The organism is Bradyrhizobium sp. JR4.1 (assembly GCF_040548605.1).
Taxonomy (GTDB): Bacteria; Pseudomonadota; Alphaproteobacteria; order Rhizobiales; family Xanthobacteraceae; genus Bradyrhizobium; species Bradyrhizobium canariense.
In genome coordinates this window covers 1-57,671 of the sequence record NZ_JBEPRY010000028.1, presented here as the reverse complement: position 1 = coordinate 57,671, position 57,671 = coordinate 1, and the positions used below count along the sequence as shown (strand labels likewise).

At 59.2% G+C, this 57,671-nt stretch carries 32 protein-coding genes and 4 pseudogenes (1 of these 36 running past the window's edge); 11 read left to right on the top strand and 25 right to left on the bottom strand.

What is annotated here, in order from left to right:
- The 8 genes and pseudogenes from ABIB90_RS35260 to ABIB90_RS35220 form a co-directional block, all read right to left on the bottom strand.
- On the bottom strand, positions 1 to 885 hold the 5' portion of the coding sequence (locus ABIB90_RS35260) for a polyprenyl synthetase family protein (RefSeq protein ID WP_198034818.1). Its footprint begins 123 nt before the window's first position; only the first 885 of its 1,008 coding nucleotides appear in the window; it begins with the start codon at positions 883 to 885; its stop codon lies off the left edge, out of view.
- A gap of 145 nt (positions 886 to 1,030) precedes the next feature.
- The gene (locus ABIB90_RS35255) at positions 1,031 to 2,374 is read right to left on the bottom strand and encodes a cytochrome P450 (protein WP_354202396.1); all 1,344 of its coding nucleotides are present in this window, start codon (positions 2,372 to 2,374) and stop codon (positions 1,031 to 1,033) included.
- On the bottom strand, positions 2,374 to 3,219 hold the full coding sequence (locus tag ABIB90_RS35250; RefSeq protein WP_354202425.1) for an SDR family oxidoreductase: 846 nt from the start codon (positions 3,217 to 3,219) through the stop codon (positions 2,374 to 2,376). Before ABIB90_RS35250 ends, ABIB90_RS35255 begins: the two co-directional genes overlap by 1 nt.
- A 168-nt stretch (positions 3,220 to 3,387) precedes the next feature.
- Positions 3,388 to 3,513 (bottom strand): annotated as a pseudogene (locus tag ABIB90_RS35245) (ferredoxin); the annotation flags it as partial.
- Between the two features lies 1 nt (position 3,514).
- Entirely contained in the window at positions 3,515 to 4,807 is a 1,293-nt protein-coding gene (locus tag ABIB90_RS35240) for a cytochrome P450 (protein ID WP_354202395.1), read from the bottom strand.
- 92 nt (positions 4,808 to 4,899) lie between these two features.
- Complete coding sequence (locus ABIB90_RS35235; protein ID WP_354101542.1) at positions 4,900 to 6,102, bottom strand: cytochrome P450; 1,203 nt, start codon at positions 6,100 to 6,102, stop codon at positions 4,900 to 4,902.
- Positions 6,103 to 7,024: 922 nt separating this feature from the next.
- Positions 7,025 to 7,234: pseudogene (locus ABIB90_RS35225) on the bottom strand (hypothetical protein); the annotation flags it as partial.
- Positions 7,235 to 8,141: 907 nt separating this feature from the next.
- The gene (locus ABIB90_RS35220) at positions 8,142 to 9,380 is read right to left on the bottom strand and encodes a cytochrome P450 (RefSeq protein WP_354202394.1); all 1,239 of its coding nucleotides are present in this window, start codon (positions 9,378 to 9,380) and stop codon (positions 8,142 to 8,144) included.
- A gap of 556 nt (positions 9,381 to 9,936) precedes the next feature.
- Between ABIB90_RS35220 and ABIB90_RS35215 the strand changes: the two genes are divergently transcribed.
- The 3 genes from ABIB90_RS35215 (at position 9,937) to ABIB90_RS35205 (ending at position 13,629) form a co-directional block, all read left to right on the top strand.
- Entirely contained in the window at positions 9,937 to 10,053 is a 117-nt protein-coding gene (locus ABIB90_RS35215; RefSeq protein WP_279692960.1) for a GcrA family cell cycle regulator, read from the top strand.
- 1,836 nt (positions 10,054 to 11,889) lie between these two features.
- A complete protein-coding gene (hemN, locus tag ABIB90_RS35210) occupies positions 11,890 to 13,224 on the top strand; it encodes an oxygen-independent coproporphyrinogen III oxidase (RefSeq protein WP_354202393.1) in 1,335 nt (444 codons plus the stop codon).
- Positions 13,225 to 13,440: 216 nt separating this feature from the next.
- Positions 13,441 to 13,629 carry a hypothetical protein gene (locus tag ABIB90_RS35205; RefSeq protein WP_354202391.1) on the top strand — a complete coding sequence of 63 codons (189 nt, stop codon included), beginning with the start codon at positions 13,441 to 13,443 and terminating at the stop codon, positions 13,627 to 13,629.
- Between the two features lie 693 nt (positions 13,630 to 14,322).
- Here the strand turns inward: ABIB90_RS35205 and ABIB90_RS35200 are convergent.
- From ABIB90_RS35200 to ABIB90_RS35190, 3 genes are all read right to left on the bottom strand, one after another.
- Positions 14,323 to 15,252 (bottom strand): TauD/TfdA dioxygenase family protein, encoded by a 930-nt coding sequence (locus ABIB90_RS35200; protein ID WP_354101544.1) that lies wholly within the window; start codon positions 15,250 to 15,252, stop codon positions 14,323 to 14,325.
- 431 nt (positions 15,253 to 15,683) lie between these two features.
- On the bottom strand, positions 15,684 to 16,943 hold the full coding sequence (locus ABIB90_RS35195; protein ID WP_354101545.1) for a pectate lyase family protein: 1,260 nt from the start codon (positions 16,941 to 16,943) through the stop codon (positions 15,684 to 15,686).
- A gap of 938 nt (positions 16,944 to 17,881) precedes the next feature.
- Positions 17,882 to 23,443 (bottom strand): AAA family ATPase, encoded by a 5,562-nt coding sequence (locus ABIB90_RS35190; protein ID WP_354202390.1) that lies wholly within the window; start codon positions 23,441 to 23,443, stop codon positions 17,882 to 17,884.
- A gap of 2,149 nt (positions 23,444 to 25,592) precedes the next feature.
- On the opposite strand from ABIB90_RS35190, the gene ABIB90_RS35185 reads away from it, so the two are divergent.
- The 4 genes from ABIB90_RS35185 to nolL all read left to right on the top strand — a co-directional run bounded on the left by ABIB90_RS35185 (position 25,593) and on the right by nolL (position 30,871).
- Positions 25,593 to 26,210 (top strand): response regulator transcription factor, encoded by a 618-nt coding sequence (locus ABIB90_RS35185; RefSeq protein ID WP_502918255.1) that lies wholly within the window; start codon positions 25,593 to 25,595, stop codon positions 26,208 to 26,210.
- An 84-nt stretch (positions 26,211 to 26,294) separates the two neighbouring features.
- A complete protein-coding gene (locus tag ABIB90_RS35180) occupies positions 26,295 to 26,690 on the top strand; it encodes a response regulator transcription factor (RefSeq protein WP_035968456.1) in 396 nt (131 codons plus the stop codon).
- A 927-nt stretch (positions 26,691 to 27,617) separates the two neighbouring features.
- A complete protein-coding gene (gene ectB, locus ABIB90_RS35175) occupies positions 27,618 to 28,880 on the top strand; it encodes a diaminobutyrate--2-oxoglutarate transaminase (protein ID WP_354202424.1) in 1,263 nt (420 codons plus the stop codon).
- Between the two features lie 869 nt (positions 28,881 to 29,749).
- A complete protein-coding gene (nolL, locus tag ABIB90_RS35170; RefSeq protein ID WP_354202389.1) occupies positions 29,750 to 30,871 on the top strand; it encodes a nodulation factor fucose acetyltransferase NolL in 1,122 nt (373 codons plus the stop codon).
- 645 nt (positions 30,872 to 31,516) lie between these two features.
- Here nolL and ABIB90_RS35165 read toward each other — a convergent pair.
- The 4 genes from ABIB90_RS35165 to ABIB90_RS35150 all read right to left on the bottom strand — a co-directional run bounded on the left by ABIB90_RS35165 (position 31,517) and on the right by ABIB90_RS35150 (position 35,748).
- Positions 31,517 to 31,612 carry a pantoate--beta-alanine ligase gene (locus tag ABIB90_RS35165; protein ID WP_354202422.1) on the bottom strand — a complete coding sequence of 32 codons (96 nt, stop codon included), beginning with the start codon at positions 31,610 to 31,612 and terminating at the stop codon, positions 31,517 to 31,519.
- A gap of 406 nt (positions 31,613 to 32,018) precedes the next feature.
- Positions 32,019 to 32,909 carry a 3-methyl-2-oxobutanoate hydroxymethyltransferase gene (panB, locus tag ABIB90_RS35160; RefSeq protein WP_354202421.1) on the bottom strand — a complete coding sequence of 297 codons (891 nt, stop codon included), beginning with the start codon at positions 32,907 to 32,909 and terminating at the stop codon, positions 32,019 to 32,021.
- Between the two features lie 1,412 nt (positions 32,910 to 34,321).
- The gene (locus tag ABIB90_RS35155) at positions 34,322 to 34,738 is read right to left on the bottom strand and encodes a DUF7694 domain-containing protein (RefSeq protein ID WP_354101550.1); all 417 of its coding nucleotides are present in this window, start codon (positions 34,736 to 34,738) and stop codon (positions 34,322 to 34,324) included.
- Positions 34,739 to 35,559: 821 nt separating this feature from the next.
- Complete coding sequence (locus ABIB90_RS35150; protein ID WP_035969283.1) at positions 35,560 to 35,748, bottom strand: hypothetical protein; 189 nt, start codon at positions 35,746 to 35,748, stop codon at positions 35,560 to 35,562.
- 1,881 nt (positions 35,749 to 37,629) lie between these two features.
- Here ABIB90_RS35150 and gmd point away from each other — a divergent pair.
- The 4 genes and pseudogenes from gmd to ABIB90_RS35130 all read left to right on the top strand — a co-directional run bounded on the left by gmd (position 37,630) and on the right by ABIB90_RS35130 (position 43,959).
- Entirely contained in the window at positions 37,630 to 38,715 is a 1,086-nt protein-coding gene (gmd, locus tag ABIB90_RS35145) for a GDP-mannose 4,6-dehydratase (RefSeq protein ID WP_354202388.1), read from the top strand.
- Positions 38,696 to 39,671, top strand: a pseudogene (gene fcl / locus ABIB90_RS35140) (GDP-L-fucose synthase). The gene gmd and the pseudogene fcl overlap by 20 nt, the downstream one beginning before the upstream one ends.
- Before the next feature lie 211 nt (positions 39,672 to 39,882).
- Positions 39,883 to 41,709 (top strand): glutamine--fructose-6-phosphate transaminase (isomerizing), encoded by a 1,827-nt coding sequence (gene glmS, locus ABIB90_RS35135; protein ID WP_354101554.1) that lies wholly within the window; start codon positions 39,883 to 39,885, stop codon positions 41,707 to 41,709.
- A gap of 900 nt (positions 41,710 to 42,609) precedes the next feature.
- Positions 42,610 to 43,959 carry an MFS transporter gene (locus ABIB90_RS35130; protein ID WP_027515912.1) on the top strand — a complete coding sequence of 450 codons (1,350 nt, stop codon included), beginning with the start codon at positions 42,610 to 42,612 and terminating at the stop codon, positions 43,957 to 43,959.
- 532 nt (positions 43,960 to 44,491) lie between these two features.
- On the opposite strand, the gene ABIB90_RS35125 is transcribed toward ABIB90_RS35130, so the two are convergent.
- The 10 genes and pseudogenes from ABIB90_RS35125 to ABIB90_RS35080 form a co-directional block, all read right to left on the bottom strand.
- Positions 44,492 to 45,358, bottom strand: a complete 867-nt coding sequence (locus ABIB90_RS35125) for an electron transfer flavoprotein subunit beta/FixA family protein (protein WP_027515911.1) — start codon at positions 45,356 to 45,358, stop codon at positions 44,492 to 44,494.
- A 444-nt stretch (positions 45,359 to 45,802) separates the two neighbouring features.
- On the bottom strand, positions 45,803 to 47,557 hold the full coding sequence (gene nifA, locus ABIB90_RS35120; protein WP_354202386.1) for a nif-specific transcriptional activator NifA: 1,755 nt from the start codon (positions 47,555 to 47,557) through the stop codon (positions 45,803 to 45,805).
- A 290-nt stretch (positions 47,558 to 47,847) separates the two neighbouring features.
- A pseudogene (locus tag ABIB90_RS35115) lies at positions 47,848 to 48,533 on the bottom strand (SDR family NAD(P)-dependent oxidoreductase); the annotation flags it as partial.
- A gap of 946 nt (positions 48,534 to 49,479) precedes the next feature.
- Positions 49,480 to 50,454: a nodulation protein NodZ gene (locus ABIB90_RS35110; protein WP_027515908.1), complete on the bottom strand. Its 975-nt coding sequence runs from the start codon at positions 50,452 to 50,454 to the stop codon at positions 49,480 to 49,482.
- A gap of 189 nt (positions 50,455 to 50,643) precedes the next feature.
- Complete coding sequence (locus ABIB90_RS35105; protein WP_354202420.1) at positions 50,644 to 52,656, bottom strand: carbamoyltransferase family protein; 2,013 nt, start codon at positions 52,654 to 52,656, stop codon at positions 50,644 to 50,646.
- Positions 52,657 to 52,861: 205 nt separating this feature from the next.
- On the bottom strand, positions 52,862 to 53,650 hold the full coding sequence (locus ABIB90_RS35100) for an ABC transporter permease (RefSeq protein ID WP_027515906.1): 789 nt from the start codon (positions 53,648 to 53,650) through the stop codon (positions 52,862 to 52,864).
- Positions 53,651 to 53,653: 3 nt separating this feature from the next.
- Positions 53,654 to 54,568: a nodulation factor ABC transporter ATP-binding protein NodI gene (gene nodI / locus ABIB90_RS35095; RefSeq protein WP_027515905.1), complete on the bottom strand. Its 915-nt coding sequence runs from the start codon at positions 54,566 to 54,568 to the stop codon at positions 53,654 to 53,656.
- A 4-nt stretch (positions 54,569 to 54,572) separates the two neighbouring features.
- Positions 54,573 to 56,285, bottom strand: a complete 1,713-nt coding sequence (gene nodU, locus ABIB90_RS35090; RefSeq protein WP_027515904.1) for a nodulation protein NodU — start codon at positions 56,283 to 56,285, stop codon at positions 54,573 to 54,575.
- Between the two features lie 11 nt (positions 56,286 to 56,296).
- The gene (nodS, locus tag ABIB90_RS35085) at positions 56,297 to 56,926 is read right to left on the bottom strand and encodes a nodulation methyltransferase NodS (protein WP_027515903.1); all 630 of its coding nucleotides are present in this window, start codon (positions 56,924 to 56,926) and stop codon (positions 56,297 to 56,299) included.
- A 25-nt stretch (positions 56,927 to 56,951) separates the two neighbouring features.
- The coding region (locus tag ABIB90_RS35080) for a glycosyltransferase family 2 protein (RefSeq protein WP_354202385.1) at positions 56,952 to 57,671 on the bottom strand (720 nt) is incomplete at its 5' end.

The following is a 57,671-nucleotide window of genomic DNA, read 5'->3' as shown; positions in this document are numbered from 1 at the left end:
GAACTGGCGCGCTGCCTGCAGCCCCATGATCGACGCGCAGGTCGGCTTCTGCGCCGCCGCGTCCTTGCCGGGGGTCTTGCCCAACGTCGCGGTATCCGCTGTCGCGTCGAGAATGTCGTCGACCACCTGCAAGGCCAGACCGAAACAGGCGCTGTAGCGATCGAGCGCACAGTACAGCGCAGCGTACGCGGCATCCTCCGCGATGGCGCATAGCGCGCCCATGCGAACGGACGCGCGCACTAGCGCTCCGCTCTTCATCCGGTGCATCGCCACGATCCTATCCAGCTCGACGTGCTTTCCAACCAGCGACAGATCCATGGCCTGCCCGCCTGCGGCACCCTCGGCGGACACCGCCTGCGCCAGTTCGCGCACGAGCGCGATACGGTTGTCGCCCTGCACATCCAGGCTCGCCAGGGTCAGGAAGGCGTGCGCCTGCAGCGCATCGCCGACCAGGATCGCAGTGGCTTCGCCGAACTTGACGTGCACGGTCGGAAGGCCGCGGCGAAGCACGTCGTCGTCCATCGCAGGCAGGTCGTCGTGGACCAGGGTACAGGCGTGCATCATCTCGATGGCGGCGCCGACGTCGTCGAGCATGTGCGCCGGCGTGTCGGCCAGTGCGCCGGCAGCCAGACAGAGCAAGGCGCGGGTGCGCTTCCCGCCATGCAAGGTGGCGTAGCGCATCGCCGCGATCAGCTCGGTCTCACCGTCGTCTTCGGCGCAGAGAAGACGCGCCAGTGCCTGTTCGACCCGCTTTGCGCCGTCCTGCATCCAGATCTCCGGCAGCAGCCTGCCGGATGCGCCGCGCGCCTGCGCGCCCAATCCGCCGAGCGCGGAAACGCCGGTTCGGTCATCGTGTAGCGTGGAACCGGTCTGAATCCTGTTCATGTCCTTGTACCTGACAGGAGACGGTCACGGCGAGCGGCGAGCCGCCGCGGTGTTGCCGGCGTCGCACCGAGCGCGCGCACCGAGTGCAGCAATGCCGCGCGTCGCCGGCGCCGCTGCCTCGCCACACGGGGCATGCGATGCCAGCTCATGAGAATCCGATGCGGATTGTCATGGACGGATGTGCGGTCGGGTAATAGCGCCGACCGTCTTCGGCGCCGCTCAGCAACCGCGGCCGCACCCCGGCCTTGTGCATGGTCAGCGCCAAGGCGATGCAGAACTGCACCAGTTCCAGCCATACCAGGTGGTAGCCGATGCAGACGTGTGGGCCGGTACCGAACTGAAGCATGTCCACCGGACGGATCGGCTCCGTGCGTTGCAGCCACCGCGCCAGGCGGAACTGATCGGGCGCCTCGTGCAGGAGCGCCGAGGTCGAGAAATGCAGCAGCGGGATGCACAGATGGGTGCCCGCGGGAATGCGCCGTTGGCCGAGTTGCAATTCCTGCAGCGCGCGACGCGGCAGGACCGTGGTCGCCGGATGCACGCGCAGCGTCTCGCGGAACAGCGCCTCGGCGACCGGACACTGCGCCAGGTCCGCGTGCCGGGTCGGCACCGCGCCGACGCGTTGCGCCTCCTCGACCAAGGCCTCCCACAGCAAAGGCTCCCGCGCCAGCTCGATCACCATCCAGGCCATCGTCGAGGCGGTGGTGTCGTGACCGCCAAGTAGCAGCAAGCGGATATTGGCGACCAGGACGTCGTCGGAGAGCGCATCGTCGCTGCGATCGAAGGCGCTCACCATATTGTTGATCAACCCGGTGCGCGCGGCATGCGCGCGCGCGTCGCGGACGAACTGGCGCAACTGCGCGTCGATCCAGTCGCGGGCGGCGCGGCCGCGCCGCAAGGGCAGTCCGGGCAGGTCGACCGGGGGCGCGACGATCAACTGCAGCAGTTGCCGGTACTTGCGATGCCATCCCGGCAGGTCTTGGGCGGGGATTCCCATGAGGCTGAAAATGAGCTTGAGCATCAGGTCGCCGGTTTCGCGCAGGATGGTTACCTCGCCGCGGTCGCGCCACGCCTGCACCCGCGCCCGGATGACGGGCGCGAACAGGTCGCCGATGCCGGCCTGAGTCAGCCCTTTGGGCAGGAACGCCGCCTTGATTGCATCGCGCGCCTGCCGGTGCGCGCCGCCATCCTGGGTGACCAACGTTCCGCCAAACAATTCGGGCGCGATGTCTTCGATCAGCGCCGAGGACACGTCCTTGTGCCGGAGCAGTGCGAACGCGTCCGGATCCACGCAGGTCATCAGGTGTCCGGCAGGGCCAAAATCCAGCCAGAAGTGGCTGCCCAGCGTCCGTTCCGAGCGCCGCAGCAGGCGCGGCAGGTCGCGGACAATGGCGGGAAGATGCCCAACCAAAGGGAAAGCGCCGGGCACGACCGGGATGTCGCACCGCAGCCGGTGCCGACGGTTCAGCGGGTTGAGCAGCATGATCATCAGCAGCGCGGCGCCGCGGCCGCTTCGGCGGTGTCGCCGGCAGGCCGCGCGGCGGGGCTGTTGCCACCGTCGGCGTACGTCGGCACATGCGCCATCATGCCGCCGTCGATGCACACGACCTGGCCGGTGATGAACGCAGCATCGTCGGAAAGCAGGAACGCCACCAGCGCGGCCACGTCCTCGGGGCGGCCGACGCGCGGCAGGAGCTGGTGCCGGCGCAGGTGAAGTTGCATGCAGTCGTCCAGCTTAGCCAGGAGACGCTCGGTCATGATGAGACCCGGCGCAACCGCGTTGCAGCGGATCTGCGCATGACCGTACTGGGTGGCGAGCGAGGCCGACAGCATGTTCATCGCCGCCTTCGACGCGGCGTAGGACGTCTGCGCGGTATCACCGCTGAGCCCCTGGCACGACGACATGTTGACGATCGCGCCTCCGCCGCGGGCGATCATCCGTGGGATGGCCTGCCGGCAGCAGAGCAGCGTGCCGCGCAGATTGGTCGCCATGGTCTGATCCCAGACCGCCAGGTCCAGGTCGAGGATCGCGCGGTCGCGTGGGGTCAGATGCATGGCGCTCGCGTTGTTCACCAGCAGGTCGACCCGACCGAAGTGCCGCTCCGCCGTCTCGAACAGCGCTGCCACCGCCTGCGCATCGGCGATGTCCATGACCACGGCCAGCGCGTGGCCCGCTTCGGCCGCGATCTGCGCGGTACAGGCTATGGCCGCCGAGCGATCAATGTCAGCCACCACCACTCTGCCGCCCTCGCGCGCGATGGCGAGGGCGCATGCCTTGCCGATGCCGGCGCCGGCGTCGGTCACCACGGCCACCTTGCCTTCCAACCGTCCCATCGCGTCCTCGTGTTTGAGTTGGTCTTCCGCGGCATGCCCCTTGGCCTCCGCCGAAGAAGGCGCAGGGTCGGCACTGGCGCGCTCGTCATCGCCAGCCTCGCTTTCGATGACCCGAATGGCGGCGACCGGGCACTGGCTGGCCGCGAGTCGCACGGCGGCGTGCAGCGCCTGCGGGACCGTCGCCACGCACACTTCGGCCACGCCGTCCGGTTCGCGCTGGCGAAAGGTGCCCGGCAGCGTCAGCACGCACTGCCCGGTGGTTCCACACAGATCCCGGTCGACCACGACGCGCATCTCAGGTCCCCCCCTGCGCATGCAGCCGCACCGGCAGCGCGCGGAACGTCCTAAGGAACGCGGAGGGCTCCCGGCTCGGCTGCTCAGCCAATGCCAGCGTGGGGAAGCGCGCCTGGATCCGCGGCAGGCTCTCGGCCAACTGGATCCGGGCCAGTTGCGCACCGGGGCAGAAGTGGATGCCGTGGCCGAAGCTCAGCATGATCTTCCCGTCGGTCGACATGCCGGGATTGGTGCCGTAGAACCGTGCGGGATCGAAGCGGTCGGGATCTGCGAAGGCGTCCGGGTCGCGATTGCCGGCCGCGATCAGCACGCGCACGTCCGCGTTCTTCGGGATCACCACGCCGCCCAGTTCGATGTCGCGCTGGGTGATACGCGGAGTGGCGCTGAACAGGACGGGCGCGTCGCAGCGCAGGACTTCTTCGACGAATGCCTTCACCCCCGCAGCGTCTCCCTGCAGCCAGTGCCGCTGTTCGGGATGCGCCAGCATCGCCAGGACCGCATGGTCGATGGTCGCAGCAGTGGTGGTGAAGCCGCCCAGCAGCATGCCCCACAGCATGCTGATCAACTCCGCATCCGACAGCGTGTCGGCATCGTCGTCGTGTGCGCCGACCAGCATCGACACGATGTCGTGGCGGGGATCGGTGCGCTTGCGCTGTATGAGGTCGCCGAAGTAGGCCTGCACCCTGGCGCTGCCCGCGTCCGCCGCGGCGAGCTGGGGATCGCTGGCGTGCGGGCTCAGGCCTTCCACAATGGCGCCGATGCCGGCGGCGAGCCCGAACATGTCGTCCTGGGGCAGGCCGAACAGTTCGGCGAAGACCAGCATGGGCAACGCCAGCGCGAATTCCCGATGCAGGTCTACCGCCTCCCCGCGCTCCAGCGCGGGCGCCATGCCGTCCAGTCGCGCTGCGACGATGCGCGCGATGCTCGGCCGCAGGTTGTCGATCTGGCTCATGGTGAAATCGCGAGAGATCAGCCGGCGCAGACGCGTATGCGTCGGTGGGTCCTTCATCGCTATCGTGGACGCCATCAGATTGAGCGACAGGCTGGTCGCCGCACGCGGGAAATAGCGCGCCAATTCGCCCGGCGCAGGTCCCCGAAACGCATCGCCCGTGGCCTTGAGCGCCCAGTAGATGTCGGCGTGGCGGCTCAACAGAAAGAGGCCCGAGGCCGCGCGATGCACCGGATCGTGCTCGCGCAACCACCGCATGAACGGATACGGGTCGTGGATGCACGCTGGCGACGCCAATTCGGCGAAGGCGTCCCGGCATGCTGCCGTGGTTTCTTGCACGTCCATCTTGCCTACCTATTGGCTGGCTGATCTGACCGGCGCGCGCCAGGCGCCAGCAAATGCGGAGAAGATCGCGTTTCCCGGCGGCGTCCCGCGCATCACCAGAGCACCGGGAACTCCTCGAACCCGCCAGTGATGATCTCCTTCCGCAACTTCAGTTCTTCGGGCGCCACGGCCAGGCGCAGCGCGGGAAAGCGCTGGAAGATCGAACCGAACACCACCTTGAGTTCTAGCCTGGCCAGCGCCAAGCCGACGCAGTAGTGCGGCCCGTAGGAGAACGCTAGGTGCGGCTTTTCATCGCGTCCGATGTCGAAGATTTCCGGGTCTTTGAAATGGCGTGGATCGAACGACGTCGCCGGCAGGCCGACCAGCACCTTGCTCTCCGCGGGAATATGCACGCCTGCGATGGTCACGTCGGTCCTCGGATAGCGCATGATGCCGTCCCAGCCCGCGCCCGGCGGGTACATGCGCAGAATTTCCTCCACAGCCTTGTCCACCAAGGATGGATCGCCGACCAGGCGTTCGCGCTGTTGCGGATGGCGGAGCATGGCCAGCAGGCCGAATTCGATCTGCGCGACGGTGCTCTCGTGTCCCGCCACCAGCATGCCCGCCGCCAGGCCGATCGCCTGTTCCTCGGTTGCCTTGCCCTGGTCGACCGCCGCGAGCAGATCCGTCAGCAGGTTGTCGCCCGGATCCTGCCGTTTGTCCCGCATCTTGCCGCGAATGTAGGCGCGCAGTTCTTCCCAGGCCAGGCGCGAGGCGCTGCGCGGGCCGCTTTCATGCTGGTGCGTCATCACCTCGTCGGACAGCCCGGCGAAAAAGGCGTGATCCTCGTAGAACACGCCCATTAGCGCGCTGATGACCATGGCCGGAAGCGGAAAGGAGAGGTGGCGCCGCAGGTCGGCGGGCTGGGGCTGGGCCGCCAGCGTCTCGAACAACTGCGCGGCGATTGCCTCGACCTGCTGGGCGAGCAGCTTCACCCTGCGGTCGCTGAAGGCCGGCGCCACGATCGCGCGTAACCGGGCATGCTCGCCCCCCTCGTGCGAGACCAGCCACCCCGGCGAACCGAGAATCACCGAATCCGGGGTGAATGCCGCCGGCGGCATTCCCGCGGGCCGGAACGCCGCGTCGGACAGCACCGCCTTGGCCTCGTCGTAGCCTGTCACCCACCAGCCTTCGTGCCCGGACGGGAAGCGAACGCGGTGGATCGGACCGTTGGCGCGTAGCGCCAACATCTCGGGCGAGGGTTCGATGTGATCGACGCGCCACATCGGCAGCGTCGGCAAGGGTTGTTCGGACATGGTGGCACTTCACTCTCTTAGCGATGGAAGGGCGGAAGGTGACCGGCGGGCGCTACGGGCAGCGGCTTCACGTGCGCTTGCGTTCATTTCTGTTCGTCGATGATGATCGGCTGGGAAGGCGGCCGGACCCTAGGGCCTCAAGTTGGCGCTGCCATCTACCGAATCTTGTAGTAGCGCCCTAAGCTAAACGCCTGGTGGCGCAAAAAATGCGAAAAACTCTGTCGTCACGCGCTGCCATACGGAAACCTATTTCCGATGGGTAGACGAGACACGGCTTCCGATATGTTCCAGCGCGCCAGATGCCGGAAATCCCGCGTGCGAATGGCCTACAAGGCAAACGTCTGCGAGGTCTTCCCACTCGACGAGATTGGCGATATCTGTGATGTGCGTCGAGACTTATGTCTTGCTAAGGAGGTGTGAGCGGTCTGCCAACCCGTAAGCGTAAGCGCGTAGACTTTATGACTTCGCTTTTCGAGCCTGGCGTCGCTCGTCAGGTGAATGTGACTTCGTTGAAGGAATACGACTACTTCACCTATGCGCTAGCCGAGCGCAAGAAATTGAAGTTCTCAGATCCGACCTAGTGCCACCTTGCAAACAAATCGCCAATTTAGCCAGCCAATCTTTGTGCTCTGTTTGTGGTGAATTAACCGCCTTGGTCTCAAGGCCAGTGCTTGCCTTCGAACCATAGTGAGCGGTTCTTGCCCGCTTGTCGCGCGCTTGCCCTCGGGCAACGTCTTCGTCCGACCACGACGGGGCCTCGATGACCTGGCCGCCGTTAATGCCGCAGTACGAGCGGCAGTGCAGATTCCAACTGCCAATCGACGGGTGAAGAGAAATATTCTCGTCGTCGATGTGAGTCGCCATTGCGCTGGGGCAAGGGGCGTGACCACTTCGCGTCCGCAGCCGCAACAACAGAGGTGCATGGCCCGACGAACTTGGCCGCGGTCTCCGCCTTCAATGCGGCAAGATTGCCGGTGACCGCGCGTGGCCGCCGCCGCATGTTCTGCTCCAGGCCGCGGCCGACCAGCACGAAGGTAAGCAGCATGATCGCCGCGTCGAAATAAGCCTGCTCGGCATGATGAATGGTGTCCACCACGGACATGCCGAGCACCAGGATCACCCCGATCGCAACCGCCAGCGCCTGCACAATCTCGACGCCTGATCGCTTTCACCCGGCCGACGTTTCTCCTCCGCGACTTGGCCCGCCGAACGCATTTCGGCCGGCCTTTTTTGCCGCAATCAAGCCGCGGGCCGCGTTACCGGCCAAGAGGATCAGAGCTGCCAAAACGTGGTGCCAAGTGCTGCGGGCGGAGCTGAAGCCCAAAACGACCAAAGGATTGCGCCAGCGCAACGTGCGTCCTACTGGAAGCGCAACCCCGAGCCAGGCTGAGACGGTGCCCGGGAGGATCGGCCCGATGCTGATGCTGTCCAACAGCAGGACAGCGTAGAGAACCGGGATCTGCTTCCGCACCATCTCGCAATTGCTCGACGAGCAGCGAACGGCCGAGCGGATCAGTGGCGTCGCCCAGAAAAGTTTGCCGCGTTCGCGTCAGTACGCCCATCGATTTAGCCAGACCTTCCTCACAAGCTTACGAATCACGAAGGAGCCGTAAAGCGGATTGGTGTGTCGGGACTTAGCGGCGCTGCTGCAGTTGCGAACTTACGCCTTGGAGCGCCCCCGCCCGGCTTCGCGCAGGGTTATAACCGGACGACTGGTGGACCGGGGGATGGTTCGCCCAGGACGCCTCCGCGTGCGCCAGGGTAGCCACTTTCTGGACCGTCAAGATGGAGGCGGGTCACGCGAGCCGTACGCCGAGCTCTCCAGTAACAAGGATGCGACAATCGGCGGCGTGACGCGGAACGCAATGGCCCGGAGATCTTCGACGAGATAACGACGCTGTGGCCCTGTCTGCACTTCGAAAGAACCACAAGCCCGTAACGCAACGCCCGTGAACTTACCCAGGCCCTGGTCTCCACAAGGCCGTGGTCCTAACCGCCCGTTCTGCACGACCAGTGTTGAATGCCGCTCGCTACCGAGACTAACCTGGAATCTGGACCGGCAGTGCCGAATAACCGTGCACAAAATTAGATACAACTCGCTCCGGCTCGCCGACCACCTTTACCTCCAGAGATCGGTTCAGCATCTCCTCCCACAGGATTTTCAGCTGCAGCTCTGCAAGATGTCTGCCCACGCAACGATGAATCCCAAATCCAAATGAGAGATGTTGTCGTACGTTTTCTCGATCAATGATGAAGCTGTTGGGGCTCGCAAAGACCTCGTCGTCTCGGTTGCCAGAGATATACCACATCACAACTTTATCGCCTCGCCTGATTTGCTTGTGGCCTATCGTCAAATCGTCCACAGCGGTTCGGCGCATGTGCGCGATAGGCGTTTGGTATCGTATAATCTCGGATACCGCCCCGGGCACTAGCGAACCATCATCGCGGAGTTTTCGCAGTTCGGACGGATTTTGGCTCATGAACAAGACGCCACCGGTAATTGAGTTGCGCGTAGTATCGTTGCCTCCAACAATCAGCAGAATGAGGTTGCCCAGGAACTCGCGTGACTCCATGTTTCGGGTCGCCGGTGAATGCGCCATCATCGAGATCAGGTCAGCGCGCGGCTCGGAATTCACCCGTTCGCTCCAAAGCCGTGTGAAATAGTCCAGGCACTCGGACAGCACCACCTTCCGCTTTTCCCAGCTGTCGATCTGGTGACCCATTTGTGGAGTCAAGGCGGCTACATCCGACCAGTAGGTCAGCAGCCGTCGATCCTGAAATGGAAAATCGAAAAGCGTGGCCAGCATTTGAGTCGTCAACTCGATCGAGACTCTGTCGACCCAGTTGAAGGTATCGTTGCGCGGCAAACCGTCCAAGATCTTCTGAACCCGCGAGCGGATCAGGCCTTCAAGCTTCGCCAGGTTCTCCGATGCCGTTATCGGACTGACAGTCTTACGCTGCTGAGCATGGGCAGGAGGACTCATCTTAACAAAACTGGGTGTCCAATACTTTTCCGGCGGGTCGACAATCGTGACGCTTCGCTCTGACGAGAATACTGCGTGATTTGAGTCCACCGCTATGATATCGCGGTATTTTGTTATTGACCAATATGGACCGTATGGGCTGTCTTCGCAATAATGGACGGGATCTTCCCTTCGCAGCCGCTCGAAACAAGGCCAAATGGTATCATCCTGAAAGCGCTTGGGCTCGCTTACATCAAGTCGGCGCAGCGGGATATCAGCGTTCTCGCGAGCGTTCTGTGCCGATAAGGCTGTCATGATTGTCTCCCGGACATCGGTGTGCAATTTTGGTTGCTCGGCTGGGTGCGCCGTTTAGAGTTCGCATGCAAGCTCGGTCGAAAGACAACGAGCTTGGGCCGTACAGTAACGATGTGTGGCGCATGTCTATGGCTCGGGCTCGCGAGAGCTCGCACGATCGTAAGTGAGGGGAACTTTGGCACGGCCCCTGTCGATGTAGAATAATGGAAACACGAGCGAAGCTCCCCTATCAGGATTGGGAGGAGCGCGAACTCGCTTTTTGTGATAGCAGACGCAAGTACTCGCGATGGCACCCAGCCGCCTCGGGCAGGCACGCCCCCGTTGCCACTCGACTACTTATATTGCGCGAGCAGATGGAACCTTATCACAGTGGGGACTAAGAAGAGATCGCGGTCCACCAAGGACTCGTTTTTCCTTCTGCATGCGATGCGGGCTTTCGTGGAATGAATCAACAGGAGGAGGAGAAACAGGAACACGAGGCCAGACCGGCGGTGGTGCGCGAGCCGGACGACCGGTGATCTAACGTGAGATCGCAGCTGGCATTGGAGTAGCTTCCATGCGCTGGAATAGAAGCGAATTGGCAGAGTTGAAAAAGCTCTGGGCCGCGGGACAAAGTGCCGCGCAGATCGCGCGTCATCTCAAGTGCAGTCGCAACGCATTTGCGGCAAGCTAACGCGGTTGGGCCTCACTCGAGGTCACAAGCCACCAACAGCAAAACCCAAGATTGGACCCGCCCCCAAGCGAGGGCCGACGTTGATGGCGGCAAGTCGCCATTGCCTCGGAAAGAACGTTGTCGCAAAGGACGCTAGATACGCAGCAGCCTCAGGAGATGAGCGAGCGGCAGCTTTACGCGAAGCTAGCTGAGGTGGTCTGGAATACTGCGTAAATCTGTCAGGCGCCGCGATATCCCGGGCCTGGCTCCGTACTTGGTTTACTCGGACGACGCGCGCATTGCGGCTATCGGCCGAACACTGGGAGGGCTCAATCGTAGGTCAAGTCATCCAATCTCAAGAGGCTGGATGCACGAACTAGAAGGAAAGGCGTTCTGGTTATTGAGCCTCGTTTTCGGCTATGCGTTTTCAGGAATGCGCCCGTGCTGATTTGCGCCAGTGTTTGGAATACTCGGCACGGGCCGACGAACTGCACGAGCTCAGGTGAAGCTGCTTGACCATCAGCCAGCTCCAACATCTGCTACCGAGATGTGGAGAGCTGGACTGGGATTGAACGCGCGGGAAATCATCGAGGTTCGTCCGTGCGCGGGGGCGAGACCAGTGGCGCCCCTCCGACCGAGGTCGGCCCTTCTGGTTTTAACGGAGGCGCGAGTTTCCTCACCGGCTTTGGATCGGCTTGAGCTGACGGCGGAGAGGGAACGGAAGGACGTGAAGCGGTGAGTACCAGATTCGGCAACGAATCGATTCGTGAGGTCAGCGCTGCAATTTGATCGGAAATTTGTTTTAGGTCAGCCTGCTGTGCAGTGATGCTGCGGTTGAGCTCCGCTATTGCATCGCTCGCCTTCTGTTCTCCCGATATAACGTCCGCTAGAACCGCCCTATCGTCGGGCGACATGCTTAACGTTGGAGCGCCATCACGAACTGCCAAGCTCTCGAGATATTGTCTGACGTCGGTCAACATGTAGACTCCTGCAGTGCACAGACACACGAAGACGACCACCACCCACCCAAGGTGCCTTGACGATCTGTGCAAAATCGGCGGCAACTCTGAAGCGGCCGGCTGTTCAATTGCATCCATCACTTCTCGCTCGCCTACCCGGTTCATTAGCTTTTCCACTCCACTCGCGAACACATTAACGCCAACAGCCGTGGTGCTGCCCGGCGATCGCCAATACGCTGTCCTCACTCATATAGATCGTTTGGTCTTACCTCCTATGCGGCTGAGCGAACCACTCGACGCCAGACTCGTTGCACGCGGCGCTCCTACATCATAGCGTGCGCACAAAGCAATAGTTGTCGTGTTGATCGGAGGCGGAGCATTTTGGCGCAATCTACCCCGAAGATCCCTCTATCCATTTATGCGCCCCGTGCCGGAATCGCGTGGGCCGCAACGATAAGCAACGTTTCGCTCCTAGTCCCGGTTCGGCGACATTTCCGCTGAGCAATGGGCGCATGAAGGGGCTTCTCAACTCCGCGGACCCAAGAACGAGGCCGTCCGACTGTGCTCGCATTGGCGAAGTTCGACCTGCGTACCTGGGCGGCCCCGAACCGGCGCAAGATCCCTTGGTCCATGGAGAATACGCTACGCAGAGGTCAACTACCAACCTTGTCAGTTGATGACGATTACGGCGTAATGAATTTTGCTCAATGAACCTCGCACGAGTCAGATCGGGAGGCAGTTCGAGTTCTAGCAGCGTCCAACAGCGTGTTTCGTCAGCAGATCGGGCTCACGCAAGCTCCCAATTGCCTAGCGACACTCCGGAGTACCGTCGGCAAACAAAGGAATGAAAAAGAACTCGCTTGCGACCACAAACTTCGTAAACACGGGATAACAATCATTGCAGACCTCAATTCTGGAAAAGTACTGCGATGCTCGCCTTCCTTGGTACACCATCTATCCGACTGTAGCCCAGTTCTCCACAGTGGTCGGCGCCGAAGCCTCTGAGAAATGGCTGCAGCGCCTGCCGGTTAATGACTCGGTGTCGCTCTACTTCCACATTCCTTTCTGTCGATCCATTTGCTGGTATTGCGGCTTCGCTCGAAGCATCACTCGCCGGGATTCACCCATTCTAGAGTTTTTGGCGGATCTTCGTAGGGAGATCGATTTGGTCGCGGCGCAGGTACCGCAACCGCTGCCTGTCAGCGACGTGCACTTCGGCGGTGGAACGCCGACCCTTATCCAGGCAGCGGAGTTCCGGCGGCTGATGGACTTTCTGCGCCGCCGCTTTGCGCTTTCGAAAACGGCCAACATTGCTGTTGAGATCGACCCGCGCACGTTCACGCTCGCCACATCCGAAGGGTTAGCAGCTGCCGGCGTGAACCGCGCAAGCCTCGGCGTCCAGAGCTTCGATCCAATTGTTCAAAAGGCCATCAACCGCGTCCAGAGTGAGGCACAAACAGAGCGCGCTGTCGAAACCCTGCGGCAGCAGGGAATAATCCGCATCAACTTCGACCTCATCTACGGTCTGCCAAATCAGACGGTGCAGTCCTGCGTTCAGACCGTGACTACCGCGGTGGCAATGCGACCAGACCGGCTTGCGGTATTTGGCTACGCGCACGTTCCTTCCTTTAAGAAGAATCAGCGCCTGATCGACGAGGCAGCGCTGCCAGACAGCCCTGCCCGTGCAGAACAGGCTGCCGCGATGGCCAATACACTGATTGCAGCGGGCTACCGGCAAATCGGGCTCGACCATTTCGCGTTGCCGGGCGATGAGCTCGCGCTGGCGCAGAAAACCGGTCGCCTGCGACGGAACTCACTCGGTTACTCGGCCAACACCTGCAATAAAGTGATAGGCTTCGGGCCATCGGCCGTCGGTCGGCTTGGCGACGGTTACGTCCAGAACGAAGTTACAGCGGGTTCCTACAGCGACCAAATCAAAGCCGGCCGTCTGGCGACTTCAAAGGGCTACTGTCTCAGCCTCGAAGACCGCGTCCGGGCCGCGATCATCGAGCGACTAATGTGCGATTTCGAGGTCGACGTACCGGCAATTTGCGGTCCTCATGAATTTGACCCGGCGTCCTTCCTCGGTTCAGGCGAACGCTTGGCAATGCTCGCTGAGGATGGGATCGTGCAAATGGAAAGGGGATTTATCCGCGTGAGGCCGGAGCATCGTTTTCTAACTCGTGCTGTGGCAGCCGCATTCGATGCTTATCTTGGCACGCCGCCCTGTTAAAGACCAGCCAAGGAGCGATGATCGGATGAAACGCGTTACCTTCCGCTGCACGCGCCAGGAAGCCCGGCGAACGAGTTTCGCTCGCCTGGTACAGTCACAAACCAAACCGGTAAAAAACGCCGTGGGCAGCTGTGCAACGAGAGCCGCCCGGGCCGTAGCCGCGAAGACATGGACGCATTGCTGGTGGGAATTTGACGTCCCCGACTGCAACGCGGCATGACCGCGAACCTGGACAACGTTCATGACGTCACCAACATTGCCCGTGTGACCGCGGACCTCCACCACGAGGACGACTGGCTGCGGGACGTCACCAACGAAATGGAGATGGAGGACGGCTCATCGCGGCCTTTGGCGTGGGGGACGATGGCATCTCGGCGTCCAGTGACCTCGGTATCGAAAACCTGATCAAGCTCGTCCGGATGTACAAAGATCTCTGACCTGTCTCAAGCGCTAGCAGCCAGACATACTCCATCAGCGCGCCGTCTACGCTGGATGCGTACTCCGAGTAAACCGCGGCGATTCGTCGTGATGACACGACGGTCCCTATCGATGTGCATGATCGCCGCTAGACCGAAACGCTACGGGCTGCGGCGTGCAATTCAGAGCAGCAACTCGTCCACGCCATGAGATAGACCACGGAGCACAAAACGACCAGCGCCGGCGCGACACCGCGCGAACGATCATCGAGTAGCACAGTTAGGACCAGATCCGGCGTGATCACGACCAAAAAGATAGTTCGCTGGAAGAGCTTTGCGCAACCTGGATCTAAGCGACGATTTCCTGAATTTCACCCGTCGACGTTACCCATACCGGTCCTCCGTGAAGGCCGGGAGGGCCTCGCGCCGAGCGGCACAATACCTGCGACTCGCGCGCCGACAGCCGACCTCCCGCCCGGTCAACTACCAAACCTAGCAATTGATGGAGATGACGGACACATGCCAATCAGTGCCGGTGAAACTCGCTCGGGCCACATACGCGTTAGCCCCTCCCATCCAGTTGCGCGTGGCGTTCTGCTCAGTGAACTTCGCTTCGGAAACAGTCTATTCGCGCGAACATGCGATAGGAGCAGTGCATTGCCGGTAAGTTCGCCGAGCCATGCTAGGCAACCTTCGTGGAGGGGTGCTTCGTCGTCTTAAGGCGCGTTACACTGCATCGGCCGTCAATGCTGACGGGCGCGTCACCATCGATTGTGGCACGGTGAACGACGCGATGCTGGTCACCGTAATCGTTGACGGCATAATGCAGCGTTGCGCGGTTATCCCAAATCGCGACATCGCCTTCTTTCCAGCTCCAGCGCACGGTATTTTCGGGCGCCGTGATATGGGATTGGAATAGATCGAACAGCCTCTGACCGTCGCGCTTTGGGATATCAATAAACCTTTGCACCACATCGCCGAGCACCAGCGCGCGCTCGCCGGTCTCGGGATGTACACGGACCACCGGATGCTCGGTCTCATAGATTGTTTTGGTAAAGACCTCATCAAAATGCTTCTGGTCGATTTCGCGAATACGGCAGGTCCCGGCGTAGTCGAAGGCGTTGCTGTGAACGGTCCAGAGTTCGTCGGCAAGCCGTTGGAGCGGCCGCGGCAGATCCACATAGGCGGCCACCGCGTTCGACCAAATCGTATCGCCACCGAACGATGGGATCACAACGGCTCGCAGCACCGCAAGTTTGGGATAGGCCGCGAGAAACGTTCCATCGGCGTGCCATACATCAGCCCGACTACCTCCGCGCGCGGAATCAAGCTCGATGATCGAGGTCGTTCCATTGATGGTACCGAGCATCGGATGCGGCACCAGCCTACCCAAACAAGCAGCAAAGCGCTCCTGCTCCGCGTCATCAAGATGCCCCTGATCACGGAAGAAGATCACCTTGTGTTCGAGAAGTAAGCTGTTGATCACAGCGATCGTTTGGTTCGGCAAATCACCCGATAGCTTTATATTTCTGATTTCAACACCGATGCGCGCAGCGCGTTTGACGAGGTCTGTCGGTGAAATGACGCTCTCGGTCGAAGCCGTTTCTTTCATTGCGAACTCTTCCAAGTTTTCGGATTCTTTAGGAGGGCGCATGGCGGTTCGGTCACTCGGTTTGGAAGGCGGACCTCGCGCTACTGGTACTGTCCAGCAAGCACCGTGCCAGCCGGAAAACGGAGCCGTGAAGGTCCGTCAGATCGCGGATCGGATGATAACTCGAACCGTTCCAAGGAGCTCCATGCCAGCTCTCATCTTCTTGCCAATCCCAAAACCGCAAAAAGACACACATAAAACTCCGAGACGAGCGCCTCGCTCATCGGCGAAAGACATAGGGCGCACAATCGCTAGGAATTACCGGTCGGCATCGAAGAAAACGGTTATACGGTCCTCCTGCAACGTGGCAGCGAGCTTGAGCGGCGTTCTCTTGGTGCGGCAACTATATGCGGCAAAGGCCCCAGTCTGGAGCCGGCTCTGCGAGCTAGCCATCACCGGCTTTCGAGGTGTCCGGGACCTGCCCTGGCCGTGATCACTGCCGGAACATTATCCACCCGAAATGGAAGAGGAATAGATCGCCTGGAAAGAGTTCCAAACGACCGAATTACGGCTTCATCCAGGCGAAAGCCATTGATCTGCGGCGCTGGGGTCGCGATGTTCTCGATGCACCGGCGTCCGAGCACGGCAAGGCAGCTTTCCTGCACCGTTCTGCTGGCTTTGCCTAAGAAACCGAAGATATGTCCGCTACCAGCCTTGATAGGTGTTTCAATGTTGTCAAAGTAATTGCCCTCGATCAGTGCTTGCACAGAGGGTCCAGCATCCAGTGCATGGAAGAATCCGCCGCTCTGTTGCGCGTTCGTGTTGTGGAAATAATTGTTGACGAGATGAACAATGGCCTGCGCTCCGTCAACGTGCGGTGCCCGCCCTGAGATCTGATGGAAATAGTTGTTTGCGATGGTGATCGTCTGGGGGCCACCAAGAAACAAAAGATTCCAATAGTGCTCTCCGTTACAATAGGAGGAATACGTATCGCTGCCATCGAAGTCGTTCCAGGAAATCGTAATATTTGTCGTAGGGCCAAAGCCGCCGGCGATCATCTGCCGCCCGATGTTGTGAAATCGGTTGTGATCAATCCAAACCAAGTCGGCTCGTGCAATTGCAATACCATCGCCTGCAAATATCACGCCTTCATTGATATCACTGATGGTCAGGTTGCGAATAACGATGTTGCTGACCCCATTCAGGCGCAGCCCCTTGCCTTTGATTGTAGCGCTCGGGCCAACGCCGATCACTGTCTTGTTTGAGCCAATTTCCAACGGGCGCTTGCCGGCGCGGTCGAAGCCAACCAACGTGTTCTCCTTCCCATTGCAATGCGCGTCGTTGCCATCCAGCAGGAGAAGGGATTCACGCTTGTAAGGGGCGGAGCAAGCATTGCCGTATTGGCAACCCTGCCCCTCGCCTCGCCCTTCCGTTCCAGTAAAGTCTATGGTGCCGATTACCTGGATCTCGCGCGGACTATTGTCATTGCAGTGCCCGAATGCGTACGATCGACACAACTCATAATTCAGAGCTTCGATTGATCTGACCTGGACCACCTCGCCTCCAAGGCCGCCTGTCGCTTGAGCGCCGAAGCCCTTCGGGGCTTCCGATCGCGCATTGTTCGATCCGAGCAAGGAAAAAGCGCCGAGGACGACAGCAAGTCCGCCAAGCACGCGGAATGAGCGCTTGATGTGCTTCATCGCCTCCTTCAAGCGCACATCCTCTCTCTCGTACCCGGAAACTCCGCACGAGGACTTGAACGCTCGAACTCAGATCCTGAACTGCAATAGGCCATCGGCACGCCGCTCGCTAACGCCACTAGACCCTCCTCAATAAGGCAGATTGGAATATCGGAACCATCTTACGTAGCAGCCGCAGTGTACAGCCGCATGCTCAGTACAGCCGCCGTGGATCTGGGTAGCTTAGAAGCATCGCACCCGATGAAGATGCTTTAACAACCCCTTCAGAATGAAAGCAAGATCCCCGGCTCACCGAATCGCGCGGCCAACGTCTTGTTTCAGATCGACCGTTGTCCTGGTGTCGGCGACATAGAATGTTTAGGCGCAGGAACGATTTTTCCCGCAGTTCAGAGCAGATGCCGCCGGACGATGAAGGAAGCGAGATGGTGCACCCAGTCACCACCGACCTGCGACTCGCGGCGGGGCGAGTGGATGCGGCAGGGCTCAGCCGTCCCACTCATGGCCGTCAGGTGAAGCGGCTCATGTGCCTGGGCCATCGCCCTAAGAGCCGAGTTCGCCTGCAAGCGCCTCGCGGTGGGCAACGGTGGCCCACCTTGCACAAAACGCGCTCTCGCACCCGCACGTTCGAAGCATCATGGGTTTGCTGTCCGCAGGGGCCTAGCGCGCGAGAAACGAACGACCCACCAAGATTGGCAGTTTCTGCGATCCAGCAAGAGGCGTATGCCGGTCAAAGGATGAGTCGCCTGGGCTTCTGTCGGGCTACGGGGGAGCTCCGCCGATGTACACGCCGCCGCCTTCCAAGTTGTCAATGGGCCCGACCTTAATCGGACGATGCGGGAGGCTCGCTCGGCGACGCTGATCACGGCTACTCACGGTCATCCCGCTCGCTCCTGTCACCATGATAAGGTTCGCGGCACGCCTGCTCGAGATCGAAATCGAACCTGAGACGTTCAAAGGGCCTGTTCCGCCCGATCCACGCCCTCCGGCGCAACGGGCATGCTGAACTGAAAGATCGCCCCGCGAGGATCGTTGGCGCGGGCCCACATCCGGCCCCCGTGCGCCTCAACAATAGAATGGCAAATAGCCAGCCCCATGCCCATGCCTTCGGATTTCGTGGTGTAAAAAGCGTCGAATACGCGGTCGGCGCAGTTGGGATCGAGTCCCGGACCGGTATCTCGAAAACTGACCAATACGTTGTCCAAGCCGTCCGTCCGCGCGCTGATCAGCAATTCGCGGTCACCTTCCTTGATTTCGCTCATGGCCTCGATAGCGTTCGTGATCAAATTGAGAATCACCTGCCGGACCTGAACGCGATCTGCTCGAACAAGCGGCAAAGCCTCAGGCACTCGGGTTTGCACCCACACATCATTTTTTGCGACTTCCGCGCGAACTAGGGCCAGCACCTCTAAGATCAATTCGTCAATAGCAAGAAGCTCGGTTTGCATCGGAGCCTTGTTCATGAGAGCGCGGATCCGGCGGATCACGTTCCCCGCGCGCATACTGTCACGGACAATCAAACCAAAGGTTTGTCGAACTTCTTCCAGATTCGGCGGCTGAGCACCGAGCCAATTTAGTCCTGCCCCTGCATTACTGCTGATCGCCGCAATCGGCTGGTTGACCTCATGCGCGATTGAGGCTGCCAGCTGTCCCATTGTCGTAATCCGATTCGCGTGTGCAAGGCCCATCAGAGTCTCGCGATAACGCCGTTCGCTTTCACGGCCTTCCGCTTCCACTCTCTTTCGCTCTGTCAGGTCGAGGACGAAGCCAACACCTTGGTCCTGTCGTTCATCGAATACGGCGATGCCAATTAGCACCGGCACGCGGCTGCCATCCTTCCGAACATACTCTTTCTCGAACTGCTGAACTGCTCCGGTCCTTTTTGCTTCTGCCCGAGCATCCATTGTGCGCTCGTGCCATTCTGGAGGCGTCAGGTCGAGGCCGTTCACCCGTCCTGCGACAAGATCCTCTTGGTTGTATCCAACCATCGTGAGGAAGGCTTGATTTGCCTCGATGATCTCGCCCCCTTCACGGATGATAAAGATTCCGATGATGTTAGTGTCGAGCAAGCGCCGGATTTTCGCCTCCCGTTGCTGCACTTCGCTGTACAACCGGCTGTTTTCCAGCGCTGTTGCAGCTTGAGAGGCAAGCATTTTCAGGACGGAGTTGCGGGCAGGCGAGAATATGCCCGGCGCGAGGTTATTTTCCAGATAAAGTACGCCGATCAGCTTGCCCTGCGTGATCAGTGGCAGGCAGAGAATAGAGCGCGCTTTGCGCTCGTGGATATACGGATCATCCGCAAATGAACTCTGAGCGGCAGCATCTTCGAGAATGACGTTTTCGCGGACACGCAGGACGAAATGCAGCACCGTCTCGGGAAGAAGCGACGGGACTACGGCCTGTTCAAGTACCCGTACAACGACGGCATCAGCGACAGTTGCGGCTTCCGCCTCGATCCGTGGCTCGCCTTCATGCAGCAGAATCAACAAACCACGTTCGGCCCCGGCCTGCTCAATGGCAGTCCGCATAAGCGTCTTGATCAGCCTTTCGAGCACGATTTCGCCGGAAATCGCCTGCGACACTTTTGTTACCGTCGCGAGATCAAGATGCTCAGCCGGAGCTCCGATCCTCATGCCGTTCACGGCAAGCGTGATCTCCTCGCGGCTGAGATCAGGATTGAGCTCGTCGAGCTGACGCACTTTACCATCTGCTCCCCAACGAAGGTAACCGCGCCGCGCGTCACGCAGGTAAATCCGGGAGATTCTTTCAAAACCGCGCGCAGCATAAAAGCGCGCTGCAAGCTCGCAAGCAATCCCCTCGTGGTGGGGGAAACCGTTACGTGCTGCGGTCTGGATTGAGTGTTCGTACAGTCGCATTGCATCGACATCCCGGTGTTCCAGCCTTGCAATTTCAGCGCCGACCAAGGCGGCCCGATTCTCAAAATTTTCGGGGCAATTCGTCGCCCAAATCAGCAACTGTCTGTAGTGGGCATCAATCAGCTCTCGATGTTGCTGCTGCTCGCTTTCACCTAGCCTGTCGCAATAACATGAGTGAGACAGGGCACCATAGAAGTGAAACTCGGCGGTCAAGGGCTCTGTCGGTATGGTCCATAATCGCGGCTCGGCGTTCGAGCGAGCACCAACAGCCGCAGCATAATCGCCGGCTAGGAACCTCGCTTGAAGTTTGCGGATCCAATACACGGCCTTGCTAGGTGAAAGCTCCGGACTTAGTTCCAAAGATCGCTCGACGTGCAGCTCGTTAAATTGCTGATCATCGAAGCAACCGAATGAGCGCGTGAGGCCGCGCATTGTTCTGATAATTGCGAGCTGTGCAGCGGCGGCATCAGCAGCAAATTGAACCTTTCTATTCCCTGTCGTAGCAAGGCTTTTCTCGATCTCGTTCTGCACCTCCTTCAGGGGGTCTCCCGCCATGATCATATTAGAGGTTAGATGAAGCAAGCTGTACGCCTCATAGATGACATCGCCGATGCTGACCGCAGCTTCGAGCGCTCGCCCAATCAACACTCGACCATCTCTTAGAGGCTTCGTCCACGGGATCACGTTGCATCCGACGGCCAAATAAACTGGAGCCCGAAAACGAGATAACTCACCGCGATCAACCAGATCGCAAGCAAGACGACCAAATTTATCAGCCGCCCGGTAGTCGCCGAAGCGCCCCGCCGAGATTCGGCCTAGCCATGCGTAATGGGCGCAGGAAGCGTCGGTGTTGCCGTATTCGAGGCTGATGCTGACAGCTCTGCAGATGACCAAAGCGGATAGATTGACGTCCGTGAATCCCGCGGCCGGAAGAATACGCGTCAACACGGCAAGCGTGGCAAGCGAGGTCTGGTCTGTCATTCCGGACAAACCAGCAAGATCCTCGATCGCGTCTGGCAGCTGTGACCACATCCGCTGATATTCGGCGAGTGTTTCATGGTCCTTCGGATGCTGCGACCACTCGATCCCGACGTCTTGAAGATATTCGAGACCTATGGCCACTGCCCGGCCGTGCTGACCGAGCGTCAGGTAAAGATCGACCCGCAAACATGCGACAGTTGCTCGTTGAGGCGCGTTCAAAGCGCGCTTCAACAGCGCGGAGAGGAGGCTCTCCGCAATGTCAATCCGCCCTACCAAGAATTCGCATTCGGCCCGGCTGGTCTCCAGTGCGAACGCGAGTTCGTGGCGGCTTTGCCAAGCATCCTGCGCGAGCAGGGCCGCACCGACCGTGAAATATGTGAGTGCCGAGGCATAGGCGGCCGACGCCCTGGCACGCTGCCCTGCGGTCAAATTCAGCTCGGCGAGCTGCTCTCGCTCCTGACCGGAGGCGATTAGCGCGACACCTCGATTGAGTTGACTGACAATATCGAAGATAGCCTCTTCGCGCTTGGGCGCAGGGACGTGTGCCGCAAGCATCCGACCGATGCGCAAATGGGCAGGAGCGCGCGAAGATTCCGGCACCAGCGAGTAGGCCGCCTCTTGAACGCGGTCGTGGACGAACCGATAGGCCGTTCCATGGCGCGCAATCAGCTCCTGCCGGATAGCGGGCCACAGCCTCGCATGCACCTCCTCGCGTGAGGTTTCGAGCACGACCGCAAGCTCCGTCGTCCCGGCGATGTTGCCGAAACAGGCCAGCTGTCGCAGCGCGTCCTGCGTTTCCTCGGGCAGCCGGATGAGCTTGCCTAGCATAAGATCGACGACGTTTTCGGTGTATGCTTTTGCGTAAATCCGCTCGAGATCCCAGCGCCAGCGTGCCAGCTCGTGATCGAACGTCAGCAGCTGCTCTTCGGCCAGTTCAGACAGGAATTGAATGGTGAAGAACGGATTACCCATCGTCTTCTGATGCACCAACGTTGCAAGCGCGACGGCGCGTTTTGGTGCGCAGCGAAGGGTATCCGCGACCAACTGTGCGACATGGTCTGCCGTGAGCGGCGACAGCGTGATCTCCTCTACATTTACGTCGGATCTCCTGATGGAGTCGAGCTTGCGTTTGAGTGAATGGCCTGCATCAACTTCGTTGCTGCGGTAAGCTCCAATCATCAGCAGGTGCAGGTCCGACTGGGTCAGAAGATCCTCGATCAGGTCGAGTGTTGCGGCATCGTGCCACTGTAAATCGTCGAGAAAGAGCACCAATGGATGGGTTCGCCGGGCGAACACACCGATAAAACGGCGAAGCACCAGCTGGAAACGATTTTGCGCTTGCCGGGCTGGAAGCTCAGCAGGCGCGGGCTGCTCGCCAATGATCAGGCTCAGATCGGGTATCAACTCGATCAACAGCCGTCCATTCGCGCCGAGCGCCTCCCGGAGCGGTTGCCGCCAAACCGCGAGTTCGCCCTCGCTTTTGCTGAGAAGAGAACGGACAAGACTCTGAAAGCTCTGCACGAGCGTCGCATAAGGAACATCGCGCTTCAGTTGCTCGAATTTGCCTGATGCCAACAGTCCACGCGAGGGCACCAGCACTTTGTGTAGCTCTTGGACAAGCGAGGACTTACCAATGCCGGAGTGACCCGCAACCAGCACCAACCTCGGCGCGCCGCTCTTGACCGCGCGATCGAAAGAGCCAAGCAAGGTCTCGATCTCGCGGGCTCTCCCATAGAGCTTCTCGGGGATGAGCAGCCGATCAGGTGTGTCATTTGCGCCCAGCTCAAATGTATCGATGCGACCGTGGTTGGCCCAAGCCGCGACACAGTGTTGCAGATCGTGCTCAAGGCCAGCGGCAGTCTGGTAGCGTTCCTCGGCGGTTTTCGCGAGGAGTTTCATCACAATTCGAGAGATTGGCTCCGGGATGTCTCGCGATTTCTCGACAGGCGGTACTGCTTTTCTCGCGATGTGACAATGGACCCATTCCAAGGGATCTGCCCCCGTGAACGGCAGCGCGCCGGTCAGCATCTGATAGAATGTCACGCCAAGTGAATAGAGATCGCTGCGACAATCGACCGAGCGATTCATCCGTCCGGTCTGTTCGGGCGCCATGTAGGGCAACGTGCCGGCGATGAACTCGACAGGTTCGGGCGGCACGCGCTCGCGGGAAAGACGCGACGTCAGACCAAACCCAGTGAGTCGGACCTGTTCGTCAGGACAATTGACCAGAATGTGAGCGGGTTTCAGGTCCTTGTGGACCAAGCCTTGGCGGTGAAGCTTGCCCACGGCCGTCGTGATACCAACAGCGAGGCGCAAGAAGCGCTCGGGCTCCATACGGAGTCCAAGTAGGTTTAGCAGCGGCTCGCCGGATGGATCCTGCAGGACCAGCATGGTCCGACCAGCTTCCCGGATCAGTTCCAAGGGCCGCACTGCCCATGCCTCGTCGAGCTCCTCCCGCAGCCCACACTCGTGCGCGAGGCGGTCGAGCGTCGCTGGGTGTTCCGCGATCGGTCGGACCACAAGCACGACAGCCCTGCTGCCGTGCATTTGCTGGCGCCACGCACGGCAGAACGCGCGATCACCGTCCTCCCATAGGGGCTGGATGTCGCCGTCAAGATATGAACCGAACAAGGTTCGGCTGAGAGGCTCCCGCGGCATTTGCCCGCCCAAACTAAGAACACGCGAGCCAAAATGTGACACATAAGGGGCGCGATTGTGAAGGGACTTCGCAGAAAGCGGGCACAGGTCCCGAACAACGTCGCCAAGGACTAGACGGCGATCAGCGAAATACGAGCGACGCATGCACCTTCTCAGAGCCCGATCGTATCGATCGAGCGCAATCGGGCGCGCGGGCTGGGCCCACACGGACCGGCGGCGGCTCGCCCCGTGCGCAGCGTGTCGCCGCAGAAGGATACGTTCATGATGGAGCGGCTCGGGGGTGTTACGAGCACCAGCGGTCCACGGACGACCTGCAGCAGACCTGGGGTAGCTGCCACGGCTCAATCAGGCATCGACATGTGAAGGCTGTTCGGTTGTCGATGTTCGGCGCGAGGCGTGAGGCCAGACCACAACTGCCGCGGAGCGACGCGGTGCTGGTTGCGCGATCGACCGTCATTCCCGCCCCATTGCGTCAAGGGCAGGGCCGTCATCAACTCTGACCGCAGCATCAAGCGGTAGATCTGCGAGCCACGATGAGCGAAACCGTGTCGGTAGCTTGCACTCCTGTGGAGAGCAACTGCCTCGCGACAAGGCAGTCCCGATGCTGGTACCGTACAGGCTCCCTCACTCATCGGAATGTCACTCGCTGCCGGTTGCGGAAAGCGACATAGCCGGCCATCCGAAGCTGATAGCGAGAAAGTTCACGCTGCTTAAACCGGTGTTCAGGCGCCGCGTAGGCTATCCCAAAGCCGGTAAAAAGAATTGAAGGAAAATGAAGAAAAGCGGAACGCCTTCTCCTGGCCACGGGTGACAGCATTCATCGGAATCCTTGCCAATACCGGGTCTGACTTTGCCAACTCGATAGAGCCAATGAGCCAACTCGACAGTCTAGACGACGTCGTACAACGTGACGCTACGTACGGTCCAAGCTGTTCGTGCGGTGCGTGACGTTGCAGGGAATCACTATCGGCTCATGAATGAGCCTCAGTTTTGCCACGCGGGTTGCTTTATTTGACGCAACATCACCACGGATGTACTGGCGATGTGGGCGAACCCGGCGCACTTCTTCTCGCACGAGTGCGCCGGGCCGGCTTTAATGAGGCGCGTGAAGCTCGATGAGCTAGGGACAGATTGGCGGCTACTTGGGCTGACCGCTCGCGGCGTTTCTTTCCTATCTTTCGACGTTGAGTAACTAAGCTTCGATTCCGCCCTGCTCGACACAAACCTATTTGGCCGGCCAATGCCGGTTGGCGAAGGCAGCCCTTGTTGAGCTGAGGCAGGAGAGCGATTCCACAGGAGGTGTCGAAGTAGTCGACAGTCGGGCTGCGGATGCGGCCGACCTCTGCATTAGATTAAACGGTCATGTTAGCATACGAGCTTAGCAGCGGGATCAAGCACCGTGGGCGCTGCCGCAACCTACGTGATTAAATTTCCGACGAGCACGACCGAAAGGACTTGAATCGTACCTTGCGTCAGGTTGTACGAAGCCGACAAGGTGCTTTCCCGAGCTAGCTAAAGACGCAACTCACAGGCGCTCCGACGAAAAAAAGAGTTCATGTGCTGATGCCGCTGCTACTCGTTCTGGTTTCTATTTTCTTTGGTACAAGTGCGATTGTCTACACCGCATGCCGGTCTCAACGCCGGCGGGATCGGCGCATGCACAGGCACGATCGCGCCAATTCGCGCACTTCGCGCCCCCGCGTCCAACTACCAAGACGGCGGGCATTTTAATCCAGCCGCTCAATGACTGTCCTCCGACGCCTGTTGCAGTCCGAACTCGCGAGGGCCAGGTGGCACGCGCCGCCCGCGAGAGAGCGTTTCTCAAACGGTTTCCGATTGGTTTATCGATGCCGCGGAGTCGATCCAGCGGGACAGCGGCCAGACACGAAAGCCAGTTCTCGACCACTCGGGCGGTTTTTGCTAGAGTTTAGGGCGTCACGCGGCGCAAACGGCTGACCGGTCATACACCTGGAAACTTCAAAGATTTGCACTGCGCGAAAGCTTCCAGGAAAGCCTAGGCGAGCAACTAAAAGTTGTACCACACAATATTTCTACTATAAAACGCAGAAATGAGGCTCGTATCGTGACCAAGCGCTCTGAACCGCGGAAGCAAACCGCAACTGTCGAACAGCCGGAGGCGAGGCCGAGCGTGCTCGTCGTCGACGACGACCTCTCAATGCGCGAATCGCTGGTCAACCTATTTCGTTCAATCGGTCTAGATGTCGTTGCTTACGGATCGGCCCAAGAACTGCTCCAGAGCGAGCTTCCCGATGTTCCTAGCTGCCTCGTGCTTGACATCAGACTGCCTGGATTGAGCGGGCTTGAGCTCCAAAATGAGTTGGCCAAATTGCAGGTTCACATCCCCATCATTTTCATCACCGCTCATGGGGATATTCCGATGACCGTCAAAGCGATGAAGAGTGGAGCAATTGATTTTCTCAGCAAGCCGTTTCGCGATCAGGAATTGCTCGACGGAGTGGTCGCAGCTATCGAACAGGATCGCAAGCGACGTGGCGTAGACAAGGTGGTCAAGAAGCTGCAGTCCTTGTTTGAGGCCCTAAGTCCACGAGAGCAGGACGTTTTGAGACTGGTCGCCACCGGGCTATTGAACAAGCAGGTCGCCGCGGAACTCGGGCTCGCCGAGATCACAGTCAAGATCTACCGGGGGCACGTTATGAGGAAGATGGGCGCTCGATCGCTGGCCGATCTGATTCGGATGGCTGAGAGGCTGGGAATTGGGACCGACCGTTTCAGGGTACAAACCTAAGTATGATTTTACAACTTCGTCGTACACGCGCACCCTGCAGCTGGCCGTTATGGTTCGGCCAGCGTCTTCGCCCAACTGGGACGGGTGGTCTTGTCCAACTATTCAATTGTTTCTGTTGTCGACGACGATCCTTCCGTTCGTGCCGCACTGAACAACCTATTGAAATCGCAGGGTCACGTCGTTCATACGTTTGCGTCGGCTGAGGAATTTTTGCGGTCGTCTCAATTGAACGGCACATCCTGTGTAATTGCAGACGTGCAGATGCCCGTGATGAGCGGCTTTGAACTTTTGGAACAGATGCGAGCCCATGGCTACGCTGGGCCATTCATCTTGATTACCGCCTTTGCGGATGATCGCACGCGAGCCCGCGCCTTGAGCGCCGGCGTAACCGGCTTTTTCGCCAAGCCCTTCACCGGTCTGGAGTTGATCGCCTGCCTCGATGAAGCGCTTCGCGAACATCCTGGTGGAACGCGCGCGTGAAGGATGGGGAAGCAGTCTGGACCAAGCCGCACCCACGCGGCCTTAACGATCTCCATCAATGTGCAATTGTCCGTGCGAACCGCGTGCCCATGGCGACCATCGCCCTTCCGTCTCGCCGCATTCCTGTCGCTGGTGTTGCACTTTCGGCATCTGGTTGAGGCACTCGCGATGTGGGGATCCTGACACGGCGCCTCGCGTATGAACGCCTAATCAAACGGGCGAGGCCCCTTCCCTCCCTTTCAACGAAGCTGCACACCACTTTCGTGGTGGTACGACCCCTTCCGAACGGTTGCACTGCTGAGGTTGGACGTAGGTTGGCGAATTTAGCGTCTGGGTGGATGCGTTTTGCAGCGAAGGATTGCTTCAGTCGCATCTACGAGCGGCATCAGGGCTGCAGCGCTGCAGCTCCGGCTGATGCGCAAGCTTCGGGTGTGCTTCGGCCCGCCGAAACGGTTCGAGGCCACGGCGTCAGTCCTAGCCCACCGAGTCAGCAAAGCGGTCAGCTCTGGACGTGCGCGATGAGACCGCATGCCGGGGCCAGATTCGCCGGCGGCCGTGTCCATTCTACTCGCCGGGACCATGAGCGTGAACAGGCAAGACACGCTTCCGCTGGCGGGCCCCGCCCTTGCCTGCAGCGCGTCGGCCCCTCTCGCCGAGATGACACTTCTCGGGCCAAAATACTACGCAATCGGCAAAGCTAGCCGTACGGCATGCGCAAATTCTTCGATGGCGCGAGACTCCGCATAATTGGGCGCGAGACGAGTGAGCCAGGATCCTCGCGGATGCCGACCGGAACTACTAGACGTAGTAGCTTTGTTCCGCCTGGTTCTCAGGTAAGTCGGGGAGCTGATTTTCAGACGCGCGACGCGGAAACCCAACCTCCACTAAGGAGATGACCACATGCCTGGAGTACGCGCGTCGCGCAACATGAACACGATCGAAGCTCTGGAGTCCAACGTGCGCACGTACTCGCGTTCGTTTCCTGCTGTCTTCAACAAGGCGCGCGGCTCTATTATGTTCACAGAGGCTGGCCGAAAGGTCATTGACTTTCTGTCCGGCGCTGGAGCGCTAAACTACGGCCATAACAATCCGGAAATCAAAGCTGCGATCAGCGAGTATCTCGATTCTGATGGGGTCGTCCACGCCTTGGACATGGCCACTCCAGCAAAGGTCGAATTCATGGAGACCTTCAGCTCTGTCGTCCTTCGTGAACGGGATCTTCACTACCGCTTTCAATTTACGGGGCCTACGGGAGCTAATGCTGTTGAGGCAGCTCTGAAGCTGTCGCGTAAGATCACAGGACGCCACAACGTCATTTCTTTCACGAACGGATATCACGGCCAAAGCTTGGGGGCCATAGCCGCAAGCGGTAACCGCTACAACCGCAAAGCCACCGGCATTCCTTTATCCGGCACAACCTTCATGCCCTATGATGGGTATCTGGGCTCCGCTGACAGTCCGGCGGATTACGTGCGAAAGGTGTTGATGGACGAGAGCAGTGGTATTGATCTCCCAGCCGCCATTCTCGTCGAAACCGTGCAAGGAGAGGGGGGCATTAATGTGGCCGGCAAGGAATGGCTGCGGTCAATTCAGGCTTTGGCGAAAGACGTCGGAGCTATTTTCATAGTTGACGATATCCAAATGGGGTGTGGCCGTACAGGCGAGTTCTTCAGTTTCGAGTTCGCTACGTTATCGCCAGACATTGTGGTTATGTCAAAATCGCTGAGCGGATACGGTTTGCCATTATCAATGCTCTTGATCAAAGAAGCCATCGACGCATGGGAGCCAGGCGAGCACACAGGAACGTTTCGAGGAAACAACCTTGCGCTCGTTTCTGCCAAAGCGGCCTTGCATCTGTATTGGCGCAATCAGGCGTTCTCGCAAGAGGTCCGACGGTTGGGCAACTCTATGCGGCGTCGGCTGGACGCTATCGCGCACCAGCACGGAAACAGGTTCGCTGTTCGGGGACGCGGAATGGTATGCGGGTTTGATTGCAAAACGAGCGCAATCGCAGAGGCGACGTCACATAAGGCGTTTGAGAAAGGATTGATTGTCGAGCGATGCGGACCGACGGATCAGGTGCTAAAGTTCTTGCCCGCACTTACGATAGACCAAGATACTTTGGGAGAAGGCCTAGACATATTCGAGCAGTCATTGACCGAAACGTTGAATTTGGCCAGGCCACACTAGTTTGCAGGCCCACGAAAGGAAGTTGCTAGAATAGTATCGCCGCGCAAGTGCTCGCGCAATTCCTCGCATATCGCCCGAAATGGCCAGAAGCTTTGAGGCCATGATCATGGAGGCGAGGCTTGGATGTCAAGGCTGTCTGTGCTCCGCCGAGTCGGTCAATGCGCGAGAACACCCCCGCTGCCCTCCTCCACGACCACCTGAGCGCGAGCAGCACCTTTGACCTAGCACCTCAGACTTACGAGCGCCTCTCGCCGAGCTGGCTGATCCAAGTTTTCACGTCTGAGGTCTGCCGGAGGTGACCTCGTTGGCGCAGAGTCGAGTGGAAACATCGTAGTATGCCGTGACAGGGCTCTGCGGAGAGCTGCTCAATTTGCGTCGCGTGTGAGCTCGTCCACAAGTGAGGGCCGCCGCCGCGCCGTTGCGATCTTCAGCCTGATCGCCACCGCCCGGGCCAACGATATTGATCGACAAGCTTGGCTCGCGACGTCCTGCACGCGCGCCCGACAAGCGCATTTACGCTCTCCCGCCCAGAACTGCCGTTCTGAGAACGTGGCTCACCCTGCTGAACCCAAGCAGATCAGGTAATAGGATCCAACCAGACGCCTTCACCGGATACATACCAACCCGCGAGTTTCGCGCCTCCCAGCATGGGTGTGGACATCATTCAGAACCGTACATTGCGCAGCGGCGATCTCAGCCTTAGCGGTTTCCAGCATAGCTGCAATCGCAATCAACGGTTTCGGCGCCTCAGAAGCCCCGAGCCTACTTTGCATCCAAATTGTCACATCGACCCCTTTCATTTAGCCGAACAATGAGGCAGAAAAGAAAGAGACAACCGGCCACCGGCTCATCGGAACACAGATATTTAGATGTTTGACACATTGCCAACCGTGACTGGATCGATCGCGCACGGGCCGCGTACACCGGGAGCAAACGATCGAGATCTACAGTTAGATTTCGCGAAAGGTGCGCTCATTATTTTGGTGATCGTGGGGCATTTGATCCAGTACATCATCTACCGAGATGATGGGTTTTGGTATTCGGCGTACTACAAGTCGATCTATATGTTTCACATGCCGCTCTTTATGGCGATAAGTGGATACCTTTCTTGTCGATCGCTGCTGCGCAAGTCGTTCACTAGAGCCGCCAGCGATCGTGCGAAGCAGCTCCTGCTGCCGATGCTGTTTTGGTGGGCCTTCATGGAGGCCGCTAAATTTGGGGCATTGTGGCGCGCGACTAGCGTAACGAGCGGGCCTCTGGAGTTTGTAGACGACCTCGCTGGCACATACTGGTTCATCTGGGCCACCTTTGTTTCCTACCTTCTCGTCAAGATACTTACCAATCTCAAGCACGGATCGTGGGTCATATCTGGGTCAGCCATACTGGTTGCACTCGCGCCCGTGACATTTTCCATATCTCCTCTGATCAAATTCACTTACCCGTTCTTCTGCTTGGGATTCTTGTTGGCTCAGTCGCGAGAACGAATGATGAGTACAGTGCGATCTGGGAAGATGCTCCTGATTGTATTTCTCTCGATAGTGACTTGCGTAGGCTTTCTAGCCTGGAGCAAGGACACTTATATCTATAATAATCTTGCCATCATTCACGATTTCAGGTCGGCTAAAGACGTGTTTGTGATGTTTGTCGGCTCTGCAGCTGCTTCAGCAATCGCTATTGAACTCTTCTTGCTATGCTGGCGCATTGGCCGTTCAAACCGAGCGGGCCGCTTTATCGCTGTGGAGTTGGGCCAGAGCACGCTTCTGCTCTACCTGGTCCAGGGTACCGTTTTCCGTCTCATGGATTTCATGCAGTTCGGAGACGGTTGGAATCTCACGACCCGTTTTGCCGTCGCCGGTACGCTCGGAGCCTGCATTGTTGTGTTCGCACTAACGGTCCGCTCGATTGTTGGAACGGTTCCATATCTGTCTCAGCTTGTCCTTGGAACGCCGGCGCGTTCAGGTCTTTCGCAGGCTAAACCTGCAATGAACTAGCCATGCATTCCGTTGCGAACATGGCATGGCGTTGCGATAGCAGCATTGACTTGTGCCGCCTCCGCAATAGCCTTCGAACCTGGACGCGACTACTCGGGACGGCTGGCGTCAAGGCGCGTTTTTCTTAGTAGAACATCGCTCTCCGCTACGCGGATATCATTCGAAGTCAGACAAGAATGCCTTGCAGCAGCAACTGACCTTCGCGTAGCTCCTGGTCGCTCTGTACCGTGTAGATCAAGCGCGGATTGCTGGGGGTATGTGCCGCCGGCGACGGCATCGTACTGGGCTCGCTGCAGTAAGATCGACCGCCTTGAGAGTCGCGTCGCCCGCCAGGTTTCAACCGAAACCGGCCGTCGAACCGAACCCAATCATATCCAGCGAGATGGTTCTTGGCGCCGTATTGACTGGTGACTGGTAGTGTCGCGTCCTCCGGAAGCTCTGTCGCGCCAGCGTAGGCCGGCAGTCCACAGCGCCGCCGCGGAGACTACCGGATTTATGCAGCTCTGTGTGTGCCAGCATCGAGAAAATCACGACACTGCATCCGACTGACGGCGCTCAGCTCATGGCAAGCCAAAGAGACAGTTCCAGCCTGCCGCTCGCCGGAGTGACATGCCTCTTTGGTAACGAACAAGCCGCGGCTGACGACTACAGCTCGGCGGCGTTGCCCTCCCCGAGATTGCGACTGCTCATCGCGAGCCCGTCCGATTCTCTCACGCTTGGCATCGTAACGATCTCAACGATTGAGGTTCACGACCATGCAGCGCATCAGAGCCGACTGGTTGAACTTTCTTGTCCACTCCATGCAACAGCTGGCTGCACGGTCTCGAACGGATTGCGAGTCGCGACGTAACGAAACTACCATGTCAGCCCGATAAATCCCGTGTGAAAGTGCCGCAGAGCTGCCAGTGACGCCCCCTTCGCTGGCAGTTTTTCATGCGCTGAAAAATAATGCGGGTACATGCCGAAATCCTCAGTTGATCCGAACTGCACCAGCTGAGCAAGATGCTCGACCGGGGAATATCGGACCTGGTCCAGTTCGCTTCGAGCCAGCACACTCGCGCGCTTTTGCCCGCTAGATGAGCTTGTGCAGGCAAGAAATACCCGCTGCGAGCCCGGCTCAATTATCACGAAGATTCGAGCGTACTTGCTATAGGATGTTGGACTTTGCACTTACCTCGGAGGGCGTCCAGTTTGCGATCGGGTCGCGCAAGCTGTCCGGAAGCCGGTATGATTCGTTCGGCGCAGGGAATGCTCCGCTACGGACGTCAGCAGCCCAGCGCGACAGCCCGTCCTGCAATAGGTGACAGCCCTCTACATAGACACGCACGAATTTGGGATGATGACCTCCTGCGAGCCCCAACACGTCGTGAAAAACCAACACTTGGCCCGAGCAATTTGGGCCCGCTCCGATCCCGATCGTTGGTATGGTCAGAGATTCCGTCGCTCGGGCAGCGAGCTCGGCAGGGATGCCTTCAAGGACAAGAGCGAAGCATCCGGCCTCCTGCAGATAGTGCGCATCGTCCAGCAGACGTAGAGCGTCGTCCGCGTTTCGACCCTGTACCTTGAATCCACCCATCGCATTGACGCTTTGTGGGGTGAGACCAAGATGGCCCATCACGGGAATTTCGCAATTCACCAAAGCTCGAATCATTTGGGCACGCTTCACCCCTCCCTCGAGCTTGACGGCGTCTGCACCACGCTGCAGGAAACCTCCAGCATTGCGTATCGTCTCGTCAGGACTGAGATGAAAGCTGAGGAACGGCATGTCCGCGACCAGCAACGCGCGAGGCTTTGTTCGCGCGACCGCCTCCAAGTGGTGATTCATCATCGCCATGCTGACCGGCAAAGTGTCGTCAAACCCAAGGCATACGTTGCCGACGCTGTCGCCAACGAGAATGACGTCGACGACGGGATCAGCGATGCGCGCTGTTACCGCATCGTAAGCGGTGGTCATCACGATGGCGCGCCTTTCCTCCTTGCATCGTTGCAGAACTGGAATCGTGACGCGTTCAACAGACAGGTGCGAAATGTGACTCATGCTCGATCTGATCCGGCCCGCATGTCCATGAAAATCGGCCTTTCCCTTGGAAGAGCAAGGGGTGTCTGTCAACAGGGAGATAGAAAGCGCGTCACTGAGAAGTTGGAAAGCACAAACTTCCAATGATTGCGCGATCAGCAAGCAATATCTTTCAAGATCTGGTTTTGCGCGCTGGTTCTGAGCACTCGCCATCCATACGTCTTGCCTGTCAAAACCTACCGGGACACCACGGACGCGAGCGTCGATAGTGGATCTTCTTGATGGGTCCGAGTTGTCAGGACAGGTGTCAGCGCGAGCATGTTCATTCGTCTCGCTGGCGCAACGGCGGCGTAAGACACCCAAGAGCGCCGCTTCAGCGGAGTGATTTGACAGCGCTTGGGGTGCGACCGCTTCGTCCGGTGCCTTTGGATGCCGGAGAAGGGATCTACAGAACTGGTGGGCATGGCCCGACCGAGATATCATTCGCCTCGAGACCGCTGCTGTGTCGCATGCTTATGATCCGACGCGAGCCCCACGCAGCTTTCGCGAATGCCGCGCGCGGCAGCAGAAAAACCTCGTAGCGTGCACTGGATCGGCAGCTTGATGAACCGGCCATAATCTGTGAACCTTCGCCGGCAAGGACCAAAACAGCCACCGTCGTCGGCGCCGCCAAGACGATCTCATAAATTTGGAATTGATGAAACATGGCTCCGTCAAGCCCAGGCTCCTGCACACTACCTGCAAGGCCGTCCCCTCCGCGCCGTCACAGATACGCGCAAACCGGCCGCGATGCAGGCCAGTGATAGGCAACATACACGACGCCCTCCAGGCCGCGGACAAACGCGTCCACCACCTTCCGGTCCTGATGCACTTGCGCGAGCAGCATTCGATTAGGACAGCGTGTGTGTTGGCCGCACTGCGCAGTGTTCAGGGCCCACGTGCCGGCATCTTTTGATCCGTCCGCTAGTACCGGTGAAGCAACGGAGGTAATCCGGAACATCGAATGGGCGTCAGCAGCATCGTCGGATTAAGCCGCACGCGATCACCGCGCCGGTCCGACGCGCGGATGTCGGCAACTGCAAGGTCGCTCTCCCTCCATTGCCGAGGAGTGTTCGGCACTCCCAAGTCGACTTTGCGTCGATCGCCAAGCTTCTGTTCTCAAAGCTCGACCAGCCAAGCGCAGTCTCACGATTAACCGCATCTGCGAGTGCTGCCTCTCGCCGCCTTCGGAAGCGCAGCGGGTTGGGCGCTGGGACGCAGAGTGGTAGCCCAACGCCCATTCGCGATCCTGCGCACGATTATAGGTCACCCAGGCTCCATCAAGAGGGCGCCCATGCCAATGTGGTGAGCAACTCCGTCGCACTCTGGGATGATCTGCGGAACAGCAGAGTACCATCCCGCGGCGCGAATTAACACCGAAGCGGCGAGGTCCGCTACATCGCGCTGATCTGTGCAAACAGAATTGCCGCCTCAGACGGCCCGAGCCCGACGATGCCCACGAAGGCTGCCGGAGGCGTCGGAATGACCTGGCTGATCGGTCTCCAGAGATGCAGGCAATAGCGGCTATTGTTGACATACTGTGAATGAGGAGGATGCAGCTGCATCACGCATTCCTCTGCATCCCAAAACAGATCCTTGACGAGGCACATCTCCTCCCAGTTTGGCGAACGCCGTGGCGTCGACACAGAGACATGCTCCCATCCTGGGCGGACGAAGCCGATGATCTTGAGTTCACAGCCACAAGGCCCCTGCACAAAGAAGACACCGGAAGGACCAGATCCCGGTGCAGTGGCGAATCGGCCATCGCGGACGCGTCCCGCCTCGAGCCTTTCTACAATTTGCTTCCTCACGCGTCCTCCTTCTTTTGCGCGATAGACTCGAATCCGGCACCACGCGTGTCCCGGCTCATGGAGCGGACGGTTGCCACCCAGCCATCGGCGGTCCTGAGCATCTGCACTGAATTTATCTCAATCAGAACATCGCTTCTGTCTGGAATCGTCTACCCAAGAGGTCTTTCGACATCTAATTGTCAGTCGATGTTCTCGTCATGCGCGCCTTGGCTGCGAACTCGCCTCGTGCAGGAAATGCGCGCAGACATTTACGACCTTTGCCTTCGCACGCCGCGCCGGAAGCCAGCTTGTGCTCACTTCTTCGGCGCCACGTTACGGCTTGAGCTAACCGTGCTTGGCGCAAGGTGCCAGGAACCGACTAAAATGCCTCACAGCCAAAATGGCGGCGGAGGGCAATTTTGCGTGGTATGATCCGGCGAACCGGCTACGTTGTCACGCAAAGATACCTCGCTGACTTCAGCTCGTGATCCAAAGCGACCACAGATTGTCGCCAGTTCGTCGAGCGAGAGGCTTGTAAATTCGCTTTGCGACGATCTGACTGTGGGCTTGCATCTGGTTCCTTCTCATGTGTGGCGGTTAGCCGGGTCGCCGCCTGAGACACCGGCAATGCGTCATCTATGTGGCCGGCTAGGCCTGCTTCACGATGGATTCAGGGTCAGCGGCTCGGATGCGCAGACCGCAGACTCGAGCAGCCTCGTTCGTTCCCCCTGTCGCGAGAGATCTTCGCAGTTCAGCCCAGAGCCCAGTGACGTTGTGGAGAGGCTTCGGCGCCGAGGTCGCAAAGCCTGGACCTTCGATGCAACCGTCAGCTCCGGTCGCAATCAGAACTGTTCGTCAACCTCATTTCTTTGCCGCTCCTCCGCGAGGCGAGCTAGCTTATCATATTCTTTCGCGATCTTGAAAAGCCTGCATCTGGACGCATCGTCCTCGAGCGACTCCGCTTTTGTTCGCGTCGCTTCCGCGCGGCCTCGCCAGTGTTTGGCGTCGGAGAATGGCTTCTTCTGCTTCATGCAGAGCAACATGCATTTTCTAGATCAAGAAAATGCGACAGATGCCCTCCGTAAGATCCCGTAGGCTGCTTTCGCAATGCAACCCTGTTTGCGGTTATCTGCGACTCGCATTGTCTGAGATCAGACAAGCTGCTTATGCAAGCGCGGCGAGCAAGCTTCACTGCGGTCTCCTTCTGGGTTGAGAACGCCGCTTGGAAACCTCACGCTAACGGAGCATGATCGGGGACATTGGGCTTCTCTGCTGGGTTCGCGTCCGATCCTGCGTGAACTGCACGACTCCCGACATAAGGGCTTGAATCGTACGTAGGGTGAGGTTGTAAGATCTTCATGCCGCGGCGACCTTGCCTGGCCGTACAACAGCTTCAGGACGACAAAATTCGTAGTATGTGACCAGCTCGGATCCGCCCGCGACGCAACGGCGCAATGGGGTCACGTCGGCGAACCACTGCAAGGTACCGCAAGCACAGGAGCACCGATCCAGGCGATTCGCCCAATTCAAGATCCTGCTCTCGGCGGCGTAGACGTCAGGAGGTCGGCCCCTCGCAACTCAGAGAGGAATGACAATTGGCGCCTAGACTCAACTTAGCTGGTCGTGATCAACCCCGCGAACCTGCAAATAGCCTACTGGCGCTGAAACGCGGCAGCTGTAGGCATACAAGCGGCCATAGTGTTTGGGACGCATCCTCCCATCCAGAGGTTTTCGGCTTGGAACGATTGGCCATCGTACGAAAGCTACTCGATCACGAGCTGCCCGACGGCTTTTTGAGCAATCCAGGAAGGTCGAGGGCCCAGGACAATTACCAGCGCCTTCTCGATGTGCGAATCGAAACCTCGAGGAGCCCGACTGCAAGCACTTCTGCGCCAACGATCGGTTGTTGGGAGTAGGTCACATGTCTTCGCCCAGCGTCTTACAACAACAACAGGGCCTTGGGCGCCCCCTCCAAAGGACCACAATGCAACGCTGGATCACTCGAGCAAGCGCCGCAACAAACTACCTTTGCAACCCGGGCGATCGTAGTGCGCAGCGGCTCGCAACGTCGTTCAGCGAAACGGATTTGGGGTGGCACCTGCAGCGGCGCAGGAGAATGATCCGCGACAGTTTCGTGCGGAGCGCCCGTGCTCGTGAGATCTTCGGCAGCCCGGCGGCGTGCGACCATACGGATCGCGTGCGATCTCGATCCTCTGCAGGATGCCATTGCCCATCAGGTAGACTGAGGGCTCCGGTGCTCTGGGCGGCCGGCTCCATGTCGAACGATAAATTGAGCCGCCCCACCATGTTCAGGTGCAGGTGCGCTACAGACGACGTACCGCGGGAACTCTGAGGGGAGTCACCATTGATGCTCTGTCCAAAATGTCACGCAGACAATTGGTACGAGGTTGTACTGCACGATCCTTGGACTGGCCGACCGGTGATCACCTGCAACTCTTGCGGTGAGTATGCCGAGTACGATCGCCTCCAGCGCAGAACTGCGCACGCGATCATCTCTGCTACTTTGGCCTGTGTGAGCCTAGAGGATCAGCGCGATCCGCGGGCGGTTGTTGATAGGATTTTGGATAGGCTCGAGAATGCCGGCCTAACAATCGCCCGCAGCTCAAGATGACTGGGAGACGCGCCCATGACCGGCGCTTCGAGATGCTGGCCGCTCGCAAGATAGCATAGCTAAACCCAACAATTCCGCCGCATTACAAACGTTCGTATACTTCTTCAAAACCCTTTCGATGTGAAGGTTTAGCTGCGTACAGTTGTGCGTTCGATGCAATGCCTGTACACGATCGATACTTCGGTGCTTCGAAAGCGAGAGCCTTCCGCAGTCGAACAGGCCAGACGCGATTGAAGGTCATCGATCGCGGAAAGACATTCCGCCTGCCCAGAGAACCAATTTGTCAAACCAAGAGAGAAGAGGGCGGGTCGCTCTCATCACCGGCGTGACCGGCCAGGACGGCGCATATCTCGCCGAGTACCTGCTGTCGCTCGGCTATGTCGTGCACGGCATCAAGCGGCGCTCGTCCTCGTTCAACACCGCGCGTGTCGACCATCTCTACCAAGACCCGCATCTCGGCGACGTGCCGTTCCTGATGCATTACGGCGACATGACGGATTCGACAAATCTGATTCGCCTGGTGCAGCAGATCCGGCCGACCGAGATCTACAATCTCGCCGCGCAAAGCCACGTCGCCGTCAGCTTCGAGAGCCCCGAATACACCGCCAATGCCGATGCCCTCGGCGTGCTGCGGCTCCTGGAAGCGGTCCGCATCCTCGGCATGGAGAAGGCGACGCGGTTCTACCAGGCGTCCACTTCCGAGCTCTACGGCCTCGTGCAGGAGATCCCGCAGAAGGAGACCACGCCGTTCTATCCCCGCTCACCTTATGGGGTCGCCAAACTCTACGGCTACTGGATCACGGTGAACTACCGCGAAGCCTATGGCATGTTCGCGGCCAACGGCATCCTCTTCAACCACGAGAGCCCGATCCGCGGCGAGACCTTCGTCACCCGCAAGATCACCCGCGGCGTCGCTCGCATCGAGGTCGGGCTGGAAGAGACGCTCTATCTCGGCAACCTCGAAGCCAAGCGCGACTGGGGCCATGCCAGGGACTACGTCGAAGGCATGCACAAGATCCTGCAAGCGGACAAGCCGGATGATTTCGTGCTCGCGACCGGAGAGATGCACTCGGTGCGCGAGCTGGTCGAATTGTCGTTCGCGCAAGTTGGCTGCCGCATCGCATGGCGCGGCGCGGGCGTCGACGAGACCGGCGTCGATGCCAAGAGTGGCAAGACGCTGGTGAAGATCGATCCGACCTATTTCCGCCCGACCGAGGTCGATCTCCTGATCGGCGACGCCAGCAAGGCGAGCGAAGTGCTCGGCTGGAAGCCGAAGCGGACGTTTGCGGAACTCGTCGCAGAGATGATGGCGAGCGATCTGGCCGAAGCAAAACGCGAAGCGGTCGATGGCAAACGCACCGTTTGAGCTCAAGGGCAAAAGCGTCTACGTCGCCGGCCATCGCGGCATGGTCGGCAGTGCGCTTGTGCGCCGGCTGGCGCGGGAGGACGTTAAGCTCATCACGGTGGACCGGCGCGAGGTCGATCTCTGCGACCAGGCCGCCGTGTTCGGCTGGTTTGCGAAGGCGCGGCCGCAAGTTGTGTTCCTTGCCGCTGCCAAGGTCGGCGGCATCGTCGCCAACAACACGCTGCGCGCTGAATTCATCTACGACAACCTCGCGATCGCCGCGAACGTGATCCACGCCGCGCATGTGAACCGCGCCGAGAAGCTGATGTTTCTCGGCTCGTCCTGCATCTATCCCAAACTAGCGCCGCAGCCCTTGCACGAGGATACCGTGCTGACCGGCCCGCTGGAGCCGACCAACGAGCCTTACGCCATTGCCAAAATCGCCGGCATCAAGATGGCCGAAGCCTATCGCAGCCAGTATGGCAGCGACTTCATCAGCGTGATGCCGACCAATCTCTACGGCCCGGGCGACAACTATCACCCCGAGCTAAGCCACGTCGTTGCCGCGCTGATCCGCCGCTTTCACGAGGCGAAACTGGCGGGCGCGAAGAATGTGGTTGTCTGGGGTACAGGAACGCCGCGGCGCGAGTTCCTCTATGTCGATGATATGGCGGATGCCTGCGTGCATCTGATGAAGACCTATTCCGGGGGCGGACCTGATCAACATCGGCACCGGCGAGGACATCACCATAGCCGAATTGGCCCGCGTCGTTGCCGGGGTCGTCGGTTACAGCGGCGATTTTACGTTCGATCCCTCGCGTCCCGACGGCACGCCGCGCAAGCTGCTCGACGTCAGCCGCCTGGCAAGGCTCGGCTGGCGTGCCACGACGTCATTTGCAGCTGGAATGCGGCTCAGTTACCGGGCCTTCTTGGCGGAATCAGCTACATCGGGCAAGAGGAGACAATCGGCGAGCTGACGACGCCTACTTGTTCGGTTTCCCGAAAGTTGTTCAAGATCGACGCTGTTTCGCGCGACTCGACGGAGCTTTACTTGTAGTTGAAGCTCGACCCGTGCCCCAGAAGAGAGCAAGCCGCTAGAATGGCGAATAACTTTAGGTAGCGAATTCAGTCGGGCGCGCCTTGCGGTCCTAAGATGGTCTGTTTTGAACTTCAGGTAAACCAATTAGCATGTGCGGAATTGTCGGTATCTTAGGGCGCGGTCCGGTCGCGGATCGCCTCATCGATTCACTTAAGCGACTGGAATATCGGGGCTATGACTCAGCAGGTATCGGAACGCTCAAAGGAAATCATATCGAGCTTCGGCGCGCGGAAGGCAAGCTGAAGAACCTTGAGACACGCCTTCGCTGCTATCCGCTCGCTGGCGATATCGGGATTGGGCACACGCGCTGGGCTACTCATGGCAAGCCGACCGAGCACAATGCTCATCCGCATGCAACGGACAACGTTGCAGTCGTCCATAACGGCATCATCGAGAATTTCCGCGAGCTGCGTGCAGAGCTGAAACAGGGTGGCGCCCGTTTCACCTCTGAAACAGATACCGAGGTGGTGGCGCATCTCCTCGACTTTTATCTAAAAAATGGCTGCTCCCCGGAGGACGCAGTAAAAGCGTCGCTGCCGCGGCTAGCGGGCGCTTTTTCGCTTGCAATCCTATTCAAGGGCCGACACGACCTCATGATCGGCGCGCGCAAGGGCTCACCGCTTGCGATCGGCTATGGTGAAGGCGAAATGTATCTCGGATCGGATGCTATCGCGCTCGCCCCGCTTACCGATTTGATCACCTATCTCGAGGACGGCGATCTGGCTGTACTCAACCGCAACTTCAGCGTGGTCTACGACGCACAAGGCACCGTCGCTCACCGCGAGGTGGTGACATCCGGCGCGTCGTCACTTCTCGCTGACAAAGGAAACTACCGCCACTTCATGGCGAAGGAAATCCACGAACAGCCAGATGTAATCAGGGAGACACTGGCGCATTACGTTGAGGTCGCCACCGCGAGCGTTGCACTGCCGCAGCAGGTTCCGTTCGATTTCAATGAGGTCGGGCATATCTCGATCACGGCTTGCGGTACGGCAGGCTATGCCGGCCATATCGCCAAATACTGGTTCGAGCGGCTGGCTCGTATTCCGGTCGAGCTCGATGTTGCCTCCGAGTTTCGCTATCGTGAGGCACCGATGCGCAAGGGAGATCTTGGTATCTTCATTTCGCAATCAGGCGAGACGGCCGATACGCTGGCCGCGCTCCGCTACGCTAAATCGCAAGGCCTGCATACCCTCTCGATCGTGAACGTAATGGGTTCGACCATTGCGCGCGAAAGCGAGACAGTATTGCGGACATTCGCGGGACCCGAAATAGGCGTTGCCTCGACAAAGGCATTCACATGTCAGCTGGTCGTTCTGGCGGCACTTGCGATCGCTGCGGGCAAGGCGCGCGGTGAATTGTGCGAGAGGGACCAGGTCGAGCTCGTAAGAGCGCTGATCGAAATCCCCCGGCTAGTTGCATCGGCGCTTGCCTGCGAGCCGCAGATCGAGAAGGTTGCACGCGACATCGCCAAATCGCGTGACGTGCTATATCTTGGTCGCGGCACGTCGTTTCCGCTAGCGCTGGAAGGGGCATTGAAGCTGAAGGAGATCTCCTACATTCACGCAGCCGGCTATGCGGCCGGAGAGCTCAAGCACGGGCCCATTGCCTTGGTCGACGAGAGCGTTCCGGTAATCGTCATTGCTCCTTGGGACCGGTTGTTCGAGAAGTCCATGTCGAACATGCAGGAGGTCGCCGCACGCGGCGGCAAGATTATCTTGATCACGGACGCGAGGGGAGCCGCGGAGGCGTCCACAGATTCACTCGCGACGATCGTGCTGCCGGAAATGGGGTCGACATTTACGCCCATTGTCTATGCCATTCCGGTGCAGCTCCTAGCCTACCACACGGCCACCCTGATGGGCACGGACGTCGACCAACCTCGAAATCTCGCGAAATCAGTTACCGTCGAATGAGCCAAGGCGACGGCACTTGGGATTGTAGTGGCTCAGAAACCGAAGACGCACAAAACCCCGGTCCGATGTCATCACGATCTGCCTCCCGGTTCCGGGCCCGACGGATCGCATGGCGTCCTGGTTGTGCCGGTTCATGGTCTTTGTCTACGGAAGCTGGGACGGTGCGAAAACTCTAAGGCCAATCAGGTGGGGACACTGACGTAGCCTTGCCTCCGCCGTGCAAGGAGCTGACCGATCGCGGCATTCCGATTGCTGGGACGTGCTCATAGTTCGTGAGGACTCCAAGTTTTTTTGAGAGGGCGGATAGTGCGGCCAGATGAACCTGTTCGACTGACAACGAATGCTGTCGTCGATGGGCGGCACGTTTGTCCCCTCACTTGCGGGATTCGACCGCATTTGGACCGTAGCGCCCTCGATGTCCAAGGCACGCCGCGCTTCGAACGGCGACGTGGTGCTTGCCGAGCACGGCGATCCCGCTGCGGACGGGCTTAAAGCCAGGAACACTCACCAATCCTCTCGTCAAACGTCGAGACAACTCGGGGGCAATATCCAGGCCAAATCGCTGGACGTCGGGTGACATGTTTGCCCGCCGGCGCGTAAGGCCAGGCGTCGTGTCGTTGCATGTCGGTGCGCTCGATGAAATTCCGCCGCGCCGCAACAACTGATCACCGAGAATTGCCCGGGGCTTCAGTAGGTTGGGAGTCACTCCTGCTGCGAGCGAAATAACGTCCGAAAATCTGTACGACCTTGCTGCAATTGCCGAAAATATGCCGGAAACGTCAGGCGCTTACGGGTCGGTCGACAGTGCCGTGATGGCAGATTCGCGGCCATAACACTGCGCTCGGCTGGCGTGAGATTTTCTCCGTAGCCGGCCCATCCAAACCTGAAAGGAAACTCGCGATGTCACCAGCGTCCATTGCGCACGCGTCAAATGCCAAATCGCGCATTGGCGCCATCTTTCGTGCCACGAGCGGTAATTTCCTCGAACAGTTCGACTTCTTTTTGTTCGGGTTCTACGCCAGCGCCATCGGAAACGCATTCTTTCCATCGGGAAGCGAAACCGCTTCTCTGCTCAACACCTTCGGTGTGTTCTGGCTGGGGGCACTGATGCGACCTGTCGGCGCGATCGTGTTGGGAGCCTATATCGACCAGATTGGCCGTCGGCAAGGTCTGATCATCACGCTTTCGATCATGGCTATTGGCACAGTCATCATCGCGTTCTGTCCCGGTTATGCAACGATCGGCATCGCCGCACCCGTCATTGTGCTGTTCGGGCGGCTTTTGCAGGGCTTTTCTGCCGGCGTTGAAGTTGGCGGCGTTTCCGTCTACCTCTCCGAAATTGCCACTGCGGGCAATCGCGGTTTTTACACGTCGTTTCAGTCATCGAGCCAGCAGGTCGCCATCTTTGTCGCGGCTCTTATCGGATATTTCTTAAGCGAAGCTCTACCGGCCGAAATGGTTGCCGCCTGGGGCTGGCGGATCCCGTTCTTCCTTGGCTGCTTAATCGTTCCGCTTATCTTCTTCCTGCGCCGCACCCTGGAGGAAACTCCGGAGTTTCTCGTCATGAAGAAGCACCCAACGGCCCGCGAGGTGCTTGCCTCGACAGTTGCGAACTGGCGCATCGTCATTCTCGGCATGATGATCGCGATGCTGACGACCACGACCTTCTATTTCGCCACCGTGTACACGCCTACCTTCGGCAAGCACGTCTTGCAGCTCTCCTCCCAGAACACGCTCTTGGTGACGCTCTTGGTCGCCGTGACGAACTTCATCTGGAACCCAATCGGCGGCGCAATCTCTGACAGAATTGGCCGGAAGCCTGTCTTGCTGACCATTGCCGGCCTCGCCTTGGTGACCGTCTATCCGGCACTGTCTTGGCTTGTAACAAACCCAAGCTTTGGCAAGATGCTGGCAGTGGAGATGATGTTGTCGTTCTACTTTGGCACCTATAGCGGCGCCATGTTGGGCGCTCTGGTCGAGATCGTGCCGAAGCATGTTCGCACAACCTGCTTTTCTTTGGCCTTCGCACTTGCCGCGGCTCTATTTGGCACATTTACGCCGCTCGCGTCGACCTGGCTGATCGACCGGACCGATGACAAGGCCTCGCCCGGTTTCTGGCTGATGTTTGCAGCTTTTCTCGGCATCATCGCCGCACTCACGATCTATCCAGGAAACGCCAAGAGAGTTGCGAATGCATCGCGGGCAGAGCGAACCAACCGGGCCGTAAAGGCGCAATTAAGCACGTATTAGCGGCGCTCGCACGGGGACGTTCACGGCGCAACCTGAACTGAGCCTGGCGCGTGACTGTCTTTGCGGTGATCTCACGGTGGTCCGCGTGCCGCTCTGCGGATCACTGTCCTCTGCGATTTTGAGCAGTATCAGGGAGGGCCGGCGCCGATGTTGATGGCCGAGCATTGTCGCGACGCTCCACACCCTCCCGTGGTCGAACGGCGGGAGGGTCATCTTCGCACCTTGCAGTCACGCGAAAACGGCAGAGCTCGCGCGGGCTCCTGGATCGCCGCTGCCAAACAAACTAAACGCCTTCTGACGTCAGGAACTCGCCAGCGAACTCGTCTATCACAAGTCAGCCTAACGAGAGGTCTGTTACCTTGACTTGATACGAGCCTCTCGGTGCTCAGGTACGCAAGTTGAAGGCTCCCCTTCCTTACCATATTTCGTAGTGATCAACCGATAAGGTCGATGGTGCCTCGTGCAAGCCGGCGACGGGCGATGCATGACCAAGGCCCAGTCCATCAGTGGCTCTGCTCGATCAACCGCGACTTCACCCGCTGCTAGCTTGCGCGGATGCCGTACCGCGCGCGAGCTGTACGAGCTCCGCCTCGAGCGCAGGGTTGCGCTCGAACAGGGCGTTGATCAACGCTTGCGCCGGCTGCTCGGCCGCCTCCACCCACGTCGCCTTCTCCGCTCGCGCCGAGGGCGCGAAAACACGCTTGACGACGGTTGGCGACCCCCTCAGACCGCATTTGGCCATGTCATCCACACCGGCATTTTGGGCGCTCCATTTTATGATGGAGGCACGGGCGGCACGCAAGGCATCAATCATTGCGCCACGGCGAATTTGATTGGTTGCCTCTAACATGCTGACGAGACACGGCAGCTTAGAACGCAGCACCTGGACTCCTCCTTCGCAGCGCCGTTCCGCCTCGATCGTGCGTAGTTTGAAGTCCAACGCTTTGATTGTAGAAACATAAGTTAGCTGCTGGACCCCCAGCCTCTTTGCAATGCCGGGGCCCACCTGTGCCGTGTCGCCGTCAATCGTCTGCTTGCCAGTAAATATAACGTCCGGTGGGCCATATTCCCTCCCTATACTGCGAATCGCGGAGGCCAGCGCGTAACTCGTCGCCAGCGTATCGGAGCCTGCGAAACTACGGTCAGTGAGCAGGACAGCACGATCGGCTCCAAATGTCAGTGCCTTTCGAAGAGATTCTTCGGCCGACGGCGGCCCCATTGTGAGGACAGTGATTTCGCCGCCGAATTTATCTCGTAGCTCGAGCGCAGCTTCCAGTGCGAAGAGATCGTATGGGTTGATGATTGTCGGCACGCCCTGACGCATGATCGTATTCGTGACAGGATGCACGCGGATTTGTGCGGAGTCGGGGACCTGTTTGATGCAGACGATGCTGTGCATATGCTTCTCCTAAGATGTTGAGCAGGCTGCCCATGACCAGCAAGTGTCATACCATCCCAGGCAGTTAGCCGATGAGGAACGAATGCAATGACGGACGACCGAGGATGAAACGGTTCGGGCGACCGCGACCGGTTACGCAAAGCGGACTTCTCCCGGTAATCTGCGTCACGGCAGAAACGTTGCCGCCGCGACCCTGCATTGACTCGAAACGTGGCCATCTCTCATAGGGCGAATTCATTGCAAGCAGGCGATGACGAGATCGGCCGACGCGAAGAGGCGTTACGCTTTCCGACACGCGCCCCAAGCAAAGCCCACAAGTTTCACGTCCGGGTCTTGCACCAAAGTAAGTAGCCGCCTCTTGCAGACACTCTTCTCACCGCAGCCGCGAGAGAGAGAGAGAGAGAGAGAGAGGAGAGCAGAGAGAGAAGCCAGCCCGATTCCTATTCAGAAGCGCTTGATCTCGATGCCCAGCCTTCTCAATGCATACCCAATCTGGCGCGGCGTCAGTCCAAGCAGGCGTGCCGCCTTGGCCTGTACCCACCCGGACCTTTCCATCGCAGCGATAAGGCGCTCGCGATCGATGACCTTCGCCGCGCCTATTACAGGTCGGCCGGGGGGCTCAAGCGGGGTCAGTTCGCCAGTGACCGGCTGAACATGTGGCACAGCTTGTGTTGGCGGCATGCTCAGCCTCGCGGGCAGTGAGATTGTCGGGCTCGGCTGTCGCCCCAATTCCTCTGGTCCGCACTTCCATAGCTTGACCGACAGGCATTCCCCTTGGCAGCACGCAAAATCGTCTCTTACGATCGACGATCCTTGCGCTAGGGTCGCGGTCCGCCGCATGCAGTTCTCGAGCTCGCGGACATTACCGGGAAATGCGCAATTCACAAGCACGTCAATCGCACCTGGATCCAAGGTCAGAGCACGGCCGTTCTCTTTGTTAAAGTTCTCCAAGAATCGAGCGGCGAGAAGCGGAATATCAGTACGTCTTTCGCGCAGGGGCGGCAGCAGCAGAGGAACCACGTTGATGCGATAATATAGATCGGCGCGAAACTCGTTTCTTGCCACCGCCTCTTCAAGATTCTTGTTCGTGGCTGCAATCACGCGGACGTCCACTTTGATCGTCTGATTGCCGCCCACGCGCTCGAATTCCTGCTCCTGCAACACGCGCAACAGTTTCGCCTGGAACGAGGCCGAAATCTCTCCAATTTCGTCCAAAAACAACGTTCCCTTGTCGGCGAGCTCGAAGCGGCCCTTGCGCGCGTTGAATGCGCTTGTAAACGCCCCCTTCTCATGACCGAACAATTCGGATTCCAGCACCGTCTCGGTGAGAGCTGCGCAATTGAGCTTGATAAACGGCCGCTTGACGCGCGCCGAACGCTCGTGAATAGCCTTCGCGACCAGCTCTTTGCCGGTACCCGATTCGCCACGCAGCAGAACCGTGCTGTTTGATTTTGCGATCACCTCGACCTTCTCAAGTAAGGCGCATAGCGCAGGGCTGTCGCCTATGATTCCGTCAACTTCAACCTTCTTACGCTCCCGCCCATGAGGCTTGAGCTCCGACAGCTGCTTCTGCTGCCGAAACTCCTCGTCCATAAGCCGCTCGCGATCGCGCGCTGACACACGATGCAGCTTTGCCGTCTGGCCCAGCAAGCTAGCGACCATGGTCAGCAGGCCGAGGTCATCCTGAAGCTGCGCACGCGACCTATCATCCGCGATTCGGTCGACGCTCAGCGTGCCAACAACTTTGTCGCCAATGTCGATGGGAACGCCGATGAAGGCGACACGGGTCGTGCCGGCCGCATCTAGCATGCGGAGGTCCGAAGGAGTGAAGGCCGAATGCAGCGCTACATCCTCCACGATAAGCGGCCGCCGCGTCGTCAAGATCTGATCAATTGCTCCTCGCGGCAAGCGTAGCCCACTGCGCTCATCGTGCGCCTCGCTCCCGTCGCCGCCTACGAAGATCTCCGGCGTTCCGTCGTGATCGAGGAGACATACGATGCCGCGCCGCATCGGCAAAAGCGACCGCAGACACTCGATGACGCTCGCCATCTTGGCTTCTAGCCGGCAGAGGGCGGTGAGGGTGTGCGCTATTTCAAAGATCGTGTTTAGCGATTTCTGTTGCGACGGCACAATATAGTCGGAAGGGTCCGCCTCGGGGGTTGAGTTTGGATTTTCGCGTGGGGAAACGCCATCCAGCATAACGACTTCTCCGTTCCTTTCTTGATCCTCCCCATCAGCGCGATCGGATTTGTTGCAATTGCGTTGCATGCCAATCCTCGATCCGACATCCAGTCCTCCGGTCGGGCCGAGAGGTCACGCTCTTGGCACCGCCGGCAGCTCTTACAGAGATTCGATTTGCTGCTCTCTTTCCAGCTCGCCGCACCGATTCGCCCCCGCTAAATGGCTTCATTGCTTAGGTCCAGACCGACTCGGCAGGAGCGGCCTTGGTCACAAGCGTTGTCCGCCATTGATCGGTACTTCGGCGCCAGAAGTGGGATCTTTGGCACAAGATGCGCTTCGGTGTCAGGCGACAATGTGTCCCTCTTGATTTCGCCGGGCGCGATGCCATGTGAAGTATAATCGTGCGCCATTTCGCGCGTGAGACAAGCGAGTGCGGCTTTCGAAATTGCATATGCCGTGCCTGCAAAGCGATTGAGTTCACATTGACGATCGCCCCTGAAGCTGCTTTTAGTTCGTCGAATAGACCTTGAGCGAGCAGGATCGGCGCCACCAGATTCAGGTGAACACCCTCATCCAGGTATCGACTGAGGTCGCCAGCGACGTCAGCCGGGTATCGTTCGGCGTCTTTGGTGAGTTTCCGGCGTTGTTGATCAGTCCGTGCAACCGTGCCCCTGCAAGGCGCTCCTTGAACGGCAAGCACCCGCGGCAGGCTGCGATGCTCGTTCAGGTCGACGTTGATATAGCTGTCGCCGTCTATGTCCCATGGGCAGCGCACCGCATCGAATAGTTGGCGCGCGCAAGAAATGACGCGCCAACCGGCCTCCGAAAGCAATTTTCCGGTGGCGCGACCTATACCGCGCGATGCCCCCGTCAATACCAGCGTCTTCCGCTCACGCAGCGAACGGCCCGCTCGATCGGCGTGAACTGGACGGCCAGGGTCCGTTTCCGACGATTGAGCTGGGATCGCTTTGTCAGCTGGTGGATCTAGACTCACGCGCGGCTCGCTCCCCCTCCCCTCGGCTGTGCACCTGGTGCAGGATCCGGGCCAGAGCGATGGGGGGCACAACGGCGGACGTTACGACCCAAATGGTCGGTTCCGAACAGCTGGTGTTTGCTTTTCGACAGCAGCAGCGCCGCAGCAAGTCGTGGCGTCCAGTTGCCGGACGCGCCGCCCAATGCGTGCGCTACGTCTCGGGAGCCCAGAGACTTGCGCTCGCAGGCGACATGGCTGCGCCTCACGCCACGGGCGGTACCGACCGGCCACAGGCCGTGCTGTTCATTACGCCTCGGTCCGATAGAACTCTGCGAGCGGCTCATGAATAACGCGGTCATCAAGCAACCGAGGTGACCGCAAAAGGATTGCCCAGGAAAGGCGAACCATTTTACCGGACGCGCCTCCTTGCTGCTCAGACATTCTGACACGACTGTCGGCTCCGTCAGATTTCCTTGGCGGCCCGGACCCTCCAGGGCCTGCTCTTCACCGTCCGGCCAGCTATGGCGATTTAGGCCAGATCATGACACGACCATAATCTTTCCGCGCGGCCCGACTGACACATGACGGCCCGAAGCATTGCGAGGCAAAGCCGCCGGCGCTCGCCGGCATTGGCCTAAGTTTCGCAGGCGTCCGCCCGGCCACTCGCACCAGAACCGTGATAGTGCGCCGGTCACCCCATAAACTCGATTCGTGACTTATTGCCGACCTGCTGCTCGCCATCCTTCCGGCGCTTAAAATCGAGCCCGGCGACAGGTCGATGCCGATAAAGTACCCCTTGAGCAGGCCGACGCCGGCACTCTCCATCGCCACGTCGGTACCGTCCCCTGCGGAGGGAAGTCCTGTCCGCCGCTTCTGTGAGCGCGAAACTCGATATTGTCCGAGACCATCAGCATGCGGCTGATGATCTGGCTGACCATTGCTCAGGCTCGAGACGATTTATGGCACGTCATGAAGCGGCGAAATGCTCGTATGGGTTATCGATCATCGTCAAATGCTCCGGATTGCTCAGATCAAACTCAATAATGCGTGGCACGAGCAGACGGGCATAGCGCGTGAAGGCGCTGGTTGGGGGAAAGCGGATCACGGTAGCGCATCGCGCAAGAAGATACATGTCGACGAGAGCGGAAGCTCCACCTTCAATTCCCATTTCCGCACTATGCAACGGCCCTGCCCGATCGGCCTGGAACCGTTTTGGTACGGCGAAGACATCGGGAAACAGACCCGATACGTGATCGAGCACCTGTGCACTATCCGTGCACAGGAAAACCTTTACCGGCTTTGGATATGGCAACGCCTTGGCTTTATGGATGGCCATGCACACCTGACGAAGCGCGAGCTCTGAATCGGCCCAGTACGGCGCATGCCCCATGACATCTTCGCCATTGCCGTGCCGAACATGAACGCCGATGACGCTGTGGCCGCTGAAGTGGTCCTCATACAAAGCCTCGATCCGCGTTTTAATCTCGGACCTGAGTTTGATGTTCCGAAAAATCAGTCGTTCGGCTTCCTCGGCACAACGCCACATCAGGCAAGCGTCACAGACAATGGTGTTGGCTTGGTTATCCTCTCGTGCCTGGAACAGCTCGGTCAGTTCGTCACGTTCTCGGAAAATCTGCTCGTCCGGACGATTGATGCAGTCGATTGACGGCCTATTCCACCAACTCGGGTAGAACGGTCCGGGGAACGAGAGCTGGTTGATCCGATCATCGCAAATCACCGGCACGCCAGCGATCTCCTCAACCGGCTCGAAGAACACCGGAAAGGCGTTGCTGAACGGCTGATCGACATAGCACGAACCGCGCCAATCGATGACGAGCGTTCGCCCGGTCCGCTGCGCATACGACCAGGCTGACGCCAACGACCAGAGGCAATCACCAAAACCAGTACGCCTCCGAGAAATAACAAAGCGTTCGTTCGTCAAGTTGTGACACCCTTCTCGTTGCGCAACATCACTTTATGTGCAGCATCTACTCATCTGGGATTCCGATCGACGCCAATGGAGGCTGGTCACCCAGACGCAAGGCGATCAACTCGCACGCCGACCCTCGCTGGCAAGCGATTGGCAGATCATGCAAGACGCGCTCACTGAGCCCTCCGTATGCTGACCTTTTTACAAACGCGCATTCCGTAATGGATGCAGCCGAATGCGGCGCTGATCCCAGAGCCCGCGCAGCTCCATCACGAGAGCCTCCCTCTTGGCCCCATCAGAGGTGACGCTGTCGAGAAGATCGCCAACAACAGCTTCCTTCTCAATTTGCATCAGCATTTCGAACAGATCATGCGAAACGCGCACGCCATCACGGTTGGAGTGATCTATGCGAACCTCACAGACTGTTTCCTGGCGTTCTCGACCCGCATGAGCGCGAACGCGGTAAAGAGATACATGGGGCGGCAGTGACACAGTGAGCGCAGTCCAGTTTTCGAGCGTTGTTGCCCGCTTCTTGACGAGAAATGACCCGACGACAAGGCCATCCAGCTCGGTCGACAAAAACGCCGTAATCGCATCGGCAACGGAATCGATGATCGGTTCGGCATTGTTGTTAAAGGACGTATTAAGCAGAATTGGGACGCCGGTCCGGCTCTTGAACGCATTGATGAGGTCCCAATAAGCGGCATTGGTCGTGCGGGAAACCGTCTGCAGCCGAGCCGTACCATCGATATGCGTGATCGCGCCCAGCAAAGGACGCTTGGGTTCTCGCACGCGAACGACGAAGTTCATGAAGGGGTACTCTGCGCGACCATCCGGCAACTCGAAGAAGGCGCCCGCATCCTCCTCCAGAACTGACGGCGCAAATGGACGATAGCTTTCGCGCTTCTTGACCATCGCGTTGATCCGCTCCTTGTTTGCGGCGGGCCTGGGGTCCGCCAGAATGCTGCGATTGCCGAGCGCGCGCGGGCCGAACTCGGACCGGCCCTGTACCCACCCGATCACGGCGCCATCCGCAATCCACTCGGCCGCTCTGGCTGAAACGTCAGCGGCCCGTTCAATCTCCAGGTGTCCGGCCCATCCCTTCAGTTCCTGTTCAATGCTATCGTCGCTGCCGACATCCGGCCCCCAATATACCGCTTGCAGTCGCTCGCGGGGCGCCGGCTTGCCGGCTTCGTTAGATACCATCAGTGCTGCGCCCAATGCGCATCCGGCATCATGCGCGGCGGGCTGCACGAAGATGTCCTCGAACAGACCTGAATACAAAAGTTTTCCGTTCAGAGTGCAGTTGTGGGCCACTCCGCCAGCCAGGCACAACCGTTTCATTCCGGTCGACTCACGATAATGCCGAAGAATGTGAAACACGATCCGCTCAAGCGCCTCCTGCAACGATGCGCTCACATCTCGATGCTGTTGCGTGAACGGCATTCCTTTTCGCCGGACCTCGATGTTGCGCAGCAATGCCGGGCCGATACGGTCGAGGTGAACGCGGTAGCCACCGTTTGCGGAGAGCTCATAGAATTTGGCAAACAGCTCGCGATAGCGAGCGGGATCTCCGTAGGGAGCCAGTCCCATGACCTTATACTCGTCGAACAGGCCGTAACCGAGGTATCGGATCGTCTCCAGATAGAACAGTCCGAGAGAGTTATTCTCTGGAAACGTCGCAAGCTCGGTCATTTCGGTGCCCGACCCGACCGCCAAGAGCCCCGACAGAAAGTCGCCACAACCGTCGACCGCGAGAACCAGGCTTTCTTCAAAACCCGACATCGCCAGAGCGCTCACGGCATGGGCCTGATGGTGGCCCACGAATGACACCCGCGAGGGATCAATTTCGGTACCGAATTCCGCCGCTAAAAGGTGCCGCAACAGCAGATTGGCATCGGTGGGAACTGAACTTTCCGGCTGTGATATCAAGAGCCGTTCAAGCATCGCGTTGCAATAGGCTTCACTGGCGTAGAACGCAATACGATCGACGTCGCGAAGCTCCACGCCCGCGGCTGCAAGACAGTATTCGATCGCACTGCTCGGGAGCTTGTTTGAGTGTTTGATCCGATTGAGGCGCTCCTCTTCGACGGCGGCGATCACGCGCCCGTCTTTGACAAGTACCGCAGCGCCGTCGTGCAGAAACGTGTTCGGTAGCTCAAGCGGGTTTTCATAGACCCTGTCGAGCCCACCACTCAGTCCTAGACACAACATCTTGTTCTCCATACATCCTGAGAGGCCTTCCGGCCTATTACTTGTCGCTTGCTTTGCGAGTAGGCCGGACCTCGCCGCGGATAGACTTGCGCATCACCAGCGCAACGACGCGCAGGAAACGCGTGGCACGCAACCGAAACCTTTCGTTGCGTCCGACATCTGCTGTCGCGCACGCGGTGCTTCGCTTTTGGTCTCGTCGTGCCCATCACCGCATCAGGCGCCGCTGAAGCAGCACGGCCGCGACGACAAATGGAACTGCCGCGTAAAGACACAGTGCGCCCATATGCATGCCGACGCTGTCGACCGACCGACCGAGCATTGCTGGACGAATGAGATCGACCGCATGCGTCAGCGGCAGGAAGGCCGCTATGCGTTGAAATGAACCTGGCAACTGGCTCACTGGGAAGATCGTTCCGCTCAAATACATCATGGGCGTGAGAATGAGTGATTGGTAGAAGATGAAATAGTCATGGCTCGGGGCAAGTGCTGCAACGACCATTGCGAGGCTCGCGAAAGTGAGACCAGTCAGTGCGATGGCTGGTAATGCATAGGGAATGGATGACCACTCCGCATAACCGAGTGTTACGGCAACAATCGTGATCGCCGTCCCGGCCAGCAAGGCCTTGCTCGCTGCCCATGCCAGTTCACCGAGAACAATGTCGCCGAGCGTAAGCGGTGTACAGAGCACTGCCTCCCACATGCAGTTCGTCTGCATGCGAGCGTAAGCTGCATAGATCGTTTCAAAGGTCGCGGCGACCATTGCGCTTATGGCGATCATGCCAGCCGCAAGGAATGAGATGTATGAGGTCCCATCGACGCCACCTATGATCATTCCAAGGCCAAAACCAAGACCGAACAGAGAGCTCATCGGCTCGGCCAGATTGCCAAGAATCGACGCCAAGGCTACTTTCCGCCAAACCAGAAAATTTCTGCGCCATATGGCGATCCAGTTCCATGGATTGGCAGGGAGTGCAGGCGCAAAACGTTGCCGCATCGTTCAGTCCTTCATCTCTCGCCCGGTTAACCGCAAGAAAACATCCTCCAGATTTGGGGGACGCTGCAGAAGGCGGAGATCGGTGCGGTTGGCGAGCCGGAGGCGCACCTGCTCTGGATTGGTGACATAGCAAAACAGAGTCTCCCCGCTCACCTCAGCGCGCTGCACTTGCGGGCTGACCAGCGGCAGCAGTTCATGCGGATCGCCACCGTAAATCTCGATCACCTGGCAGCCGATCTGCTCCTGGATGAGCGCGTGAGGCTGGCCTTCGGCGATCTTACGGCCGTGCTCAAGCACGCACAGGCGGTCACACAGTCGCTCGGCCTCTTCCATGAAGTGGGTCGTGAGAAGAATCGTTTTTCCGAGTCCCAATAGCGAGCGCAAGCGTTCCCAAATCAGGTGCCGGCCGTGCGGATCGAGGCCGGTCGTCGGCTCGTCAAGCACCAAAAGCTGCGGGTCGTTAATCAGGGCCCGGGCCAGCGTCAACCGCCGCTTCATGCCCCCGGACAGTTCGCCGACGCGAGCATCCGCCTTGTTTTCCAGCCGGGCGAATTCGAGCAGTGCCGGCGTGACCGCTTTGACCTCTGTCGCGCTCATGGCGAAGTAGCGCCCGAAAACGAGCAAGTTTTCGCGAACCGTGAGCTGAAGATCAAGGTTATCGAACTGTGGGACGACCCCGATGCCCCGGCGCGCTAAGCGCGCACGTGCAGGCACCGGCTCGCCGAGCACGCAGATCTTACCTGCGTCCGGCGATGCGACACCCAGGATTAAACGCGCAAGCGTGCTCTTGCCCGCGCCGTTCGGCCCCAGTAGACCGAAGCACTCTCCGGGCGAGACCGTAAACGAAAGGTCGTCAACGACGATCTTGCCGTTGTAGGACTTGCTCACCTCGAAAAGATCGATTGCCGCGGTAGACATTTGCTTAGGCCATCGCGACGGATGTTGCTCGCGCCGATTCCTCGTCCGCGCGCTTTTTTGTCCAAAGCAGGCCGTCACACCAGACGTGATCGACGCGTCCCCAATGGCACGCCGCTGCAGCATCTGGGAAAAAGCCGCGTCCATGTAGATTGGCGCTGGTATTGCAGAGCAGCGGAATGGCTGTGAGCTTCTCGAATTCGATGAGAAGCTCGGCCACTTTGTGCTCAGAGGCTCTGGAAACCGTCTGCAGCCGAGCAGATCCATCGAGATGTACGACAGCGGGAATTTTGTCCCGCCATTCCGGTCTCGTCTGGTGATCGAACAGCATGTATGGATCGGGTGTTCCTGGGGTAAAAATCTCCAGGGCACGATCCTCCAAGCATATCGGCGCTACCGGCCTGAAATGCTCACGGAGTTTGATGTCGTTGAGGTGATTCTTCATTCCCTCCCAGCTGGGAGCTGCAAGAATACTTCTCCCACCTAAGGCTCGTGGTCCGAGCTCGGCACGCCCGGCAAGGAAGACCACGGGCTTGTCGCTCGCGAGGATTGCCGCAAGTTCGCCCATAGTGCAGGGCGCGCCCTCCCACTCGGGCGGGACTTCGGTCGGACGAACGGACGGCCCACTGTAGACCGACCAGTCCAGGGCTTTAAAGCCTTGTTGTGCCGCAAGTGCGGCGCAAGCAGCACCGATCGCTGAGCCGCTGTCGTTTGGAAAGGGCGGTACCCACACGGCATCAAACAGCCCGGTCGCTCGAAACGCACTATTCCACTTAATGTTCAGACCACAGCCGCCCGCAATGCAGAGGTTACGCGCCCCCGCAAGATCGGAGTGCCGCTGCACAACATCAGAAATTTTGCGAACCAGCAGCTGCTCCAGAAAGACGTGAAACGACGCAAGCACGTCTTCGGCTCGCTCGGCCTTCAATCGCGTTGCGCAGGCATCGAAGAAGTCATGCAGGGCTTCAAGTGGCGTTTGTGCGCTATTGATGTCTGCAAGGTCAGGACAAGCTCCCTCAGCACTGCTGGCAAAGTGCGCCTGATAGAGTTCCTGAAACGTTCGAACGATGTCCGCATCGGCAGATCCCAGCGCGATATAGGCCATCAGCTTTCCGGCAATACCGAGGTCCCAGCCAGTCCGGTCCGCCCGGCTGTAAGGTCCAAAGTGATGTCCTGCCGCCGCATAGGCGTGGCCGATCATTGGAAACAGGCACTCGATGAACCGGATGCCGTGGGGCTCTACATAATAAAGGCGTGGAAACATGCAGCCGTCCCACACCAAGCAGAAAGCAGGTTGTGCGGTTTTGGCGAATGAGCTGGCGCAGTATGCGGATGTTACATGCCCGGTGACGTGCGGATAGCTTCGATAGGGATACAGCTTGCCATCGAGCATGAGGCCAATGCGATCGCGGGAAGCTAGGGGGCTATCGCCTTGCCGTTCGACATACGGCGCGCCCTTGAGCTTGATGGTCGTCGTCCCACTAAGGACTTCAAACTGGGATTCGGACTCTCCATCCCAGCCATCAATGACGAACTGATCAACATCGGTTGGATCCAGCCCGTGCTCCGCCAAGGAGCTAACAACGGCATCCAGGTTGTCAATGGTCTGATAACGCGGATTGTTGTTCAGCTTCTCCTGTTCGACACAAAACACCAGCCGGCCGTCCTCGATCAGAGCGACTGCCCCGTCATGCGTCAACTTGATACCGCAGATACGCATAGTGGCTCCTTTCAAGCTCGGCCGTTGGGACGGACCGAAGATTGCTCCGGATTGCGAAAGCGGACCAACAAGCAGTCTTCGTCAGCCGACTGCCCTTGGCACTGCACGCGTTCGACCTCAATGAGCGCTTCAGTCAAAATCGCGATGACTGTTTCGGCGCCGGCGACATGCCCCCATCGCCTACAGGTGGCATCACGCGCAGATCCGAAGATCAGATGCCCACCTGGAGCAAGCATCTTCACCATCTTGTCGATTGCGGTACGCATCTGCGTCACGTCTTCGAGATAGTAGAGAACTTCGGCGACCACGATCAGATCGAACAGCTCTTCCGTCGAGAACTGCAGAATATCGGTCGCCGCCCAGCTGATATGCGACCACCTCTTGGTGCGCTGGACCGCTCGACCGATCGCTCGCGGCATAACATCGATGACCGTGAGCCGGTTGCAGTGAGGAGCAAGCTTCTCCGTGAATGCACCGGCCGCGCACCCGATCTCGAGGCCGGTTGAGACGGCACCGCTCGACAGCGATAGCCGCAGCAATTGGGTGTGACGCTCACGTTCAAACGGATTGTCGTCAAGCCGCCACGGATCGTCGTTAGCCAGCTCCCGTTCCAACGACTGATATGTGTTGTCTACGCTCACGAGTTAATACCCCTACCAAAACTGCTCAGTCAGTCTCTGCCGCAATGCCATCCGGCGCGATCAGCTGCGAGGAAGAGCGCGAAAGGCCTGCCCTGCGAATTGAGCCAGGCCTTTCCGATGCCCGGTTAAGACTTGGTCCAGTTGTCGCGTCTTCGATCGAGGCCTTCGATTCATCAACGTCTGGTGATTTCGCTACTTTGCGCGAAAGCCAGTCGCTATTGCTCAAGGTGCAGAGCGCGTAGGCTTTCATCGGAAGCAGGAGGAAGATGTTGATCGGGGTGTGCAGCGCGAATCCGAGAAATCGAAGCTCGCCGGCGCGAAGCGCCGCCACGCTGCATCGAACCATGGTCATCGCGACGATGGTCAGACCGGTCCACCAGGGCACGCTGTCCGTGAGCGCGAGCTGAGCGAGCGCGGCGATCGATGAGATGGCGAGCAGCAGCGGCCCGAGGTTCTGTCCGAGCACATCGAGCGTGAGATACCGATCGAGGCCGGGCAGCAGGTGCAGACCGAGCAGCGTGTCGCGGTAAGTGCTCCGCGCCCAGCGGAGCTGTTGGCGCAGATATGGCAAGAGCTTGTCCGGAACCACCGTGGCGGCGATGGCGTCCGGAACGTACTCGGTTCGAAACCCCGCCTTGAGCATGAGGATCGTGAGATGGCGGTCCTCACCGAAGTCGCTCGGCTTTCCCCGGAAAAACTGGGTCTCGTACTGGTCCAGCAGCAACATGAGCGCGGAACGGCGGTA

What these genes read in the sequence shown, in the direction of transcription:
- ABIB90_RS35235 (WP_354101542.1), bottom strand. Translation starts at nt 6,102, where the DNA reads ATGTCCGAACAACCCTTGCCGACGCTGCCGATGTGGCGCGTCGATCAC.
- nifA (WP_354202386.1), bottom strand. Translation starts at nt 47,557, where the DNA reads ATGCTGGATGGCGTTTCCCCACGCGAAAATCCAAACTCAACCCCCGAG.
- ABIB90_RS35200 (WP_354101544.1), bottom strand. Translation starts at nt 15,252, where the DNA reads ATGAAAGAAACGGCTTCGACCGAGAGCGTCATTTCACCGACAGACCTC.
- ABIB90_RS35150 (WP_035969283.1), bottom strand. Translation starts at nt 35,748, where the DNA reads ATGAAGCAGAAGAAGCCATTCTCCGACGCCAAACACTGGCGAGGCCGC.
- glmS (WP_354101554.1), top strand. Translation starts at nt 39,883, where the DNA reads ATGTGCGGAATTGTCGGTATCTTAGGGCGCGGTCCGGTCGCGGATCGC.
- ABIB90_RS35125 (WP_027515911.1), bottom strand. Translation starts at nt 45,358, where the DNA reads ATGCACAGCATCGTCTGCATCAAACAGGTCCCCGACTCCGCACAAATC.
- ABIB90_RS35220 (WP_354202394.1), bottom strand. Translation starts at nt 9,380, where the DNA reads ATGACAGCCTTATCGGCACAGAACGCTCGCGAGAACGCTGATATCCCG.
- ABIB90_RS35190 (WP_354202390.1), bottom strand. Translation starts at nt 23,443, where the DNA reads ATGCCGCGGGAGCCTCTCAGCCGAACCTTGTTCGGTTCATATCTTGAC.
- ectB (WP_354202424.1), top strand. Translation starts at nt 27,618, where the DNA reads ATGAACACGATCGAAGCTCTGGAGTCCAACGTGCGCACGTACTCGCGT.
- ABIB90_RS35205 (WP_354202391.1), top strand. Translation starts at nt 13,441, where the DNA reads ATGACCGCGAACCTGGACAACGTTCATGACGTCACCAACATTGCCCGT.
- ABIB90_RS35255 (WP_354202396.1), bottom strand. Translation starts at nt 2,374, where the DNA reads ATGATCATGCTGCTCAACCCGCTGAACCGTCGGCACCGGCTGCGGTGC.
- nodI (WP_027515905.1), bottom strand. Translation starts at nt 54,568, where the DNA reads ATGTCTACCGCGGCAATCGATCTTTTCGAGGTGAGCAAGTCCTACAAC.
- ABIB90_RS35105 (WP_354202420.1), bottom strand. Translation starts at nt 52,656, where the DNA reads ATGTTGTGTCTAGGACTGAGTGGTGGGCTCGACAGGGTCTATGAAAAC.
- ABIB90_RS35130 (WP_027515912.1), top strand. Translation starts at nt 42,610, where the DNA reads ATGTCACCAGCGTCCATTGCGCACGCGTCAAATGCCAAATCGCGCATT.
- ABIB90_RS35240 (WP_354202395.1), bottom strand. Translation starts at nt 4,807, where the DNA reads ATGGACGTGCAAGAAACCACGGCAGCATGCCGGGACGCCTTCGCCGAA.
- nolL (WP_354202389.1), top strand. Translation starts at nt 29,750, where the DNA reads ATGTTTGACACATTGCCAACCGTGACTGGATCGATCGCGCACGGGCCG.
- ABIB90_RS35215 (WP_279692960.1), top strand. Translation starts at nt 9,937, where the DNA reads ATGCGCTGGAATAGAAGCGAATTGGCAGAGTTGAAAAAGCTCTGGGCC.
- ABIB90_RS35100 (WP_027515906.1), bottom strand. Translation starts at nt 53,650, where the DNA reads ATGCGGCAACGTTTTGCGCCTGCACTCCCTGCCAATCCATGGAACTGG.
- ABIB90_RS35250 (WP_354202425.1), bottom strand. Translation starts at nt 3,219, where the DNA reads ATGGGACGGTTGGAAGGCAAGGTGGCCGTGGTGACCGACGCCGGCGCC.
- panB (WP_354202421.1), bottom strand. Translation starts at nt 32,909, where the DNA reads ATGAGTCACATTTCGCACCTGTCTGTTGAACGCGTCACGATTCCAGTT.
- nodU (WP_027515904.1), bottom strand. Translation starts at nt 56,285, where the DNA reads ATGCGTATCTGCGGTATCAAGTTGACGCATGACGGGGCAGTCGCTCTG.